Source organism: Paraburkholderia humisilvae (assembly GCF_902859855.1).
In the GTDB taxonomy this organism is placed as follows: Bacteria; Pseudomonadota; Gammaproteobacteria; order Burkholderiales; family Burkholderiaceae; genus Paraburkholderia; species Paraburkholderia humisilvae.
In genome coordinates, this window is the sequence record NZ_CADIKH010000017.1 from 57672 (window position 1) to 114768 (window position 57097).

Sequence of the window (57097 nt, forward strand, 5' to 3'; positions counted from 1 at the left end):
CGGGGTTCAGTTTGCATGTCGAGGTCATTCAGCCATGAATCCGCGTCGAGCCACGCAGATCGTCCAGGTCGGGCCGCGCGGCCAGTTCCTGCTGTTCGATATCTTCGAGCGAGCGGTTCCGCGTCTCGATGCCGAGAAAGTACACAATCGACGCGCCGACCACGAGCACCGCGGTGGTCATGCCGAACACGCCGATAAAACCGAATGCCGGATACACGAAGCCGACCAGAATCGGCGCGCTAACCGAGCCGATCCGCCCGAACGACGATGACGAACCGACGCCGGTCGTGCGCACCGCGGTCGGGAAGATCTCGGGCGTGTACGCATAGACGCCGGCAAACGCACCGTTCATGAAAAACGACAGGCCCATGCCCGCAGCCATGATTGCGAGTTCGCTATGCGACAGCGCAAGAAAAACCGCCGCCACCGCACCAAGCAACATATACGACGACACCACCGCTTTGCGCCCGAGGCGTTCGTTCAGGTACGCGGCGGAGAAATAGCCGGGAATCTGCGATGCGTAGATCGCGATCGAATAGCCGAAGCTTTGCGTGATCGTCAAACCCTGCTTGACGAGCAGACTTGGAATCCACGAGAAGAATGAGTAGTACGCGAACGCGACGGAGAACCACATCGCCCAGCTGATCGCGGTGACGCCCGCAAGCTGCGTTGACCATAGCGCGGCGATATTGCGCAGCGCGCCGCCGCGTGCGCCGCGCCCCGGTAACAGCGGTCCGTCATAAACGATCGAACGCACCGGCGCAAGCGTCAAGCCACGCTTGATATAACCATCCTCGACGCTCGTCACGATCCGATCGGCTTCACGCATCCGTCCGCGACTCTCGAGCCAGCGCGGCGACTCGGGCAGCAACCTCCTCCACCACAGCAGCATCACGACCGGCACCGCGGTGAGCATCGCGACATAGCGCCAGCCTTCCGCGAAATTGCGCACCACCGTAAAGCCCAGCACCGACGACGTCAGATAGCCGAACGACATGAAGCCGACCAGCGCACCGCAGAAGAGGCCGCGATAGCGGCGCGGCACGAACTCCGCAAGAAACGGCGCGATCACCACCGCCTCGGCGCCCGAGCCAAAGCCCGCGATGATCCGCAGCGCGAAGAACGCGTGCCAGTTGTCGACGAGGCCGCTCGCGAACGACGCGACGCAGTAAATGGACAGCGCGCTCATCATGATGCGCCGGCGCCCGATTACATCCGCGGTCACGCCCGACAGGAACGCGCCGAAGAAGTAGCCGATATAGGTGCTGCTCGCGACAAGCCCGGTCTGCGCGCTGCCCAGATGCCATAGCTTGCTGACGATCGGCAGCAGAAAAGCAAGCGACGACGAGTCGAGGCCGTCGAACAGATAGCCGAGTCCGCCGATGATCAACAGCTTTCGATGAAAGCCTGACAACGGTAAGCGTTCGAGTCGAGCCGCAACAGTAGACATGAGCCTGCCCCCCCAGAAAGCACTGCCGGTACCGCATGTTCGATTTAGCGGACATCTGCGATGCGTGTCCGGCACTCCCGCGACCTCCAGCCTCGACCGACGACCGCACGCCTACGCCTAGCGGCCGATCGCATACGCCTGCATCTGACGCGGCGTCGCCGCGCCGCGCATCAGGCCGTCGCGCAGGCTCACCGCGCAGACACGCCCCAGCGCCCACGGTTCGGCAACCGTGAGGTCGTGTCCTCTTGCGCGCAATGCATCGAGCGTGCGCTCCGGAAAGCGCGCTTCGGCGGACATCTTGCCGAGCTGCATCGCACGTGGATAGAACGACCCCGGAAAATGCGCGGTCTGAAACGATGGCGCGTCGATCGCCGCCTGCAGGTTCATGCCTGCATGCACGTGCCTCAGGAACAGTTGCAGCGACCATTGGTCCTGCTGGTCGCCACCCGGCGAGCCGAATGCCGCATACGGCGCGCCGCCGTGCGTGACGAGCGTCGGCGACAGCGTCGTGCGCGGCCGGCGGCCGGGACCGAGCGACGATGGCAAGCCGTCCTCCATCCAGAACATCTGCGCGCGCGTCGTCACGTTGAAGCCCAGGCCGGGCACAGCCGGCGACGCCTGCAGCCAGCCACCCGACGGCGTCGCCGACACCATGTTGCCCCAACGATCGACGATATCCAGATGCACCGTATCGCCGCGCAACTCCGGCAGCGGCGCGAAGGTCGGCTCGCCCTGGCCGCAGCCGCCAGGCTGCTGCCGTCCCGCGCTCGCGACGATCTTGGCCGCGCGCTGCCGGCTGTCGCCGAGTTCGCCCGGGCGGAACACGAGCGACGCGCGCGTGGGGTCGACGAGCTTGCGGCGCGCGTCGTTGTAGGTGTCGGAGAGCAGGATGTCGAGCGGCACTTCCGCGTGCAGCGGATCACCATAAAACACTTCGCGGTCCGCGAACGCGAGCTTCGCGCACTCGATCACCGTATGCACGAAGTCGGGACCGAGCGGATCGAGGCCCGCGAGATCGAAGCCTTTCAATAGCGCGAGCTGCTGAAGGAAAACCGGCCCTTGTCCCCATGGGCCGGTCTTGTGCACCGTGAACCCCGCGTAGTCGTACGACACCGGCTCCTCGTATGCGGGCATCCAGCGCGCGAGATCGTCGCCGGTCAGCAGGCCGTGGTTGCGCCGGCCCGAAGTATCGAGCACTGCGGTCGTATGAAAGTACCGGTCGATCGCCTCCGCGACGAACCCCGCATAGAATGCGCGACGCGCGCGCTCGCATTGCGCGGCCCGCTCGCCGGTGCCCGCCTCTTCCAGAATGCGCCGGTAGGTCGCCGCAATCGACGGATTGCGGAACAGCGCGTTCGCCCGCGGCGCTTCGCCGTCGCGCAGCCATTGTTGCGCGGAGGTCGGCCATTCGCTGTTGAAGAAGTCCTGAATCGCGAGAATCGATGCCGCCATCCGCGGCACCACCGGGTAGCCGTTCTCCGCGTAACCGATCGCATAGCCGAGCACGTCCTGCAACGGCAGCTGGCCGTAGTCACGCAGCAGCATCATCCATGCGCCGAACGCGCCCGGCACAACCGCGGGCAGCAAGCCGGTGCCGGGCACCACGTCGAGCCCCATGCCGCGCATCCGCTCGATGGTCATCGTGGCCGGCGTCACGCCTTGCCCGCATAGCACCCGCACGCGCCGTTCGCGCGCGCTGTAGAAGACCACCGGCAACTCGCCGCCCGGCCCGTTCAGATGAGGCTCGACGATTTGCAGCACGAAGCCTGCCGCCGCTGCCGCATCGAATGCATTGCCGCCCTTTTCGAGCACCGCCATCGCGGACGCCGTGGCGAGCCAGTGCGTCGACGCCGCCATGCCGAAGGTGCCGATCAGTTCGGGACGCGTCGTGAAAGCCATGAATCGATCTCTTGATAAACCGCTAACGACGAACCCTGAACTGAACCAATTACGATTGGTTCGCCTCGCCAATGCGCTTCATTTAGCACCGAAGAACGCGCTATCCTGCTGATGCTTCATCATCAATAAGCACTGGTCAAGAAAAAGATTGAAAACGCTTCCATCCTGCTAATATTGAACCAATCCAAGATTGGTTCGGAGGCGGAAGCGATGTCTGATAGGCAAGTGCTGGACCGTGTTATCGACTACATCGCGCGGCACGAGCTTCGGGACGGCGACCTGCTCCCCGCGGAGCGTCAGTTCGCGGAAGATCTGTCAATCAGCCGGCGTGAACTGCGCGCCGCGCTCGCGTCGCTTGAAGCGGGTGGCCGGATCTGGCGCGGTGTCGGCCGCGGCACGTATCTCGGCGCGCGCCCGCTGAAGTTCTCGCAGAAGCTGAGCGGCCTGAGCGTCGGCACGAGTCCGTCGGATGTCGCCGAGATGCGGGTGATGATCGAGCCGGCGCTTGTTGCGCTCGCAACGATGAAGGCAAGCGCTGCCGATCTCGCCGAGCTCGACAAGATCGCACGCAAAAACGCGGCGACGCGCGACGACTACGAATGGCAGCAATGGGATCACCGCTTTCATCTGCTGCTCGCGCAGGCGACGCGCAACCCGGCGATCATCGCGTTGCTCGAGGCCATCAACGGCGTGCGCGTGCAGCCCACGCTGCGCGAGAAAACCGTGGATCACGAAACACGCCGGCACTTCGCGGAACAGCACCAGGCGATTGTTGCCGCGATGATCGCGCGCGATAGCGAGCTCGCGGAGCAGCGGATGCGCGAGCATCTGCTGAGCGTACAGATGAGAGTGAGCGCGCGTGAGAAAAGCGCGCCACGCGCGGAGAGTGTGTAAGGGCGGCCCGTCTGGACCGCCCCGTGCCGGCGGGCTCACGCGCTGCGGGCGAGAACCGCCAGCCGGGCGCTCCCTCGCGGCCTGCCGCCGCTAACTCAGTGAGGCCGCGAACAACACTGCATCAATGCCAGTCGTGATGTTCGTGCCACTCATGCTCGCGCCACTCGTGGCGGCGCCATTCGCGTTCACGCCATGCGCGGCGCTCACGCCAGTCAGGACCGTAGCCATAGCCCACCGCGACGGGCGCCTGCGCGACCACCACCGGAGGCGGCGGCGGCGCCGCATAAACCGGTGCCGCAGGCACGACCAACGGCACCCCCAGTCCGACGGCCACATCCACATGCGCCGATGCCGCTGTCGACGCACCCAACACTGTGAGACCCAGTACCGCGCCGAGCACCTTCTTGTTCATTTTCGACTCCTTGCACGTTGAGTGCGTGACGATGAAACTGGTTTGCAGTGTATGAGTCGATGTTTGACACAGGTGCTACGCTGATCGCACATTCGTAACAGGACGTTAGCGGCTGTTCGCCGATGCATGCGCAACATGACGCGCCATCAGCGCGGCCGCACCGAGATACCTGGACGGATCGGTCAATGCGCGCAGTTGCGCATCGTCGAAGCGTTCGCGGATCACCCCGTTGGCCGACAGCACGTCGTACAACGTGCGGCTTTCGTCGATCGCGACACGGCACGCGTCATACACCACATCGTGCGCGTGCTGACGGCCTAGTGCCGGCGCGAGCCCCATCATCACCGCTTCGGCAACGATCAAGCCGCCCGTCAGATCGAGATTCCTGCGCATCCGCGCTGCGTCCACGTGCAGCCCGCGCAACATGAAGTTCGCCTGATGCAGCGCGCTCGACGCGAGCAGGAAGCTTTCCGGCACCGCGCTCCATTCGAGGTGCCACGGGCCGGTCGCGCGCTCGAAATCATGCATCATCCCGTCGAGCATCAGAGCGGCGCGCTCGCGCAGCATCTTCGCCGCCGCGAACATCAGTTCGCTCGAAATCGGATTGCGCTTTTGCGGCATCGTTGAGCTTGCACCGCGGCCCGGCACGAACGGCTCCGCGACTTCACCGAATTCCGACGCGGCCATCATCATCACGTCGATGCTGATCTTGCCGAGCGACCCGCCGATGCTCGCAAGCAGCGACACCAGCTCGCATAGGCCATCGCGCGCGACATGCCACGTTATCTCAGGGTTGCGCAACCCGAGTTCCTGCGCCAGCCGCCGCCGCGTATCGAGCGCGCGCACCGGGTCGCCGAGCGACGCGAGCGTGCCCGCCGCACCGCCGAACTGCACCATCAGCACGCGTGCTTTTGCCTGTTGCAAGCGCTCCGCATGCCGATCCAACGCGGACAGCCATACCGCTGCGCGAAACCCGAACGTGACCGGCAACGCATGCTGCAAATGCGTGCGGCCCGCGGTCACCGTATCCGCGTATCGGTCGGCGAGATCGCGCAGCGCTTCGCGCACTTCGTCGAGCTGGCGTGTGATGATGCCGACACCTCGCTGACACTGCAGCATCGTCGCGGTATCCATGATGTCCTGCGTCGTCGCGCCCCAATGCACGTAACGGCCCGCTGCGCCGCACATCTCGCTCAACTGCTTGACGAGCGGCAGGATCGGATAACCGACAATCTCCGTTTCATGACGCAGTTGATCAAGATCGAGCTTCGCGAAATCCGCGCGCTCGGTGATCTCGCGCGCAGCCTGCTCGGGAATCAGGCCCGCTTGCGCCTCGGCGCGCGCAAGCGCGGTCTCCGCGTCGATGCAGCGGGCCAGATACGCGGTATCGGAAAACACGTCGCGCATCTCGGGCGTGCCGAACATATCGCGAAACAGCGCGGAGTCGAAAACAGTGGTGGCCATCGTCGTCAGTTCCTCAAACTTTCCATTTTTCAATCAGGCTGCAAGGCGTTCGAGCCAGGGGCGCAACCCGTCTTTTTCCTCGAGTCCGAAGCCGGCGGCGTCGGTCGGACGCACGAGGCCGCCGCCGATCCCGCATCCGGCCGGATAGCCGCCGAACGGCTGAAACACGCCCGGGTACGCTTCGCAGCCGCCCAGTTCGAGGCCGACCGCGATGTGCAGGTTGATCAGATGGCCACCATGCGGATACGCGTGCGCGCGATCGAAGCCGCGGTTTTCGATCAGCTCGATCATTCGCGCGTACTCAGTGAGCCCGTATGCAAGGCCCGCGTCCATCTGGAACACGTCCTTGCCCGGCCGCATGCCGCCGAACAGCGCCAGGTTCTTCACGTCCGCGAGCGAGAACAGGTTTTCCCCGGTCGCGATCCGCCCCGCGTACGCCTGGGCGACCTGACGGTTCAGGTCGAAATCGAGCGGATCGCCAATCTCTTCGTACCAGCGCAGGTCGTAGGGCGCGATCGCTTCAGCGTACGCAAGCGCGGTGTCGAGATCGAAGCGGCCGTTCGCGTCGACCGCGAGCCGCTGCCCGGCGCCCGCGACGGAAAGCGCCGCTTCGATACGCGCGAGGTCCTGCACGAGGCTCGCGCCGCCGATCTTCATCTTGAACGCGTCAAAACCCATCTCGCGGTATCTGTCGAACTCATCGGCAAGGCGTTGCGTGCTCTCTTCCGGGTAGTAGTAGCCCCCCGCCGCATACACGTCGACGCCTTCGGCCTTGCCGCGCCGATCAAAACGGCGCGCGATCGTCACGTGCGCGGGTTCGTCGCGCAGCTTCGCGTTCAGGTCCCACACGGCCAGCTCGATCGCACCGGCGGCCGCCGCGCGGTCGCCATGGCCGCCGGGCTTTTCGTTGCGCAGCACCGTCTTTAGCACCGTCTCGGGGTCGAAGCCTGCGCCGCTCGCATCGAGCAAACTATCGGGCGCCGCGGCGACGAGCCGCGGAATCATCCGGTCACGCAGAATGCCGCCTTGCGCGAAGCGCCCGATCGAATCGAACGCATAGCCGATCAACGGCTTGCCGTTGCGTATCACGTCGGTGTGCAGCGCGACCAGCGACACGTCGTGCTCCGCGAAACTCACCAGCGCATTTGCCACATTGCCTTCGAGCGGGACCGATATCTCCCTGACGGCGGTAATACGCATAACGCTCAACCCTTTCTTGAATGAACCGGAATCAGATGACCTTGCCGGGCCGCGTGCCGAAGACGCGCTGATACTCATCGCGCGCCGCTTGCTCGTCGAACTCGCCGGACGACTTCGCGATCACCAGCGTCGCGACACTATTGCCGATCGAGTTGCAGATCGCGACCGCTTGCGACGTGAAGCGATTGATACCGAACAGAATGGGCAACCCTTCGATCGGCAACATGCCGGACGCTGTGACGGTGGCCGCAAACACGATGAACGTGCCGCCCGACACGGTCGCCGCGCCCTTCGACGTGATCAGCATCAACACCAGCAGCCCCAGCTGCTGATGCAGACTGAGCGGCACGCCGTATGCGTTGGCGACGAACATCACGCACAGCGACATATAGACGGCGGTGCCGTCGAGATTGAACGCATAGCCGGTGGGCAGGACGAGGCCGGTCGACTGCCGCGAGCAGCCAAGCCGCTCGAGCTTCTCGAACAGGCGTGGCAACGCGCTTTCCGACGATGCGGTCGCGAACAGCAGGAAAATCTCGTCCTTGAAGTAGCGCAAAAAGCGCAACACGTTGAAGCCGTACACGCGCAGCACGATGCCGAGCACCACGACGACGAAGAACGCCAGCGTCAGGTACATCACGATCAGCAGATAGCCTAGCGAGATCACCGCGCTCATGCCGCTGCTGCCGATCGCGAACGCGATCGAGCCGAACGCGCCGAGCGGCGCGAACTTCATAATCACGTCGACGAATTTGAAAAACACTTCGGACATGCGCGTCAGCGCATGCTCGACGCTGCCGCGCTGCTCGCGTGTGAGCATCAGCAATGCGGCGCCAAAGCCGATCGAAATCACCAGCACCTGCAGCAGCGAGCCGTTCGCAAATGCGCCGACAAAGTTGTCCGGAAACAGCGTGAGCATGAAATGCTCGAGCGACACGGGCGCCGCCTTGCCGTACTGCGCGTGAGCGGCCGCGGCGTCGGCGGCGTTCTGCGTCAGATGCATGCCCGCGCCGACGTCCGACACATTCGCGATCACCATCGCGAACGCGAGCGCGATGGTCGACACGATCTCGAAGTAGATCAGCGCGCGCAGCCCGATGCGGCCGACATTCTTCAGGTCGCCCGCTGCCGCGATGCCCAGTACGACGTTCAGGAACACGAGCGGCGCGACAATCATCTTGATCAGGCGCAGGAAGATGTCGCCGAGAATCTTCATGTCGACCGCCAGCTTCGGCGCGATAAAACCAAGCGCAATGCCGGCCACGATCCCGACCACGATCTGCACGCCAAGGCGCGCGACCAGCGGCGGCCTTTCGCGTGGGGTCGCGCCAGCCGCATCCGGGCTGCGGGGGTGGGCGGTGTCGGTCTGAAAAGCCATGCTCGTCTCCGTTTGCCGTGCGCGCACACGCTCACGCGTCCGGAATTTCATATCGAATAAGTCCGGACATTTAAAATATGTCCGGACTATATTGGCACGATATGAGATGGGTCAACCTCGGGTTTACCTGTATGCTTCGCGGCAGTTCTCCTGCCCGCGCCCGCCTGGCTTGGCAATGCGCGACGCGCGGGCTAGCATTAGCGCGCCTGTAGCGCCGCCAAAAACATGCAGGCTTGCCAGCCGGGTACAAGACGATTTGCCCGAACCCCTGCTTCCCCCCGCGAAAGGACCGTTGCGATGAAACCCCGATACGCCGAGCTGGCGGAGCAACTGATTACGGCGATCGGCAACGGAACCTTCGAAGTCGGCGCGGCGCTGCCCAGCGAGCTTGATCTTTCCGCGCAATACGGCGTGAGCCGCGCGACCGTACGCTCCGCGCTCGAAAAGGTACAGGAGCTCGGGCTGATCTCGCGGCGCAAACGCGCAGGCATCCGCGTCGAAGCGAGCAAGCCGCGTGTCGCATTCGAGCAGTCGATGTCGAGTGTCGAGGATCTGATCCAGTTTGCGGCCGTGACCGAGCGGCACGTACAGGCCATCGGCGAAGTGTCGGCCAGCCCGGCGCTCGCCGCACGGCTTGGCGTCGAGACGGGGTCGCGCTGGCTGCGTGTCGAACTGCTGCGCGTCGATCCGGCGAAGCCCGACCAGCCGATCTGCTGGACCGATGTGTATCTGGAAGCGTCGGTCGGCGCCGGCATCCGGCGCGAGTTGCGCAAGAGCTCAGGGTTGATCTGCGAGATGGTCGAAGCGCGCTTTGGGCGCACGGTGCGCGAGGTGCGCCAGGAAATTCGCGCCACTGGCGTGCCCGCGCGGATCGCGGCGTCGCTCGCGGTCGCAGCGGAGGGGCATGCGCTGGACATCACGCGCCACTATGTCGACCAGCATGGCGTCGTGTTCGAGGTCACGGTTAGCGTGTTTCCGGCGGATCGCTTCACCTACGCGCTGCAATTGCGCCGGCAACGCTGAAGGTGTCGGTCAGGCGCTGAACTGCTCGCCGACAAACGACAGATGCTGCGCCATCGCCTGTGCGGCGCCGTCCGGCGCGCGCGCGCAAATCGCGCGATAAATACTCTCGTGCTGCGCGAGCCGCGCGATCGAGCGCTCCTTCGCGTGCGGCAAGTCGAGCATCGCCGCATAGGTATTGCGCGTGATGTGGTCGCGCAACTGATCGATCACGGTCGTGTAGAAGCGCGTCAACATGAAGTTGTGCGCCATCGCGGCCAATGTCAGATGGAAGTTCGCGTCGCCACGCGCTTCAGCTTCGACGTCGCCGTCCGACACCGCGCGTGTCATATCGTGCAGCACCGTGCCAAGCCGTTGGCGTTCGTCGGCGCTCGCGCGTTCCGCGGCGAAGCGCGCGACACAGCATTCGAAGATCGCACGGAACTCGAGCGTTTCCCTGCGCTGTGGCGCACCCTCACCGCTGCGCTGAAGCCATAGTGAATCGGGCATCGCCTGCGGCGCCGCGCTGACGAATACACCCGCGCCGCGGCGCGTCTCGAGCGCGCCGCGTGCGACGAGCCGCGCCACCGCTTCCCTGACCGTCGAGCGCGACGCACTGAACGCTTCCGCCATCGCGCGCTCGGACGGTAGCCGCGCGCCTGGTCGCAACTGCGGGTCGAGCAGCCGGCTTTCGATTTGCTTGATCACATGATTCAGCGCGCTGTCCGGGCCGCCCCGCTGTGCCATCAGTTGTCTCCTCGTTTCGACGTGGTCCGACCAATTTGCGGCCGTCGACGCCGCTTCGCATACTCGAACCACCCCACATGATGCACGACGCAACGCGCCCGTGCACGGCAACCGCCGGAGTCAGCGCTAAGGCATCCACTCCGGTCGCAAAGGAGATGAATCATGGCCGATATCGCGGCCGCTTCGGCGGTCATCAAACTGCATCCCGACGACGACGTCGCCATCGCGCGGCAGGCGATTCCCCGCGGGACGAACCTCGATGAGCTGGACGGCTTGACCGTGCTCGCCGACATTCCCGAAGCGCACAAGGTGGCCGTGCGTTCCGTCGCGCCGGGCAGTGCGGTGCGCCGCTACGGCCAGATCATCGGCTTCGCGACGCAGGCGATCGAGCCGGGCGAACATGTCCATGTGCACAACGTCGCGATGGGCGATTTCGAACGCGACTATGCGTTCAGCAGCGATGTGAAGCCGGTGCAAAGCGCGACCGAACCGCTGACCTTCATGGGCATCCAACGCGCCGATGGCCGCGTCGCGACACGCAACTACATCGGCATCATCAGCACGGTGAACTGTTCGGCGAGCGTCACGAAAATGGCCGCGCAGCATTTCGCGCAGCCCGGCCGGCTCGATGCGTATCCGAATGTCGATGGCATCGTGCCGCTGTCGCACAGCTTCGGCTGCTGTATCGATCACAACGGCGAAGGCATCCAGCAATTGCGCCGCACGATCGGCGGCTTTGCGCGCCATGCGAACTTCGCGGGCATCGTCGTGGTTGGCCTCGGTTGCGAGGCCAACCAGATGGGCGCGCTGTTCGTCGCCGAAGGCGTGACACCAGGACCGATGGTGGTGCCGCTCGTGATGCAGGAACTGGGCGGCACGCAAAAGACCGTCGATGCCGTGATCGAAGCGGTCGACAGGATGCTGCCCGTTGCGAACCAGGTGAAGCGCGAGCCGCTGCCGGTCTCGCACCTGTGCGTCGCGCTCCAATGCGGCGGCTCGGACGGACACTCCGGCATCACCGCGAACCCCGCGCTCGGCGCGGCCGTGGATCAGCTCGTCAAGCACGGCGGCACCGCAATCCTGACCGAGACGCCGGAAATCTACGGCGCCGAGCACCTGCTGACGCGCCGCGCGGTGTCGCGCGAAGTCGGCGAGAAGGTGGTCGAACGGATTCGCTGGTGGGAAGGCTACGCGGAGCGTGAAAAGGGCAGCATCGACAACAACCCGACGCCCGGCAACAAGGCCGGCGGCCTGACGACGATTCTCGAGAAGTCGCTGGGCGCGGTCGCGAAGAGCGGCTCGACACCGCTCGTCGACGTCTATAAGTATGCGGAGCCGATCGACAAGCACGGTCTCGTGTTCATGGACGCGCCCGGCTATGACCCGATGGGCGCGACCGGCCAGATCGCGAGCGGCGCGAACCTCGTCGTGTTCACCACGGGCCGTGGCTCGTGCTTCGGCGCCAAACCGGCGCCATCGATCAAGGTCGCGACCAACTCGAAAATGTACCAGCGGATGCGCGACGACATGGACATCAACTGCGGTGAAATCATGGATGGCACCGCGACCGTCGAGCAGAAAGGCGAGGAGATTTTCCGCGCGATCGTGCGGATCGCGTCGGGCGATCAGTCGAAGAGCGAGGCGCTCGGTATCGGCAACGAAGAGTTCGTGCCGTGGATGATCGGTGCGCAGATGTAAGCGGACGCATGTCGTAGTCAACCGCGGGGTGGCAGTGGCAAGCGCGCCGCCGCTTCATCGGAACTGCGATCAGACCTGCCCGCCGGACCACCGCCCGGCGTTTCACCACTACTAGGCTGGCCAGCGCGGCTGGCTGGCTGCGCCGTCTTTCGGCTCGCTACCCGGCACCGAGAAACGGAACGTCCCTTTGCCCGCCTGCTTCGCGTCATACAGCGCGATATCCGCCCGCTTGAGCAGTTGTTCGATCGATTCGCCGCGCGCGGCGAACGCGATGCCGATGCTCGTGCCGATGCTGATCGCCTCGCCGGTCGACAGCATGTACGGTTTCGCGATCTCACGGATGATGCGCGGCGCGAGGGCTTCGCTCGCCGCACAGGTGCCGTTTTCGACGACGACCGCAAATTCATCGCCGCCCAGACGCGCGACGAATTCGCCGGTCCACAGCAGTTCTTTCAGACGACCGGCGACCGCCGTCAGCACTTCGTCGCCGGCGTGGTGACCTAGCCGGTCGTTGACCTGCTTGAAACCGTCGAGGTCGAGGTACATCAGCGCGACTTCCAGCGCGTGCCCGGCGGACGGTCTCGAGAGAATCCGCTCGAGACGCTCGTACAGATCGCGCCGGTTTGGCAGGCCGGTCAGCGGGTCGTGCCGCGCGAGATGCAGGATCTTCGCTTCAGACTGACGGCGTTCGGTGACGTCCTCGATGATGATCACCGCGCTGCCGTCCGGCACGGGATTGCGGGTCATTTCGAGCTGACGGCCATCGCCGAGTTCGAGGTCCAGCGACCGGCGCTCGCCCGACAGCCATACGGAGCAGCGCTCAACCAGCTGGATGCGCAGCGTCTCGCCGAACTTCGCGACCCCCACCTCACCGATAAATTCGGGCAGCGGCACGTTCAGGCGCAGCATCTCGACCGTCGCGCCAAAGAGCTCCGCCGCGCGCCGGTTTGCGACGATCACCTTGCCGCTGCCGTCGATCGTGCACAGGCCATGCGGCATATGTGTCAGCGCCGCGTCGAAGCGGGCGGCCAGTTCCGCATGCCGCTGTTCGGCGGTCATCAGCGCGACGAGCCCTTCGTAGTGGCGCCGCACCACCGACACCATCGCAACGAGGTAAGCAAAGAGCGGTGGCACGAGAATCCACGAAGCGCTGCGCGGCGCAAGCAGCGCGCCGACGCCGATCGGCATCGTGCCGCAGAAAATCTGCGTGATCGCGAGACGCGGCAACGCGGCGTTTCTCGACGCAATGCCGCCGAGGATGCCGGCGGTCACCATCAGCGCAAGCGACGCGAGCTGCATATCCCCGACCATGATCGACGCCATTGTGCCGAGGCCGAACGTCAGACACGCGAGCAGCGACACCGGTGCATAGCGCGCCGCCCATGGCTCCGGATGAATCGGCCGAAGCCGGTTACGCGCCCTATAAAGGTGTGCGATGGCCATCCGCGCGCTAAGCAGCACGATTTCGACGGCAAACCACAGCACCGCCCATACGTGATCCACGCGAAAACAGGCCACGGCCGCGACGAACGCGCTGGCGAGGCCCGACATGACCAGCGGACGCGTGTTCTCGAACAACGTCGACAGCAGCGACGCGCGGATCGATGCCGTGACATGTCCGTTGCCCGATGCCGGCGTATCGAGGAGAAAGTTGAACATAAACGGCCTGGCTGGCATGAGGTCACGCACTGTCCCGGCATCGGTTCCTCGCCGTCCGTCGAACGGCCAATCGATGCGACTGATCTTTGCGTTAACGGCGGATTGAAAGGCTTTCTTGATAGCCGCAGACAGCGGATGCAAGTCGGAGCGGCATCACTTGCATCGCATGTGAGGACCGCCGTATCGTCTGTGGATTGTATCGGGAACTGCCGTCATGCGACTGTCAATCGCACATCGCGGCGAACAGGTGCTGGACCGGTGACGAGGAAACGATTGCGCAAACGAGTGCGCGACGGACATGCTCGGCGCGCTTGAACACGGCTGCCGCGCCACCTATCGTTTAGAACGACCTACGTTCAGGAGCCAGCCATGTACGCCGATGCAGTCGATGTGCGCTTCGATAGCGCGCACTTATTTCTCCAGCTGTCCGACGGACGCGCGATCGAATTTCCGCTGCGCTGGTTTCCGGTGCTCGAGGCCGCCACCGCCGACGAACGCGAGCACTTCGCGATTTCGCTAGACCGTCAGCAGCTGTACTGGCCCGAACTGGACGAGGATATGAGCGTGCCGGCCTTGCTATTGTCGCTGCCGGACACGCGGCATTGAGGTTTGTGCTGAACCGGGGTCGGGCGATGTGCGCACGCCGCTGCCTAACCTGGCTTTGGCTGGCCTTTTAGGTTGCGCCGGGTCAGTCGCCAGTCTCCGGGCTGCCCGCGCGCATCGCGCCGCGCGACGAGCTGCTCGGCGCGATGCAGCACCTTCAGAAGCCTGGCATAACGTAATGGCTTGCGCAGAAAACGGAACACACGCACGCGCGGCGGCAGTGCGCCGTTGTAAGTGAGGATGACCGGCACGGTAGCTAATACAGGATCTTTGCGCATCTCGCGCACGAGCGCGGGGCCGCTCAGACCGGGTGTGCGCGAGTCGGAGATCAATACATCGGGGCAGCTCGCGCGCGCGAGATTGAGTGCATCGTTGCCATTGGTGGCCGTGCGGACCACGTAGCCCTCAGCGGCGATCAGCAGGCCGAGGGTGCTCAGCACACCGGTGTCGGCATCGACAATAAGGATGTCTGCCATATTGCCCTCCGTACTGCTGATTTTAGCAAGCGCTATTCCATCTGCGAGTTTTTTCTGTGTGTATGAGCGGCTGAGCGCACTGCGCGATGCGTGTTGCTTTGCACCATGTCCGGGCTGTGTCTCGGGCCTGTGTCTCGGGCCTGATGAAGGGTCGATGGAGGATGGCGATAGGAGTCGAAGGTGACAGCGCCGTTCACAGCACGCCGGACTTCCAGATCATTTGTGTCGCCGCGACCAGCACGAAGGCCAGCACCACGCCGCGGAACGCGAGCGGATGCAGTCTGTCGCGCAACGGCCGCACCAGCAGCATGCCGGCGATCGCGGGCAAGCTCGCCGCGGCGGAGATCGCGAGGTCGACGCCATTCGCGCGAGCAGCGCCGCTGCTGAATGTCAGAACCAGCGTGATCACAGATACGACCAGGATAATCGCGATCCGCTTGGTGAACACCCGGCCCGTCGCGCCCGACGCGATCAGATACATGGCCAGCAGCGGTCCAGGCACCGATGCGATGCTCTCCATCAGCGCGGCGCCAAAACCGAGCGCGAAACCAACCGGCTTCACGAGCGACGGCGCGAGTGTGAACTTGGGCGCGAGAAGCATCAGCGCGGCCGCGATAATCAGCATCACGCCCGACACGGCCTGCGCATCGTGTGCTGCGAGCGTAATCAGCACTGACACGCCGACCACATTGCCAATCACGGTGCCGACAAGCGGGGCGGCAATCTCTCTTGCCGTCTGCAGCACCTTACCGCCTTCGAGCGCCTGAGGAATATTGCCGAGGATGATCGGCATCGATAGCAGCAGCACCGCCTGCTTGACCGGCAGGAAGTGCGTCAGGATCGGCATCGCGACAAGCGGAACACCGATGCCCGTGACGCCCTTGACCATACCGCCCAATACCAGCGCAATCGCAACGCCCAGTAATTCGGCGACACTGAGCGCCTGCAGTTGAGGGTACAGGAGTCCCCCGGAGAAATGGATGTCGAGCATCGGCTACCAATGAATGGAACAAACGGCAGGGAGAACAAGCGGGTCAGACGATGGGGCAAACTAAACAACGCAGAGCACGCGGTAAGGCTCGCCAGCGACATGCGTGGCCTGGCCGCGCACGCGTCAGGCGCTACATGCGAGGAGCCATTCGAACCGCTTACGCTTCAGGCCTGCCTGCGTATCGCGCTGATTCCCGGGTCGAATCAAAGACCTGGTTATTGCGTAAGCAAATGCGGGCGCAGGCGGTGGCTTGAAACGTCACGGAAATAACGCCGCGCCGATTTTCGCACACGTTGGAATGGGAAGTGTAGTCGCAACGACTGACCCGGCTTCCCGGACATCGATGTCAGTACGCGCGGGTCTACTCGGCGCCCGAAAGCAGCACCCATTTGTCCATTTCCCGGCCGCCGTTGATGGGCTTGCTGATTCTCATTGCCCGCGCGAGGGCGTGCAACTCGTCGAACTTCTGTCAGAAGTCTTTGAGGTCGTCAGTTCCTGGCGCGACCGGAACATAGGCTCCACTGTGCATTCCACACGTGGCTCAACGCTATTCACGCTGCGGCATTGGCCACCGGTCGCCATCCGCGCACAACACTTCGCCGGAATTTCCCGCCGTTGAGACTGTTTTCAACGTGGCTCACACGCTCTTCGGTTCCCGATCCCCTTCCTACGAAAGGCACGCTCATGAACAGCACCGACAGCCGCACCAACGCGCCGGTTGCCGACGACCCATTCGGCTCGCAAGACGACAACAGAAAAATGACCGAGATGATTGCCGGTTACCGGATCTCGCAAATCGTGCATACAGTCGCACGCTATTCGTTCGCGGACCATATGGGAGACGATCACGTGACCGCTTCACGGATCGCCGCAATCGAATCGCTCGATGAGGAAGCAACGTTCCGTTTCATGCGCGCTTGCGTGACGGTCGGTCTGATGACCTATGACGCGCCGACGGACACCTTCTGTGCGACTTCATTACTCAGAACGCTGCGTACCGACAACCCGATCGCGCTGCGCAGCCGCGCGATGTTCGCTGTGTACCACCCGGTCTGGACGCGTCTTGCGGAGGCGGTCAGGACGGGTGAATCGCAAACGGCGCACGCACTAGGCTGCGACTTCTGGACTTACCTTCAAAATCATCCCGCGCAAAGCGCAACCTTCAACGACACGATGAAGGGCTACTCTTCGGCCTTCGACCGTGACGTTGCTGCGCTGATCGATACGAAGTCCGTTCATCTGGCGGTCGACGTGGGAGGTGGAAACGGCAAGTTGCTGCAAGCATTGTTGCTGGCCAATCCGTCGCTGCACGGCACGGCGTTCGATCTGCCTTCCGTCGTTGCCGGAGCGGAGGAGTCGGCGAGGGCGCCCGACATGCGAGCGCGCTTTTCGACTGTGGCGGGCGACTTCTTCGTCGACGTACTACCGCCCGCCGACCTCTATCTGATGAAGTTCGTCCTGCACAACTGGGATGACGAGGCTTGCGTGGCCTTACTGCGAAATTGCAGGCGCTCGATCAGGCCGGGCGGGCGGTTATTCGTAGCGGAAGCGCTGCTGGGCAAATCGGCGGAATCAGCGACCGGCGCCATGCTGGACCTCAACATGCTGGTTCTGATAGGCGGCAAGGTGCGCAGCCGCGAACAGTTGCAGGAGTTGTTCGTGGCGTCGAAGTTCAGGTTGGTTTCGGCGATGCCCACTTCTGCTGCTCCGTTTTCGCTGGTTGAAGCAGCGCCTGTTTGAGCTGCGCATCGTGCCGGTCGAAACTCGAGCACGACGTCCTCGTCTTTCTCGCTGTCGCTCGGCGTACGGTCTTTCGTCCTGGCCTTGCTGACGTTCTCATGGAACGCGTCAGCGGCTCCGCTCACTCCACCGTCACCGACTTCGCGAGATTACGCGGCTTGTCCACATCGGTGCCCCGCGCGCACGCCGTGTGATAAGCGAGCAACTGCAGCGGCACCACATGCAGAATCGGCGAAAGCAACCCGTAGTGCTCCGGCATCCGGATCACGTGCAGACCTTCCGCATTGACGATGCGCGTATCGGAATCGGCGAACACATACAACTGGCCGCCACGCGCGCGCACTTCCTGAATGTTCGACTTGAGCTTTTCCAGCAACGCGTCGTTGGGCGCCACGGTCACCACCGGCATCGCTTCGGTCACGAGCGCAAGCGGACCGTGCTTCAGTTCACCGGCGGGGTAGGCCTCCGCGTGGATATACGAGATTTCCTTCAGCTTCAGCGCGCCTTCCAGTGCGATCGGATAGTGCAGTCCGCGCCCGAGGAACAGCGCGTTTTCCTTGCGCGAAAACTCCTCCGACCACGCGATGATCTGCGGTTCGAGCGCAAGCACGCTGTTCAACGCCGCCGGCAAATGCCGCAACTGCTTCAGGTAGCTGCTCTCCTGCGCGTCGCTCAGATGTCCGCGTATCCTGGCAAGCGTCAGCGCCAGCACGAACAGCGCAACCAGTTGGGTGGTGAACGCTTTCGTCGATGCGACACCGATCTCGCGCCCCGCATGCGTGAGGAACGTGAACTCGGTCTGCCGCACCATCGCGCTGGTGCCGACGTTGCACACCGAAAGCGTATGCACGTGGCCAAGCGACTGCGCATGTTTGAGCGCGGCGAGCGTATCGGCGGTCTCGCCCGACTGCGAAATCACCACCACCAGCGCGTTCGGATTCGGCACCGAATCGCGATACCGGTACTCGCTCGCAATCTCGACCTGCGTCGGTATCTTCGCGATCGATTCGAGCCAGTACTTCGCGGTCAGCCCCGAGTAGTAGCTCGTGCCGCACGCGAGAATCAGCAGGCTGTCGATTTTCCCGAACACCTTCGGCGCGTCGTCGCCGAACAGCGACGGATCGAACGCATCAGCTTGCGGAATCGTGTCGCTGATCGCGCGCGGCTGTTCGAAAATTTCCTTCTGCATGAAATGGCGATACGGACCAAGTTCGACCGCGCCGCCATAAGCGGCCACCTGACGCACCTCGCGCGGCGCCGGCTCGCCATCGCGATCGACAATGCGCACCCCGTCGAGCTTCAGTTCGCAGACGTCGCCTTCCTCAAGGAAGATAAACCGGTCCGTGCTACCTGCCAGCGCAAGTGCATCGGACGCGAGAAAGTTTTCGCCGTCGCCGAGCCCGACCACGAGCGGCGAGCCTTGCCGCGCGCCGACCACCGTATGCGGCTGATCCTTGTGCAGCACCGCGATCGCGTACGCGCCATGCAGTTGCCGCACGGTTTCACGCACCGCCGCGAACAAGTCGCCGCGGTAGAGGCTGTGGATCAGATGCGCGATCACCTCGGTATCGGTCTGCGAGACGAACTCGTAACCTTTGCCACGCAGCATCTCGCGTAGCGGCTCGTAGTTTTCGATGATGCCGTTGTGCACGATCGCGAGCGTGTCGCGCGAGAAGATCGGGTGCGCGTTGTCCGTCACCGGCGCGCCGTGCGTCGCCCAACGCGTATGCGCGATACCGGTTTCGCCCGCGAGTTTGGTGTCGCGAACCTGCTCATCGAGATCGGCCACGCGCGCGACACTGCGCGCGCGACGCGGCTCTCCGTTCGCGAGCACCGCGACCCCGCACGAGTCGTAGCCGCGGTATTCGAGCCGCCGCAATCCTTCGATCAGGACGGAAACGATGTTACGTTGCGCAACCGCGCCGACAATACCGCACATTGCTGATAGTCCTTTTACAGAGTTGGGTTGCTGGGTTCGATTGCGATTGCGTTCATCGCGCTTGTTGCAATTGTTGCGCCTGTTGCGTCCATTGCTTTCGTTGCGATGGTTTCGATCGCTACCGCAATCACGTGCGCAGCGCGTAAAGTGACGCGCCGCGCAACCGAGCCCCGTCAGCCTTTCTTTTTTGTCGGGCGCACGTAGCCCGGCTTGCCCGTCTGAGTCTTGTCGTTAAGCACGAGGACGCCTTCCTCGACGTCCTTCCATACTGTCGTGCCCGCCGCGATCGTTGCGCCGCGCCCGACGCGCACCGGCGCCACCAGTTGGGTATCGGAGCCGATGAACACGTCGTCTTCGATCACCGTGCGGAACTTGTTCGCGCCATCGTAATTGCAGGTGATCGTACCCGCGCCGATATTCACACGCGTGCCGACATCCGAATCGCCGACGTAACTCAGATGGTTCGCCTTCGAGCCACGGCCGATGACCGCGTTCTTCACTTCGACGAAGTTGCCGATATGCACTTCGTCCGCGAGCGCCGCGCCCGGCCGCAGCCGCGCGTAGGGGCCGAGCACTGCGTGCGCGCCCACCTCGGCGCCTTCGATATGCGTAAATGCGTCGACGCGCGTGCCCATGCCGATCGTCGCGTTGCGGACTACGCAGTTCGGCCCGATCGATACATTGTCGGCAAGCGTGACGCGGCCTTCGAATACGCAGTTGACGTCGATCGACACATCGCGCCCGCATTCGAGCGACCCGCGCACGTCGATACGCGCGGGATCCGCGAGCGTGACGCCGGCCACAAGCAGTGCATCCGCGACAGTGCGCTGATAAATACGCTCGAGTTCCGCGAGCTGCTGCTTGCTATTGACGCCAAGCGTCTCCCATTCTTCGTCGGGCTGCGTGGTGACGATATCGATGCCCGCTTCGATCGCCATTTCGACGACATCGGTCAGATAGAACTCGTGCTGCGAATTGTTGTTCTTCAGCGCTCCGAGCCACGCTTGCAGCCGCGCGGTCGGCATCGCGACGATGCCGGTGTTGATCTCGCGGATGGCCTGCTGCCCGGGCGTCGCGTCCTTCTGCTCGATGATCCGTTCGACCTTGCCCGCCGCGTTGCGCACGATGCGGCCATAGCCAGTAGGATTGTCGAGCGTGACCGTCAGCACGCCGTAGCCGCCCTGCCCGGCGCCCTCGCAGAGGCGCTGCAGCGTGCTCGCACGCGTGAGCGGCACGTCGCCATAAAGCACGAGCGTCGGCACCGTCGGATCGAGCAGCGGCAGCGCCTGCTGCACCGCGTGCCCGGTGCCGAGCTGCTGCTCCTGCACCACGAACTGCACATCGGGTGCGGCAACGGCCGCACGCACCGCATCGGCGCCGTGGCCGATCACGACGACAAGACGTGACGGCTCAAGCGTGCGGGCGGTATCGATGACGTGCGCTAGAAGCGGCCGACCGGCCAGAGGATGCAGCACTTTCGGCAGTGCGGAACGCATCCGCTTGCCTGTGCCTGCCGCCAGAATCACGATGTTCATGTCGTGGGCGTTGGACGAGTTTCGGGTGGGAAATTCTAACATGTGGCATTGCCGCAAATCGGCACGCGGCGCGGCGAAAATGCCGACATGTCTATCAGATCTGTCAAAAATTGACGCAATCGCCTCGCAAACGTTTAGCGGCTCGGCGCAATCATCGGAATAGACGATTCGCGCCGAACGTTCTTCTGGATTGAATCATTCCATGATCGATCTGCCCGACCGAACCGCTGACGGAGTAACCCCTTTGCAAGTACCAACGCGTAGCTCATCCACGGTCCCGCCTGACGTCGATTCCCGTCACGCGTCGCTATTCAGACCACCGATGCCCGAGCTGCCCGCTCGCCCGGTGTCGGCGGCCGGCTTTGTCCGTGCGATGAGCAATAACGGTCTTCAACTGTGGACGAAGGAAGCGTACGAGGCGGACTACGTCGAAGAACGCCTGTTTCACCAGAAGCGCGTGCTGCTCAACAAGCCCGAGATGATTCACCGCGTGCTTGTCGAAAACAACGGCAACTACGCGCGCACCGAGCTCGCGATCCGCCTGATCCGTCCGATCGGGCGTCACAGTCTGATGCTCGCCACCGGCGAGCGCTGGAAGCATCAACGCCGCACGATCAGTCCGACGCTCGCACCGAAGATGATGCCGATCCTGGCCCGGCACGTGACCGCCTGCCTCGAGGAGGAAGTGCGCGAACTGGCCGCGCAGGATGGTGCGTTGAATCTGCTGCCGGTCATGCAATCGCTCGCGCTGAAGATTGCCGCGCGTTCGATGTTCTCGCTGGAAATCCGTGAATACGGCCCGGCTGTGCGCGCCGCCGTGCGGGAATTCATGCAGCAGCATGCGCGCGCGAGCTTTGCGGATCTGGTCATGCCGTACTGGGTGCCGACACCGCGCGATTTCGGCCGCAGCGGCTTTCGCAAGCGTTGGCTCGCGCTGGTGGAGCAAATTATCGATGCGCGCGCACGACAGCCCGCCCCAGAGGGTCCCCGCGACCTGTTCGACGCGCTGCTCGCCGCGCGCGAACCGGGAAGCGGCGCCGCGTTCAGCCGCGTCGAGCTGGCTGACCAGATCGGCACGATGATCGTCGCTGGCCACGAGCCGAACAGTCTGGCGATATGGTGGGCGTTGTACCTGCTGGCCAGCGCGCCCGACGCGCAGGCCGCGGTCGCCGACGAAGTACGCGACGCCGATCTGAGCCCGGAGCGTGCCGGTGACGCGTTCAAAGCTCTGCCGTACACCCGTGCGGTGGTCGACGAGACATTGCGCCTCTATCCGCCGGCATGGGTGATCTTGCGCCGCTGCATCGAACCAGACCAACTGGACGGCCTCGCGGTAGCGCCCGGCACGCAAATGATGATCAGTCCATGGGTGCTTCATCATCATCGCGGCTACTGGCAAAACCCGGATGTATTCGACCCGGCGCGCTTTCTACCTGGCGCACCGCCGCCGGCGCGCTTCACGTATCTGCCGTTTGGCATCGGGCCACGCGTATGTGTCGGCGCGCAGTTCGCGCTCGCGGAAACGACGCTGGCCGTCGCGCTGCTCGTGCGCGCGTTCGACGTCCAGCTCGCGGGCAATGAGCCGGTGCGGCCAGTCGCCCGCGCGACGACCGTTCCCGATCGGCCCGTGCTGTTCCGCCTGAAACCGCGCAAGCGCTGACGTCGAGCCGCTCCCCGATCGGGCCGCGCGGAGCATGCGGGCGGCCGCCGCGGGCCGCCGCCGGCGCCCGGGGAGCGGATCGTTTGGTTGTATCATCGTGGCTTGATTCCACGCGCCGCCGCGCACCCCCCCATTTACCGCCGCGCGGCGCGCCATTCAATCCCGTTGCAGCCCCGTCATGAAAGCATCAAACAACTTTTTCCGCCTCGAAACCCGTCTGCAGTCGCAGGTCGGCAAGGCCATCCACGACTTCAACATGATCGAGGACGGCGACCGCATCCTCGCCTGCATGAGCGGCGGAAAAGACTCATACACGATGCTCTCCGTGCTGCTCGCGCTGCAGAAGCGCGCACCGGTCAAGTTCGAGATCATCGCGATGAATCTCGACCAGAAGCACCCCGGTTTTCCGGAAGAAGTGCTGCCGCGCTATTTCGAATCGATTGGCGTCGAGTATCGGATCGTCGAAGCGGACACGCATTCGATCGTCAAGGAGAAGGTGCCCGAAGGCAAGACCACCTGCTCGCTGTGCTCGCGGCTGCGCCGCGGCGTGATCTATCGCACCGCGAAGGAACTTGGCGCGAACAAGATCGCGCTCGGACATCATCGCGACGACATCATCGAGACCTTCTTCCTGAACCTGTTCTTCGGCGGCAAGATGAAGGCCATGCCGCCGAAGCTCGCGACCGATGACGGCGCACACGTCGTCATCCGGCCGTTGGCGTACTGCAAGGAAAGCGATATCGCGAGCTACGCGCGCGACATGGAATACCCGATCATTCCGTGCGACCTGTGCGGCTCGCAGGAAAACCTGCAGCGCAAGAAGGTCAAGGACATGCTGCATCAGTGGGAGCGCGAAACGCCCGGCCGCGTCGACAACGTGTTTCGCGCGCTGTCGGACGTGGTGCCGTCGCATCTGATGGACACCGGGCTGTTCGACTTCCGCGGACTTGCCACCGGGCTTGCGAAGATCGACGAGGAAGCATTGTTCGGCGATTCCTCATACACGCAGGCGGCACTGGTGTTCTCGCACTCGAGCGAGAACCGCATTGAGTTCATCCGCCCGTCGGAGCGCCCCGCCCGCGTGTGACCGACCTGCGGCATGCGACGTGCGAACCGCCTGTGAATCACCTGCACATCGCTTGCGAAGCGCTTGTGAAGCACTCGTGACCGGGTTGTGACTGTTTTATGACATTCGAATGAGCGATTTGCAACGCTGCCGTTACACGCTTATTCAACAGATCACACTTTGCGTGCTACGCAAGCAGTTTGACGCAGACTAGCCTGCGATGCTCAAACACGTGCTCCGGAAGTGCAGCTGTCCAGGACCACGTTTGCGTGCAATGGCATCATTGTTATTGCTGATCGCATACATTGAAAAAAATCGGTTCCCTTCTGCGTGCGCGCTGCATAAAGTGAGTGGCCTAGCACTCGCGCCGTCCTGACTGCTTTCATCCCACCCTCGAATAGCCAGGCTCTGCCTGCCCGACCCGGGCGACCTTGACGCGAGCTTTACCGGCGCGGACCGTTTACCCCAGTTGAATTCGCGCCGCTCGTAGTCGCTCATTGGCGTCAAAGGATCTGGAAAATGGGAAGCAGTCGGCCGAACTCGGCATTGCAGACTTTACTGCCTGAATTATGGGTATTTGCGTTGCGTCTTACGTCGACGCCCGAAGACGCGGAAAAACTGCTCGAGAGCGTGTGTCGTACGATGCTGGCCGGCGAGCACGGTCACGCGCCTTACATGTCACTGCGCGTCAACATGATGTCGTCCATGCTGCGGCGCTGGCAGCAAAAGAAGATCCGCGCGAATGAATGTACGGTCCGCGCTGCTTTATCGATCGAAGCCGACTCGGAAGTGAACCGTCGTTTGCTGCAGATTGTCGCAAGACTGCCCGATGAACAGCGGATCGCAATCATCCTGATTGAAGCCGAGCGTCTCACGCCCAACGAGGCCGCGTGGGCGTGGGGCTTGTCGACAGCGGAGCTGGAGCGGCGTCTCGCGCGGGCACACGCCGCGGTGACTAGCGCGGTCGAGAACGACGCACTGCCATCGTGTCCGTATCGCCGCACACGCTGGGCCACCACGGGCAGCACGCCCGCGTGAGCGCGTCTGAGCTCACGCGTCCTTGATCCGGAACACCTCCACACCGACTGCATCGCAGTCCGGATAAACGTCCGGCTTTTCTGTCGACACGCGCGCCGCGCGCACCTGCGGATGCGCGAGCATGATTTTGACCAGGTCGTCGCACAGGGTTTCCTGCAGATGAATATGTCCCTGCTCGACGCGGCGTGCGATCGTCGCGCGCATGAAGTCGTAGTCGACGACTTCGCGCAGCTTGTCCTCGACCGGCGTCGACATCGCGAGCGGCACGAACAGATCGACGTTGATCACCACGCGCTGCTCGCCGCGCTTTTCGAAATCGTGCACGCCGATATTGATGAACACCTCATAGTTGCGCAGGAAAAGCCGGCGACAATCGGCGAGACTCGGATGAAAGGGAGCGGGGTGCATGTTCGTTCCTGATCTGATAGTAAGCGTGCGAACACGCAAATAATGCGGCGGATAACGCACCGCGGCGGCGCCGGGTCGCGCGGCCTGTTGAACGGGCCGTCAGCCGGTATGGGGTGCTTCGTCGCGGTGCTTCCTTACCGTGTTCCCGGTTAGCTGCCAGCGAGGAACATCACGTCGCGCGGCAGCGGCACGAGGTGCTGGCCGCCGTCGACCACGAGCGTCGTGCCCGTCACGCCCGCCGCGTCGGCCAGATACAGCGCAGCGGCGACCAGATCTTCCGGACGCGACGCGCGGCCAAGCGGCGTCATCCGGTGCGCGGCGGCGAAGCTCGCCGGCGTTTGCTCCGCGGACTGCAGCGTCAAACCCGGCGCGAGCCCCACCACACGTAGCTTCGGCGCGAGCGCCTGCGCGAGCGCAACCGTCGCGGCATCGAGCGCCGCCTTCGACAGCGTGTATGACAGGTAGTCCGGGTTCATGTTGTACAGCTTCTGATCGAGCACGTTGATCACGACGCTGCGCTGCGTTTCGTCTTCATGCGCGCGGTCGGGCGTCGCATCGTGCAGCATTCGCGCGAGCACGAGCGGCGCGCCGACGTTGATCGACATCATCCGCAGCAGCTTGTCGTAGCAGACGTCGCGCGCGGTGTCCTCGTCAAACAGCGACGCGTTATTGACGATGCACACCGGGCGCCCGAGCGCCGCGGTGCAATCGGGCACGAGTCGCGCGACCTGCGTCTCGTCCGCCAGGTCCGCGTGTAACGCGACGCTGCGGCGGCCGAGTGCTTCGATTTCCGCCACCAGTTCGTCCGCTTCACTGCGCGACGCACCATAATGCGCGGCCACGTCCCAACCGCGTGCGGCGAAACCGAGTGAGAGCGCCCGTCCGATGCGACGCGCGGCGCCGGTGATCAGGACGACGCGCGCCGGCGCGGCTGCCCGCTCGCTGTGGTCGCGGTCGGCGGCTGCGGCTGCGGCTGCGGCTGCGGCTGCGGCTGAGGAAATGTCGGGACGGACGGTCATTTACAATGCGGGAATGAATCCGAAGGCTCACCAACCTGATAGTTTACCCGCTCCGGACGCCGCCGCACTCGCGCAGTCCGCCGCGCTCATCGAACTGATTCGCGCGGACCTCGACGCGGCCGGCGGCTGGCTGCCGTTCGACCGCTATATGGACCGCGCACTCTATGCGCCCCATCTTGGCTACTACAGCGGCGGCGCGGTCAAATTCGGCCGGCGCGCCGAGGACGGCAGCGATTTCATCACCGCGCCCGAACTGTCGCCTCTGTTCGCGGCAACGCTGGCGCGGCCCGTTGCGCAGGCGCTCGAAGCAAGCGGCACGCGCGACGTCATCGAGTTCGGCGCGGGCACCGGCCGGCTCGCGGCGGGATTGCTCAAGGCACTCGATGCGCATCGCGCACCGCTCGACAGCTATTCGATCGTCGACCTGTCCGGCGAGCTGCGCGAGCGCCAACAGGCGATGCTCGCGGAAGCGGTGCCGGCGCTCGTCGCGCGCGTGCGCTGGCTCCACGCATTGCCCGCCGAATTTGCCGGCGTCGTGATCGGCAACGAAGTGCTCGACGCGATGCCCGTGCGCCTCTTTGCGCATATGCATGGCACGTGGCGCGAACGCGGCGTGGTGCATCGCGACGGCGCATTCGCGTTCGAAGACCGCGCGCTGCAGTCGACGCACGATGCGGCATTTCTCGATGAAATCGAAGCCGGCGGCGACTACGTGACGGAAACCCATGAAGCGGCATGCGCGTTCACGCGCACGATCTGCAGGATGCTCACGCGCGGCGCGGCATTCTTTATCGACTACGGCTTTCCGCGCCACGAGTACTACCACGGGCAGCGCACGCAAGGCACGTTGATGTGCCACTACCGTCACCGCGCGCATGGCGATCCGTTCCTGTATCCCGGCCTGCAGGACATCACCGCGCATGTCGAATTCACCGGTATTGCGGAGGCGGGTGTCGATACCGGCGCCGATCTGCTCGGCTATACGTCGCAGGCGCGTTTCCTGATGAACGCCGGCATGACCGATGCGCTCGCCGAATTCGATCCGGCCGATGCCGCGCGCTTTCTGCCTGCGGCGAACGCGGTGCACAAGCTGTTATCCGAGGCGGAAATGGGTGAGCTCTTCAAAGTCATCGCGTTTTCCCGCGGCATTGATGGGACACTCGACGCGTTCGAGCGCGGCGACCGGTCGCATACCCTGTGAGCCGAGGAACATCCGATGATCCGCTGGCTGCTCACCACGTTTGTCGCCGTCGCGGTGCTGTCCGCATGCTGGCCGTGGCTGCGTAAGATCGGCATCGGGCGCATGCCTGGCGATGTCACGTTGCGGATCTTCGGTCGGGAGTACCCGTTTCCGTTTATGTCGACGCTGGTGCTGTCGCTTCTGCTGTCGCTGATCGCGCGGCTGCTGTGAGCGGCGGCCGCTTTCCCGCTAGCCGTTCTCGCGCGGTTCGGTGCGCTGCGTCCCGTCACTCCCGCTGTCTTTCTCGCCGATCGCCTGCGCGACTGCGCGCACGCGCGCACGATGCACCGCATCCTTGATCGCCGCGGGCTGGTTCGCGTATTCGCCGGCTATCGCGCCCGCATCGACGCTGCGCGCCGCGACCAGCGCGTCGCGCAAACGCTCGGCCTGCGGATAGTCATGCGTTTCGAAACCGAGCCGGCCGCGCGCGTCCGCTTCGCATGCCTGCAGTGCCTCGGCAAAGCGCGCCGGCTTGCGCAGTGCGTCGCTGCGCTCGAACAGCCGCACCAGCGCAGCGGCCTTCATCTCCATCACCCGGTGAATATTGCCGTGCTCGCGCGCGACCAGCACCGCGAGGTCGCGACATTCGTTCGGCACACGCAGCCGGTCGCACAACGGCTTGAGCAGATCGACGCTGCGGCCTTCGTGACCGATATGGCGCGGCAGCACATGCTCGGGCGTCGTCGCCTTGCCGAGATCGTGCGTGAGCGCGGCGAAACGCACCGGCAGCGTGTAGCCGCGCCGCGCCGCGTAGTCGACCACCATCATCACGTGCACGCCGGTGTCGACTTCCGGGTGGTAGTCGGCGCGCTGCGGCACGCCGTATAGCGCATCGATCTCCGGCAACACCCGCGCAAGCGCGCCGCCTTCACGCAGCAGATCGAACATCCGCGACGGCTTGTTCTCCATCAGCCCGCGCGACACTTCCTGCCAGACGCGCTCCGGCACCAGTGCATCGACTTCGCCGGCCGCCACCATCTGACGGATCAACGCGAGTGTTTCCGGCGCGAGCGTGAAATCGGCAAAGCGCGCAGCGAAGCGCGCGACGCGCAAAATGCGCACCGGGTCCTCGACGAACGCGTCGCCGACGTGACGGAACACGCGCGCATTCACGTCCGCCTGGCCGTTGAACGGATCGACGATCGGCCCAGTCAGTTCGCCAGTCGGGCTGACCTCCTGCGCCATCGCGTTGACGGTCAGATCGCGGCGCGCGAGGTCTTCTTCGAGCGTAACGTCCGGCGAATAAAAGAACTGGAAGCCGTGATAGCCGGCCGCCGTCTTGCGCTCGGTCCGCGCAAGCGCGTACTCCTCATGCGTGACCGGATGCAGGAACACCGGGAAATCCTTGCCGACCGGCCTGAAGCCTTGCGCGGCCATCTGCTCCGGCGTCGCGCCGACGACGACGTAATCGCGGTCCTTCACCGGCATGCCGAGCAGCTTGTCGCGGATGGCGCCGCCGACTGCGTAGATCTTCATTCGCAAGTTTCGTAGTACGCGATCGGGTGCGTCTCGCGCATCGCGTCGGCGATCCATGCCTGCACCGCTGGCGCGTCGGTCAGGCGACGCGCATAGGCCGCCGCCGGTTCGGACAATACCGGCCGCCACGTATTGAAGCGCATCACCACCGGTGCGTACATCGCATCGGCAATACCGAACTCGCCGAACAGGAACGGGCCGCCATAGGTGTCGAGACAATCGCGCCACAGCGCATCGATGCGCGCGACATCGGCGAGCGCGCCGGGCGTCGCGCCCTTGCCCGGAAACGATGCATGGATGTTCATCCACATGTTCGTACGCAGTTCGCCGAAACCCGCGTGCATTTCCGCGCTGATACTGCGCGCATGCGCGCGCGCCGCCGCATCGCGCGGCCACATCGGCGACTGCGCGAAGCGCTCGGCGAGCGTCTCCATGATCGCAACGGACTCCCAGACCGATGCGCCATCGTCGGTGATCAGGCACGGCACCTTGCCGGTCGGCGAATGTTGAAGGATCGATGCGCGCGTGTCCGGCTCGCCGAGCCACACCTTGATTTCTTCGAATGGAATGCCGAAGTGTTTCATCAGCACCCACGGGCGCATCGACCACGACGAATAGTTCTTGTCACCGATCACGAGTTTCATGCCTGGTCCCAGGAAAGAGGCGGGTCTAAGGTCGGAGTTTCGATTTATCGGCCCGCGCTCGCGCGGAACGTATTAAAACGCGAACGCAACGATGCGCCCGTCAGATACACCGGCGCGATCGACTCGATGCTCGCCGGCTCGATATCGAGTTCCGGTGCGAGCGGGCCGGTCAGTACGTTGTCGACTTTCATCGAATCGAGATTGTCGCGCGAAATGACCGGCTCGCCGGGCGCCATTTCAAAGGTCAGCGCCTGCAGACGTGCAAACGCATCGGGCAGCCGGATGATACGCGCCGGCCGGCCGATCACCGTGCCGCAATATTCCACGAGTTGTTCGAGTGTGTAGACGGCCGGACCGCCAAGCTCATACACGCGGCCGTTCGCCGCGTCGAGATCAAGCACGTTGACGATCGCCTTCGCGACATCGCCGACGAACACCGGCTGGAACTTCGCGTCGGGCATCGCCAGTGGAATAACCGGAAACACGCGCTGCAGGAACGCGAACTTGTTCAGGAACTCGTCTTCAGGTCCGAACACGACCGACGGACGGAACATCGTGGTGGCAAGCGTCGACGCGCGCACGGCTTTCTCGCCATCGCCTTTCGAACGCGTATACATACTCGGGCCTTGCGAATCGGCGCCCAGCGCGCTGACATGAATCAACCGATGCACGCCCTTGCCTTCGCAAGCCGCGACGATTTTAGTCGGCAACTCGACGTGGATTTTCGCGAACTCGGGCCCATACGGATTGCCGCGCCGCCCATGCAGCGTGCCGATCAGATTGATCACCGCGTCCGCATTCTCGACAAAGCGCGCGAGTTGCACCGGGTCGAACACATCGACTTCGAGCACGTCGATCGGCAACAGCGTCAGATGCCGCGCGTTAAAGCGGCGACGCGTCGCGACGCGCACCGTCTTGCCGAGTTCGACGAGCGCATTGATGAGATGACTGCCAATGAAACCGGAACCGCCGATCACCGCGATGGTTTGATGTCGCATTTCCGACTCCCAGTAGCATGGCTCGTAACCTGATTGGAAGCCGTGGCAATGGCTGAAACCGGAACCGCGCCTCGCGGGAATGCGACGTGCCGCGCGGCGCGCGTGGCGCTGTTTACGGTGCGATGTAACCCAAACGCGCCTTCAGCGATTGCGGACGGCCTTCGAACAGCGCCGCATAGTAGACCGTGTTGGACAGCACGTTTTTCACGTAGTCGCGTGTTTCCTGGAAGGGAATCGCTTCCGCGAAAATCGCGCCCTCGACAGGGTGCTGCAACGACTCCCGCCAGTTGCGCGGGCGGCCGGGACCCGCGTTGTAACCGGCGGTGGCAAGCACCGCGGACCCGTCGAATTCATTGTAGATCATCGACAGATAGTTCGTGCCGAGCAGGATATTCGTGTTGATATCGTTCATCTGCTCGCGCGTGATCGGGCCGAGGCCGATCTTCTTCGCGACCAGTTGCGCGGTGCCGGGCATCAACTGCATCAGACCGCTCGCACCCACCTCGGAGCGTGCATTCAGGATAAAACGCGACTCCTGGCGAATCAGACCGTACGCCCATTCGACATCGAGCCCATTCGACTGCGCATCGCGCTCGACGATGTCGCGAAACGGCGACAGGTAACGCAGCGAGAAGTCGTGTTCGGCCTTCGTGCGGTCCGCGGTGTTCACGGTGCGGTCGTACAACTCGATCCGGCGCGCGTACTCGGCTGCCGCGAGCAGTTGCCGGTCGCTCATCGTGCGCAAAGGCCAGTTCCATTCGCGATTGCCTTCGAGCCGCAGGTTCAGTTGGTAGAAACGCTGCGCAAGCGCAAAGCCCGGCGTGTTCGCTGCCTGTTGCACTTCGGCGTCGGTGACGGTCGTTTTCGGTGGCACCGTGATCTTCTGGCCCAGTTCTTCGCTCGCCAGCTGGCCGTAGAAATTGAAGCCCGACGCGATCTGCCCGAATTCCTGGTTTGCCTGCGCCGTATCGCCCGCCTGCTTCAACGCCCGACCATGCCAGTACACCCACGCGGGCTGGCTGCGCAGCGGCGCGGGCATTTGCTCGATTGACCAGCGCACCATTGTCCAGTCGCCGGCAAGCAGCGCCGTGCGCGTGCGCCATTCGTAAGCCGGGTTCGACAGCGGCGCGTTCGCCGACAGCCGATACCAGTCGACCGCGCTCGGCATCTGCTTCGACGCCGCCTGATAGGCGATCGTGCCCCAGCCGATCGCGCGCTCCGGCGTGGTCAGCGACGGCGCGATCGAGCTGAAGGTTGCGGCAGCGGTCGCCGGATCGTTGCGCGCCATCCGGGTGATCGCGAGCAGCGCCAGCTGATGCGACTGCGGGTCGGCGCCGACGCCGCGCGCGAGCAGGAGCGGCGGCGTGCTCGCCGCCTGATTGAAGAGGTCGGGGTCGGGCCGCTGGTTGCCGAGCGCGTCGACAAGCTTCGCGCCCGTGTTCGTCTGGTTCTGCTCGTAAGCGAGACGGATCAGTTGCCACACGTCATCGCTCGTGAACTGCTGGTTGATCGCCAGTGCGGTGACCAGGTCGACGCAGCCATCGCCATAATTGCGCGGCTCGACGAGCACCGCGCGCGCCGCATCCGCGACGTTCTCGCCATGCGCCGCGCGCGATTCGAGCGCGTAGCACTTCACCTGCGTATCGTCGTTCAACACGAAGCGTGCGTATTGATCGTCGAAGTTGCGCCAGTCATGCCGTGCGCCCAGCACGACCAGATAGTCGTTGCGCAGCCGGTCCGCGATGGCCTGCCCATCGTACTTCTGCAGGAACGCAAGCACCGGTGCATCCGGCGCGTCGATGCGCGCATGCCCCGACGAATCGAACAGTTGCGGCTTTAACTGAAAGTATTCGAGGTACGACGGCGCCGGGTAGTCCGGAATCATTGCGGCCAATTGCGCCGCGCGGACCGGATCGTTATTGCGCGCGGCTTCGCGCAGTTGAACGAAAATCTGGTCGTCGTTGGTGAGCTGGGAAAGCGGGACGGGCTTCACGGCGGACGCCGTGCTGCATGCGACGAGCGCCGCCGCGGCAAGCGCCAGACCAACCGCGCGATATACTCGGAAGAGGCGTGTGGACATCGTTGTTTCTGGAGCGCGAATTGAACGAAAGCATAGCATGCAACCCTGTGGCCAAATCATCGAAAAAGGCGCTGCGCAGCGCATTATTCGAAGCACGGCTGCATGCGAGTCGCGATCCGGATGTCAGCGCCGCATTGAGCCGGCGGCTGCTCGAGATGTTGAAGCGTCATGCGCCGCGGCGGGTCGGCTTCTATTGGCCGCTCGCAGGCGAGTTCGATGCGCGTGGCGCGATTGCGACATGGCTCGCGCTCGATGACACCCGCGAAGCCTGCTTGCCGGTCATCATGCAACGCGGCGCGCCGCTCGCGTTTCATGCGTGGACGCCCGCTATGCCGATGAAGGTAGGCGAACATCGCATTCCCGTGCCCGCGTCGGCCCGCGATCTGATGCCCGACCTGGTATTGGTGCCGTGCGTCGGCTTCGATGAGGATGGCTACCGTCTCGGTTACGGCGGCGGCTATTACGATCGCACGCTCGCCGGCTGGCGTGTCGCCGGCGTCACGCCCATCGCGATCGGCGTTGCGTTCGAAGCATGCAAGACCGCCGCGCTGCCGCGCGAGCCGCATGACCTTCCGCTTGACGCGATCATTACCGACGCCGGCTGCTACCCGAGCGGCAACGGCCCGGCGGGTAATTGAAAGGTCTCCTCTTCGTCTTGTCCCGTCTTCTTACAGTGAGGCCGCCGCGCGCGCAGCGGTGTCGTAGAGTCCGGACGCGTTGCGCATCAGTTGCGCGGCTTCGCCGATCTGCTGATTGGTCAAACCGCTTTCGCGCAGCGTCGCGATCAGGCAGCTCTCGCGCACCTCGCGGTATCTGAAACAGAGGTCGCGTCCTGCGTCGGTCGCCGAAAAGAACACTTCCTTGCCGGTCTTTTCGCTTTTTACATAACCTCTAGCTACGAGTTTTTTCAGCGCATAGGTGGCGACATGCGTGTCTTCGATGTTCAGCACGAAGCAGATGTCCGCCAGTTTCTTGCGGCGCTCGCGATGACTGACGTGATGCAGCAGCGACACTTCGATCGCGGTCATGTCCTTTTCGCCCGCAGCCGACATGCAGCGGACCATCCACCGGTTGAACGCATTGCTCGCCATGGTCAGCGCGTATTCGAGTTCCGAAAGCTCAGCGCTTTCGTCAGAAACGAGGTGTTCCGATGAGACGATTTTGGTGGGATGACGCGCCATTGGAGATTCTCGGAATGCGGCCTGAAAGGTCACCCAGTGTACGACTCACGCTATCCGATGAAAGCCTGGCGAAAACGCTCATGGAGAATTTGTCGAGAATTTCGTGAGAATGTACGCTATCCAATCCGAATGAAAACGCAGCGGGTCGGTTGTTTGCGCACCCACACTGACGATCGACGCGACCCATGAGCCTATCGACGCGCCCCCCCTCCAACCCTCCGCGCATCTACGCGTTTGGCGACACGGCACTCGTCTGCGAAGCGCCGCCGCCCGCGACGCTCGACTGCCAGCGGCGCGTCTGGGCCGCGGCACAGGCCGCGCGCACATGGCCGCATGTGCGCGAAGTGGTGCCAGGCATGAACAACCTGACGCTCACGTTCGATCCGCTCGAAGCGAACCGCGACGCGCTCGCCGAACAGTTGCGCGTCGCATGGGACGCCGCTGACGACGCGCCGGCGCCCGATCGCGAGGTCGAGATACCGGTTCACTACGGTGGCGCGTTCGGGCCGGACCTCGATGGGGTCGCGGCGCATACCGGCCTATCCGCGCAAGAGGTTGTGCAGCGTCATGCGCGAGCCCAGTACGTTGTGTTCTTTCTCGGCTTTCAGCCCGGCTTCGCCTATCTGGGTGGACTCGACGTAGCGCTGCACACGCCGCGCCACGCACAGCCGCGGCTCGAAGTACCGGCCGGCTCGGTCGGCATCGGCGGTGCGCAGACGGGCGTCTATCCGTCGACCTCGCCGGGCGGCTGGCAACTGATCGGCCGCACGATGCTGCCGCTGTTCGATCCGGCACGCACACCGCCGACGCTGCTGCAGCCCGGCGATCGCGTGCGCTTTACGATCGCGGAGATGCTCGCATGATCGACGTGATCCGCGCGGGCCTGCTGACCTCGGTACAGGACCTCGGCCGCCACGGCTACCGGCACCTGGGCGTCGCGATGGGCGGCGCGCTCGACCGGCTGGCGCTCGAAGTCGGCAACCGGCTGGTCGGCAACCGGCCCGATGCGGCCGGCCTCGAAATCACGTTCGGCCTAGCCGTGCTGCGCTTTCTGCGCGCGACGCGCATTGCGATCACCGGCAGCGAGTTCGGCGCGACGCTCGACGGCGCGCCGGTCTATTCGTGGTGGAGCCTGCCGGTGCAGGCAGGCCAGGCGCTCACGCTCAATGCCGCGCGGCGCGGCATGCGCGGCTATGTGTGTGTCGCCGGCGGCATCGACGTGCTACCGGTGCTCGGCTCACGCAGCACCGACCTTGGCGCCGGCTTCGGCGGCCTGGGCGGACGCGCGCTGCGCGACGGCGACCGGCTGCCGGTCGGCGTGCCGGCCTCGCGCGCACGCGGCCTTGGCCCGGATGCGCCCGAGTTCGGCGTCAAGGCGCCCGAGTGGTGCAAATTCAATCAGGTCGACGAGCCCGCGCGACGCGGCCGGCAAGCGTCGGGCGCCACGTGGGCGCCACCGGTCCGCGTACTGCCTGGGCCCGAGTACGATGGCTTCACCGACGCCGCGCACGACGCGTTCTGGTCCGATGAATGGCTCGTCACACCGAACAGCAACCGGATGGGCTTTCGGCTTGCGGGCACCGTGCTCGAGCGCCAACAGAAAATCGATCTGCTGTCGCATGCGGTAATGCCCGGCACGATTCAGGTGCCGCCGAACGGCCAGCCCATCCTTCTGATGAGCGACGCGCAAACGACGGGCGGCTATCCGAAGATCGGTTCGGTGATCCACGCGGACCTGTGGAAGCTTGCGCAGATCCGGCTCAATAGCGCGGTCCGCTTTATCCTGGCCACGCCGCATGAGGCGCGCACCGCGCTACTCGAAGAACGGCGATACCTGCGGCAAATCGACGCCGCGATTGCCATGCATGAAGAACGCTGCGCGCGCGAGTTGCCGCTCACCGCGGTATGACACGCACGGCGTGAGGAAGTGAGGAACATCATGGAAATCGATCTGAACGCCGATCTCGGCGAAGGCTGTGACTCCGACGAAGCGCTGCTCGATCTCGTCAGCTCGGCGAATATCGCGTGCGGCTGGCATGCGGGCGGCGCAAACGCGATGCGCGAATGTGTGCGCTGGGCGGTGCAAAAAGGCGTGTCGATCGGCGCGCATCCGAGCTTCAATGATCCGGAAAATTTCGGCCGCAAGGAGATGGATGTGCCGCCCGGCGATATCTATGCGGGCGTGCTGTATCAGCTCGGCGCGTTGTCGGCGATCGCCCTGGCCGAGGGGGGCCGTATTGCGCACGTGAAACCGCACGGCGCGCTGTACAACCAGGCGGCGCGGGAAGCGCGCATCGCCGATGCGATCGCATGCGCGGTGCACGACTTCGATCCGTCGGTCGCCATATTTGCGCTCGCGAACAGCGGGCTCGTCACGGCCGCGCGTGAAGCGGGGCTCGTCGCGATCGAAGAAGTGTTCGCGGACCGCGGCTATCGCGCGGACGGCTCGCTCGTGCCGCGCAAGGAGCCGGGCGCGCTGCTCGACGACGAAGACGCCGTGCTCGAGCGCACGCTGACGATGGTGCGCGAGCAACGCGTGCAGGCGGTCGACGGCCAGTGGGTGCAGATCAACGCGCAGACCCTCTGCCTGCACGGCGACGGGCCGCACGCGCTTGCGTTCGCGCGGCGCATTCGTCGCGCGCTGGAAGACGCCGGAATCGGCGTGCATGCGGCGGCGGGCTTGCGCGCGTGAGAACCCGCAATGGCCATAACCCGTCGTACGCGATGTGACGCCTGGGCCGTCACCTGTGCGGTTCATGATCTGTCGTGATCCGTGAGCGACAAGCCCTCGATCGATGCGACGGCGCGGGGCGGGGCGGGGGCGGGGGCGCGGCAAAACGACCCGGCGCGATGACTTCGATTAATGAGACAAGCGCGATCAGCGCGCGGATCGCGAAATAAGAAACGCGTCGATATTTAGGATGTGTCCGATGCAACGCGGAACGCGTCGCACATAACCTTGTGGGCATTCGAAATCCACCACACGGCGCGTGCGTGAGCCATGCGCCGGCTCCCAGCCCAGATCCGCGATGGCCTCCCCTTCTGACACGACCCCACGTGCCGACCGCACGCCTTCCACGTCTCCTTCTTGTCCCACGGCCCTCGCGTTCGCCCTCGAAGCGCACCGCGCGGGCCGCCTCGACGACGCCGAAGCACTCTATCGCGAAGCGCTCGCAAGCGTGCCCGATCATCCTGACGCACTGCACTACTACGGCGTACTGCTGCATCAGCGCGGCGACCATTGCAGCGCGGCCACCCTGCTCGATCGCGCACTGGTGCTCGATGCGTCGAATGCCGAATGCTGGAGCAATCGCGGCCTCGTTGCAGCGGCAAGCGGTCAGCGCGAACTGTCGCTGCACTGCTACCGCCACGCGCTGCAACTGAAGCCCGCATTCGCCGATGCGCATAACAATCTCGCGGTCGCACTCCAGTCACACGGCGCGCTCGACGAAGCGGTCGAGCACTATCGCCGCGCGCTTGCAGTCGACCCATCGCATGTCGATGTACACGTCAATCTCGGTTCGGCGCTTAACAAGCTCGGCCATCACGACGACGCATATGCGCACTATCGCATCGCGTTGTCGCTCGATCCGCATTCCGCGCAAGCCCACTTCAACGCGGGCAATGCGCGGCAGGCGCACGGCGATTTCGCGGCTGCGGCGGATCACTTCCGGCGCGCAATCGCCGCAGCTCCCGCGTTCGCCGATGCCTATGTGAATCTTGGCACCGCGCTTGGCAAGCTCGGTGAGTACAAGGAAGCGGAACAGCACTATCGGCAAGCCGTCGCACTGAACGGCAATGCGACGAACCTTGTCTGCCTCGGCGCATCGCTCGGCGCGCAGGGACGCCATGACGAAGAGGAACCGTTCTATCAGGCGGCGCTGGCGCTCGAACCGGACCAGCCGGATGCCCATCAGAATCTCGCATGGCTATACCTGAAGCGGGGCGACTACCCGCGTGGCTGGGCCGAATACGCGAAGCGCTGGCGCGCGAGCGACTACGAAGCGATCGCGGTCGAAGGCATCCCTGAATGGCGCGGCGAGCCGCTCAACGGCAAGCGGATTCTGCTCGTGCGCGAGCAGGGCTTCGGCGACCAGTTCCAGTTCCTGCGCTACGCACAGGTGCTCGCGGAGCGCGGCGCAAGCGTCGACGTCTGCGTGCGCGCGCCGTTGCTCGAGCTCACGCAGCGCGTGCCGGGCGTGCGCCGTGCATGGACCGGCACGCCGGGCGGCGACTACGACTTCTGGGTCTCGCTGATGAGCGTCCCGTCGTGCATCGGCACCGAACTGCATACGATCCCGGCCGCCGTGCCCTATCTGTTTGCCGATCCGGTCAAGGCCGCGCACTGTCGCGCACGCTTGCGCGACACGGTCGGCGCGCAGCCCAGGTCGGTCTTGTGTGGGCCGGCAGTCCGACCTTCGGTAACGATCGCTATCGTTCGATGCCGCTTGCCTCACTCGCGCCTTTGTGCGAGATGACTGATATCGCATGGCTCAATCTGCAAAAGGGCGCCGCGCGTGAGCAGATGGGCACGTTGCCCGACGCGATCCGTCCGCTCGACTTCACCGCCGAGCTTAACGACTTCGCGGACACGGCCGCATTGATCGACAACCTCGATCTCGTGATTACCGTCGATACCGCGGTTGCCCATCTGACCGGCGCAATGGGCAAGCCGGTGTGGGTGATGTTGCCGGCGAATTCGGACTGGCGCTGGCTCGAGAAGCGCAGCGACTCGCCCTGGTATCCGACTGCGCGGCTGTTCCGGCAAACGACGCTTGGCGATTGGGCGCCGGTGGTCCGCAGCGTACGCGATGCGCTGATACGCGGGAGATAGAAACACCCGGGATCAAGCGGGATAAACCGGAATCAGCCAGCCCGACCCGCGTGGCAATGCCCGAGCCTGCGTCAACTCGGCTCGACCACGAACCCGCGCTGCCGCAGCAGCTGCAGCACGCCGTTGGGGCCGCCCAGATGCAACGCGCCGATTGCGACAAACACGGGCTTGTTTGGCGCCGCGATGGCGACCATCCGCGCGACAAAGCGACGATTGCGTTCATACAAAATCTTGTTGTCGATCGACGCGGAAACTTGAGGATCGCGTGCCAGCTTTTCCGACTTCGCGACTTCCCATGCCGCAATCGCATCGGCATCGCCGACGCGCCACAGCCGATGCAACGTCTGCACATCGGCGACGTTCTCCGCCGGCGTTTGCACGAGATCCTGCGCGAGCATTTCGCGCTGCTGCGCAAGCGTGAGACCGGTAAACGCGCGCATCTGCTCGGCAAGCGTCTCCAGCCCGACGATCTTCCCGCGCTGATGCAAGTACACATTCTGCAGTTGCGCCTCGGTGCCGTATTCGGTCTGCAGCCCGGCGCTCAGTGAATCGTAGGTCTCGACGAGCAGCGACGCGAGCCAGGGCCGCATCTTCCTGATCTCGTCGAGCGCGGCGGGGTTGTCGCGCAAGCGCATCTCGAGCTTGCGCCAAAGCGGATCGGGCAACAGGCGCGGCAAGCACGGATACCGGCAGACGCCGTACTTCGACACATCGTCCTGCGAGACGAGCAGGTCGTCCGGAGACAACTCGAGCGCTAGGGTCGGCGACGCGGCGAGCGCCGCGAGAATCGGCCGCCGGAAGGGTTGCGCGGGCGGATAGTCGACCGGGTCGCCGACATGCAGCGTGCCGAGGATGTAAAGGGTCGTCGTCCCGCGCGTGGCGACGTAGAACGGCATGCGGGCCGGTTCGGGCCGCACCGGCCCGCCCGTGCTGGTGCCCGAGGCCGCTGGCGCGGCGGGCTGCGCTGTAGCCGGCGACGCAGCGCGCGGCGGCACGGCTGGCGAATGCGGGACCGGCAACGCCGGGCGCCCGCCTTGCAGGTTCGTATTTGGCCCGTCCCCGGCGGCGAACGCGGTCGAGACCGGCGACCACGCGGTGAGCCGGGCCGGCACCACCACATTCAGGCTGCAACACACGACGGACAGCGCGGCCCATAAGCACCACCGCGCAAGCTTCAACGTGACGAGCTGCACGACCCACCGCGTCCACGAGCGCAGCACGGCAATCATGCGATCTTCACACACCGCGCAGGCAACGCGCTCGACCCAGCGCCGCCCAATGCAGCGACGCGCCGGGCAGCGCGCCGCGGCCGTTTCAGGCATCCGCGTCCCCCACCTCCTCGGCGCGGTGACACGACACCTGACGGCCATCCACTTCACGCAGCTTCGGTTCCTCCTGACGGCACCGGTCGATCGCATACGGGCAACGCTGATGGAATGTACACCCCGACGGTGGATTCAGCGGCGACGGCATTTCGCCTTGCAGCTTGATGCGGATCCGTCGGTCCGCTTCGAAGATCGACGGCGTGGCAGACATCAGCGCCCGCGTATACGGATGCCGCGGCCGTTCGAAGATGGTTCTATTGTCGCCGAGTTCGGCGACCCCGCCGAAATACATCACCATCACATCGTCAGCGATATGCTCAACCACCGCCAGATTGTGCGAGATAAACACGTAGCTCGTCTTAAATTCTTCTTGTAAATCCATAAACAGATTAAGAATCTGTGCCTGGATCGATACGTCGAGCGCGGATACCGGTTCGTCGGCGACGACAATCTGCGGATCGAGGATCATCGCGCGCGCGATCGCGACACGCTGCCGCTGGCCGCCGGAGAACATATGCGGGTAGCGCTTCGCATGTTCGGGCCGCAAGCCGACGGTGCGCATCATATGCGCGATCCGCTCGGCGCGTTCGGTCGAGGTGAGCGGCGTGTTGATCGCGAGCGGTTCGCCGAGCGTTTGCTCGACCGTCTTGCGCGGGTTCAAAGACGCAAACGGGTTCTGGAACACCATCTGCACGCGCCGGCGCAGCGCGGCGATTTTCGCGTGATCGGCGCCGGCCACGTCCTGGCCGTCGATCAGCAGACGCCCCGAGGTGGGCGCTTCGATCATGGTCAGCTGGCGCGCGAGCGTCGATTTGCCGCAGCCGGACTCGCCGACCACCGCAAGCGTGCGCCCGCGCGTGAGCGCAAACGACACGCCGTTGAGCGCTTTCACGGTGCCGTGGCCGAACATGCCGCGCTTCACGTCATAGTGCTTCGCCAGCTGATCGGCGACGAGCACCGCATCGCCTTCGGCATGGGCTGTCGGGCGCCGCGTTTCAGGTACTGCGTTCATCGTGCGCCTCCGTGTTGAATGGCATCCGCGGCGAGGTTCAGCGGCTTGATGCAGCGAACGCGGACCGCGTCGCCATGATTCGGCAAGCCGTCCAGCGCCGGACGCGCTTTCATGCAGTCGTCGACGACGTACTTGCAGCGCGGCGCGAACAGACAACCCTTCGGCCGGTCGTCGCGCCCCGGCACGAGGCCAGGCAAGGCGGCGAGCCGCACCGCGCCGACGTTGTGCTCGGGAATCGCCGCGAGCAGCGCTTCGGTGTACGGATGATGCGGCGCCGAGAAGATATCGGGCACGCGGTTCGTTTCAATCATTTCGCCTGCGTACATCACCGCGACCCGCTGCGCGACTTCCGACACGACCGCGAGATCGTGCGAAATCAGCACGAGCGCCATGCCGCGCTCTTTCTGCAACTGCACGAGCAGTTGCATGATCTGCGCCTGGATCGTCACATCGAGCGCGGTGGTCGGTTCGTCGGCAATCAGCAGCTTCGGATTGCAGGCGACCGCCATCGCGATCATCACGCGCTGGTTCATCCCGCCGGACATCTGATGCGGAAACGATGCAATGCGGTTCTTCGCGTCCGGAATGCCGACCTGATCGAGCAGTTCGAGCGCGCGCCGGTTCAGCGCATCGCCGCGCAGTCCTTCGTGCAGCTTCAGCACTTCCTTGATCTGATAGCCGACCGTGTAACTCGGGTTCAGGCTCGTCAGCGCGTCCTGAAACACCATCGCGATGTCTTTGCCGATGATTTTCCGGCGTTCCTTCGGCGATGCCGTGAGCAGATTCTTGCCGTCGAACCTGATCTCGTCGGCGCTCACCTTGCCGGGCGCGTCGATCAGGCCCATCAGCGCCATCATCGTCACGCTCTTGCCCGAGCCCGATTCGCCGACCACGCCGACCACTTCGCCCGGCGCGACATTCAGGTTGACGCGGTCGACAGCGGGCAGGCCGCCGAAGTCCACCGCGAGATTGCGGATGGTCAATAGATCGTTCATGTCAGGCCATCCGCTTCAGTTTGGGATCGAGCGCATCGCGCAACCCGTCGCCAAGCAGGTTGATCGCGAGCACCGAAATCAGAATGGAAAGGCCGGGCATCGTCACGATCCACCACGCGCTTTCGATATAGTCGCGCGCGGACGCAAGCATCGCGCCCCACTCCGCGGAAGGCGGCTGTACGCCGAGGCCGAGAAAGCCGAGCGCGGCCGCATCGAGAATGGCCGACGAAAAGCCGAGCGTGGCCTGCACGATCAGCGGCGCGGTACAGTTCGGCAGCACTTGCGAGAACATCAGCCGCAACGTGCCGGCGCCCGCGACGCGCGACGCCATCACGTATTCCTTGTGCAATTCGCCGAGCGCGGATGCGCGCGTTAAACGCACATAGCCCGGCAACGCGACGATTGCAATCGCGAACATCGTATTGAACAGACCCGGACCGATGATCGCCACCACCGCAACTGCGAGCAGCAGCGATGGCAGCGCGAGCAGCACGTCCATCACGCGCATGATCGGCGTGTCGGCCCACTTCTCGAAGAACGCGGCGATCAGGCCGAGCACGATGCCGGGAACCAGCGCGAGCACCACGGACACACAACCGATCCAGAACGACAGCCGCGCGCCGTACATCAGGCGCGAAAGAATGTCGCGGCCGGCTTCATCGGTGCCGAGGATGAACTTCCAGTTGCCGCCGTCGAGCCACGCGGGCGGAATCTTCACGAAATCGCGGTATTGCTCGATCGGACTATGCGGCGCGATCAACGGCGCGAAGATCGCGATGAAGACCAGCACCAGCACGACGATGCCCGCGCCGACCGCACCGCGGTTGCGCGAGAAGTTCGCCCAGAATTCACGTGCGGCGAGCGCGCGGCCACTTGGCGGGGTGACCGCCTGGGGGACGGTATTTTGGATATCAGCCACGGCATGCCTCCCGCCGAGCCGCCTCAAGGGAGGCATGCACCCCCTCGGGGGGCAGCGAACGTATGTGAGCGTGGGGGTACATTTTTTTACCTCGTATGGCGAATGCGCGGATTCAACACGCCGTATAGCAGATCGACGACGAGGTTCACCACAATAACCAGCGTCGCGATCATCAGAATGCCGCCCTGCACGACCGGATAGTCGCGCCGGCTGATCGCATCGATCAGCCACTTGCCGATGCCGGGCCACGAGAACAACGTCTCGGTCAGCACCGCGCCCGCGAGGAGCGTGCCGACCTGCAGGCCGATCACGGTGACGACCGGAATCAGTGCGTTGCGCAGCGCGTGGACGACAATCACCCGCGCCGGCGACAGGCCTTTCGCGCGCGCGGTGCGGATGTAGTCTTCGCGCAGCACTTCGAGCATCGACGAGCGCGTCATCCGCGCGATGACCGCAAGCGGAATCGTGCCGAGCACGATGGCCGGCAGAATCAGGTGGCTGAGCGCCGAGCGGAACGAGCCTTCGTCGGTGCCGGGCAACAGCGAGTCGATCAGCAGGAAACCCGTCACGTGCGGAATGTCGTATTCGACCGCAATGCGGCCCGACACCGGTGTCCAGCCGAGCTTCGACGAAAAGAACATGATGAGGATCAAGCCCCACCAGAAGATCGGCATCGAGTAGCCGGTCAGCGCGGTGCCCATCACGCCGTGATCGACGACCGTGCCGCGCCGCAACGCAGCGATCACGCCGGCCGGCAGGCCGACCACCAGCGCGAACAGCATCGCGCAGATCGACAGTTCGACCGTGGCCGGGAAGCGCGCGAGAAACTCGTCCATCACGCTCGTGTTCGTGATGATCGACGTGCCCAGATTGCCGGACAGTGCGCGGCCAACGTAATGCAGATATTGAACCGGCAGCGGCTCGTCGAGCCCGAGGCGGTGCAGCGCCGCGGCATGCATCGCCGGATCGACGCCGCGCTCGCCCATCATCACTTCGATGGGGTCGCCGGGGATCAGGTGGATGAGCGCGAACGCAAGGATCGTAATACCGATGAAAGTCGGTATCACCATCCCGATGCGGCGCAAAACGAATCGGAACATGGATCGTCCCTATAGTCTGGGTGGGGAAAAACGCAACCGGCGACAAGGGCTCGTGACCCCGTCGCCGGACAATTTCGACCAGTCTTCTTAACCGTGCGAAAAACTTACTGCGGCTGGCTGTTTATCGAGTTGTCGAGGTTTACTGCATGCCGACGCCGTCGAAGCGCTGATAGCCAAGCGACTCGATGCGCATGTCGACGACCTTCTTGCTCATCGGCAGATAGACCGTCGAGTGTGCGATCGGCGAGAACGGCAGTTGTTCCGCGAAGATCTGTTGCGCCTGCACATAAATCTTCGTGCGGGCATCCTGGCCCATGGTGGTGCGGCCCTTCTGCACGAGCTCGTCGAACGGCTTATAGCACCACTTCGAGAAGTTATTGCCATTCACCGCTTCGCAACCGAGCAGCGTGCCGAGCCAGTTGTCCGGATCGCCGTTGTCGCCGGTCCAGCCGATCAGCATCGAGTCGTCTTCGCCAGCGTGCGCGCGCTTGATGTACTCGCCCCACTCATACGTGACGATGTTCGCCTTCACGCCGATCTTCGCCCAGTCCGCCTGGATCATTTCCGCCATCAGCTTGCCGTTCGGATTGTACGGACGCTGCACCGGCATCGCCCACAGCGTGATCTCGAAGCCATTGGCGAGCCCGGCCTTCGCGAGCAGCGCCTTCGCCTTGTCCGGATCGTATGACGCGGCCTTCAGCCCCTGATAGAACGACCATTGCGTCGGCGGCATCGGGTTCGTCGCGAGCTGGCCCGCGCCCTGGTAGACCGAGTCGACGATCGCCTTCTTGTTGATCGCCATGTCGAGTGCCTGACGCACCTCGACCTTGTCGAGCGGCTTGTGCGTGACGTTGTACGCGAGATAGCCCAGGTTGAAGCCCGCTTGCGACGGCATCTGGATGTTGTTGTCCGCCTTCAGCGGCGCGATATCGGCCGGACGCGGATAGCTCATCACCTGGCATTCGTCGCGCTTGAGCTTCTGTACGCGCACGCCCGGGTCAGGCGTAATCGAGAAGATCAGCTTCGAGAGCTTCACCGTGTTCGGCTTCCAGTAGTCAGGATTGCCGTCGAAACGGATCGTCGCGTCCTTCGTGTAGCTGCGGAAAATAAACGGGCCCGTGCCGACCGGTTTCTGGTTGATGTCGGCAGCCTTGCCGTCCTTGAGCAACTGGTCCGCGTATTCCGCCGACAGGATCGACGCATACTCCATCGCGATGTTCTGGATAAACGGCGCGTTCGCTTCCGCCAGCGTGAATTTCACGGTATACGGGTCGACTTTTTCGACCTTCGTGATCAGCTTGTCCAGGCCCATGTCGGTGAAGTACGGAAACTGCACCGGGTAGGCCTTATGGAACGGCTGGTTCGGATCGAGCATCCGTTCGAACGTGAATACCACGTCGTCCGCGTTGAATTCGCGCGTCGGCTTGAAGTACGCCGTGGTCTGGAATTTGACGCCGTGGCGCAGGTGGAACGTCACCGTCTTGCCGTCCGGCGACACGTCCCACTTTTCGGCGAGGCCCGGCTCCACCTTCGTGCCGCCGCGCTCGAATTCGACGAGCCGGTTGTAGACGGTGAACGTGTTCGCGGTAAAGTCCACGCCCGTGGTGTATTGCGCCGGATCAAAACCCGCGGGGCTGCCTTCTGAGCAGAAAACGAGAGTCTTGTTCGGAATATCGGCGGCGTTGGCCAGTTGGGTCCCCGCCATCGATGCCGCTGCGACCGCGCTCAGCGTCGTGAGCCGGAGCGCGCGCAACAGTCTGTTTTGTTTCATGTTTCCTCCAGATTTGTAACCGGCCAAAGCCAGCGTAGCGCGATATTACTGAGCTTTGCTGGCCCCCACAAGCGGACAAAAACCGTGTGGCGCAAACATGGAAACATGTGTAGGGGAGGTGGGCCGGATAGGCCGCTTTGTGCTGCGAAATGTCATTCGCGGTCATCCGCGGTCAACCACAGGCCGACGACGGTCGAACCAGGTCATGCGCGGCGCCGCGCATGACGTTGATTGGCATGGTGAATATGCGCGCCGGATTACAGCCCGAGCCGTTCGCAGATCGCCTTGGTCGCCGCAGCGCCGTTGAGCGTGTAGAAATGCAGGCCCGGCACGCCCGCGTCGACGAGCCGCTGGCACAACCGCGTCACCACGTCGAGTCCGAATGCGCGAATCGCCTCGCGGTCATCACCGAAGCTCTCGAGCCGGCGCGCGATCCAGCGCGGCACTTCCGCGCCGCACATCTCCGAAAAACGCATCAGCTGCGAGAAGTTCGTGATCGGCATGATGCCGGGCACGATCGGCACATCGACGCCGAGCTTGCGCGCATCGTCGACGAAATGGAAGTACGCATCCGCATTGAAGAAGTACTGTGTGATCGCGGAGTCCGCGCCGGCCTTGACCTTGCGCGCGAAGTTTTCCAGATCGTGACGCGGCGAGCGCGACTGCGGATGGTATTCCGGATACGCGGCCACTTCGATGCAAAACCAGTCACCGAACTCGGCGCGGATAAAGCTGACGAGTTCCGACGCATAGCGCAGCTCGCCGACTTCGCCCATGCCCGACGGCAAATCGCCGCGCAGCGCGACGATATGGCGGATGCCATGCGAGCGGTACTGGTTCAGGATCGCGCGCAAGCTCTCTTTGGACGAGCCGATGCACGACAGGTGCGGCGCCGCTTCGAGGCCGCCTTGCGCCATATCGATGACGGTGTCGAGCGTGCCCTGCTGCGTCGAGCCGCCGGCGCCGAACGTAACCGACACAAACTTGGGTTTGAGCGGCAGCAGTTGCGCACGCGTGGCGCGCAACTTTTCGACGCCTTCCTGCGTTTTAGGCGGAAAGAATTCGAATGAAAGTTCGATGGGGTTCATGGTGCGGGTTCATGGTCCGACAAGAAATCGCGAGGCATCGATCGCACGCGTCGCGACGGTTAGCCGAAACTGCGATTGCCGAGAATAAGCGCGGATAGCAGCCACGAAACGATGCTGTACAGAATCGAGCCGAAGAACGCCGACCAGAAGCCGGACACCTCGAAGCCCTTGAGCAGCGACGCGCATAACCAGAAGCACAGCGCATTGACGACGAGGATGAAGAGTCCCAGCGTGAGAATCGTGACCGGCAACGTGAGCAGGATCAGCACCGGCCGCAATATCGTGTTGATCAGCCCGAGCACCAGCGCAATGATCAATGCGGTACCGAAACTGCGGATGTGTATCGACGGCACGAGGTACGTGATGATCAACAACGCAAGCGCATTGATCAGCCAGGTCAACAGCACGCTCATATCAGGCTCCTTGGTGGCTTGCGATCCGCATTGAACGTGAACGCGCGCAGTGTGAACCGCTTGCGCGGTGCACTGCGCGCATCCGGCAACGTGCTTAGTAGCGGTAGTGGTTCGGCTTGAACGGGCCGTTCGTGTCCACACCGATATAGCCTGCCTGCTCGGCCGACAGTTGCGTCAGGTTCGCGCCGATGCGCGCGAGATGCAGACGCGCGACCTTCTCGTCGAGCTGCTTCGGCAACACGTAAACCTTGTTCTCGTACTTGCCGCCTTGCGTGAACAGTTCGATCTGCGCGAGTGTCTGGTTCGTGAACGAGTTCGACATCACGAACGACGGGTGGCCGGTCGCGCAGCCGAGGTTCACGAGGCGGCCTTCAGCCAGCAGAATGACGCGCTTGCCATCCGGGAAAATGATGTGGTCGACTTGCGGCTTGATGTTTTCCCACGTGTACTGGCGTGTCGACGCGACATCGATTTCCGAATCGAAGTGCCCGATGTTGCAGACAATCGCGTTGTGGCGCATCGCCTTCATGTGATCGTGATTGATCACATGGTAGTTGCCGGTCGCGGTCACGAAAATGTCGGCCTTATCCGCCGCATGCTCCATCGTCACGACGCGATAGCCTTCCATCGCCGCCTGCAGCGCACAGATCGGATCGATTTCGGTCACCCAAACCGTCGCGCCCAGACCGCGCAGCGACTGTGCGCAGCCCTTGCCCACGTCGCCGTAACCGGCCACCACGGCGATCTTGCCGGCGATCATCACATCGGTTGCGCGCTTGATGCCATCGACCAGCGATTCGCGGCAGCCATACAGGTTGTCGAACTTCGACTTCGTGACCGAATCGTTCACGTTGATGGCCGGGAACGGCAGGCGGCCTTCCTTCTCCATCTGATACAGACGGTGCACGCCGGTCGTGGTTTCTTCGGTGACGCCCTTGATGTGCGCAAGACGCTTCGAGTACCACGTCGGGTCCGCGTCCAGATGCTGCGCGATCGACTTGAAGAGTGCGGTTTCTTCTTCGTTAGTCGGCTTGGCGATCACCGAGCGATCCTTCTCGGCCTTCGAGCCGAGGATCAGCAGCAGCGTCGCGTCGCCACCGTCGTCGAGAATCATGTTCGCGAACTGACCGTTCGGCCATTCGAAGATGCGGTGCGTGAATTGCCAGTATTCGTCGAGCGATTCGCCCTTGAATGCAAACACCGGCGTGCCGCTTTGCGCGACGGCTGCCGCTGCGTGGTCCTGCGTCGAGAAAATGTTGCACGATGCCCAGCGCACGTCCGCGCCGAGCGCCTTCAGCGTCTCGATCAGCACGCCGGTCTGGATGGTCATGTGCAGCGAGCCGGCGATGCGCGCGCCCTTCAGCGGCTGCTGAGCCTTGTATTCGTCACGGATTTGCACGAGGCCCGGCATTTCCGTTTCGGCAATGTTGAGTTCCTTGCGGCCCCAGCCTGCAAGCGCCAGGTCGGCAACGACAAAATCTTTCGAGTCTTTGGAATCGTAAACTGCGGCGTTCATCACGCCCTCCTTTCTAAGAGAATTAGAAGATTGACGTGAGCGCCGTTCGATGCAAAGTGCAAGCCGCGCGGGACGCGCATGCCTTTGAATTGACCACCTTCGAGCCTGGCGGGAAGAACCCGTCGCAACGCTCCTCGAAGGCGAGGGCAGATTGTAGCAAATCAGGGTGGCGCGTGCGATCGGCAATTACCGCGACGGCCGCACGGTTGCCGCACCTGAAAAGTGGCGCACGCCGACGCGGGCGGCCGCGCGGCGCGGCGCACGTTCAGATTGGCAGCAGCGGGAAGATTGGGGCGAGCAGGACCATCGCGACGCCGGCGATCATCATGGTCAGGCTCGCGACGACCCCCTCTTCACTGCCGAGTTCGCGCGCTTTCGCGGTACCCACACCATGCGCGGAGGCGCCTAACAATGCGCCGCGCGCGAGCCGCGAACGCAGCGGAAGCAGCGCCAGCACTAGCTCGCCGAACAGCATCCCGCACACGCCGGTCGCAATCACGAACAGCGCGGTCAGGTCCTTCGGCGCATGGATTCTGTCGCTGACCGCGAGCGCGAACGGCGTGGACACGGAGCGTGTCATCAGGCTGCGTTGCAAATCGGGTGACAGGTGCAGCAGTTTCGCGAGCGCGAGCGACCCACCGACCGCAACCACAATGCCGACCGCGACACCGACGCAGAGCGAGATCCAGTGCTGTTTCATCAGTTCGCGATACTCGTAGATCGGCACGGCGAACGCGACGGTCGCCGGCCCGAGCAGCCACATCAGCCAGCGCGTGTCCTGAAAATAGACCCGATACGGAATATGCGCGAGCCAGACGACCGTGACCAGCACGATCGGCACCGCGACGAGCGGCGTGAACCACATCGTTTTCACGCGCGCGTAGAGCGCCTTCGACAGGAAGTAGAGCGCTACCGTCAGCACGAAACAGCCGGCGGCGATCAGCCGCGACGGGTTGTCGGCAAACAGGAATGTGTAAAGGGTGCTCATCGCAAACGTGCTGCCTCGCGGCTTGCCGCAGTGGACGGGTTGAAGCTCGCGAACGCGTCAAACGTGCGTTGGCGCCTGACGAATGCTACCGGGCCGGCTGGCGATCGACCGGGATGCGCCGCAATGCAAGACGGCGCTCGAAACGCGAAGTCTGTTCGACCGCGAACGCCACCGCGACCATCACCATCAGCGTGCCGGCCACGACGACCAGCGCAAGCCGCCAGCCGTTCTCGCGCAGCAGCCCGCCATACTGGACCGCCGCCACCGCTGCGGGAATAAAGAACAGCAGTAATTCGGACAGCAGCCAGTCGGCTCCGGCCTTTACCCAATGCGGCGCAATGCCGCCACACAACAGCGCGGCGAGCAGGGCGAGCAGACCGATCACGCCACCGGGCACCGGCAGACCGATGCGCCGCACGGCGAAGTCCGCGACAAACCACACGCCCGCGAGCACCCCGCACTGGACGACGACCCGCAGTGCGCGCGCCACCGGCGCGACGGCGCCCGAACGCGCGCTAGCGGCCAGCTTCGTGACAGAAATGCTCATCGCGATCACTCCCTGGTGACGTTTAAGTTCAGCGCAGTATAGGGTTTCTACTGATATAAATATAATGACTTAGAGACATTCGAATCATTCCAGATTGGAATTCGTCGGGTTAAATTGGGGGTTGAAACCACCGGGTTGGCCCGGGTCGCGCCCGGGTTGAACTGCTTTTTGGGAGCCTGATCGTGGAATTGCGTGCGCTTCGCTACTTCATCGAGGTCGTCCGGCAGCAAAGCTTCACCGCCGCCGCCGAGCAGTTGTTCGTCACCCAACCCACCATCAGCAAGATGGTGAAGGCGCTCGAAGATGAGATCGGCTCGCCGCTGCTGCTGCGCGACGGCCGCCAGATGGTGCTCACCGACGCGGGGCGGATCGTCTGTCAGCGCGGTCAGGATGTGCTCGCCGCACACGCGCAACTGCAAAAGGAACTCGACGACCTCGGCACACTCGGCCGCGGCACGCTGACCATCGGCATCCCGCCGATGGGCGGCGCGCTATTCAGTCCGGCGATCGCCGCGTTCCGGCAACGTTATCCGAAGGTCGAACTGAAACTGATCGAGCAAGGCTCTCGCGCGGTCGAGGCAGCGCTGATCGGCGGCGAACTCGAGCTAGGCGGCGTGCTGCTGCCCGTGGACCCCGACGCGATCGACACGCTGCCGATCACGCGTCAGCGCCTGTGGCTCGTCGCACGCATCGGCTCATGCTGGGACGCGGCAAAAGAGGTGCCGCTCGCGGATCTGGCAAGCGAACCATTCGTGTTCTACGGCGAAAGCCTCGCGCTCAACGACGTCGTGCTGCAGGCATGCCGTAGGGCCGGCTTCGCACCGACCGTCGCAAGCCGCAGCGAGCATTGGGACTTCATGGTCGCGCTGGTGCTGGCCGGCGTCGGCATCGCTTTGTTGCCCGCGCCTTATTGCCGCCGGCTCGATGCCGGACAGTTCACCTGCCGGCCGGTTGTCGAGCCGGAAATTCCGTGGGAAATCGCGATCGGCTGGCGGCGTAACGGCTATCTGTCGCACGCGGCACGCGCATGGCTCGAGGTGGCGCGTGAAGCGCTGCGCGGCCTGTCCGGCGACGACTTCATGAACGCGCCGGCGCTCGGCATCGTGATGAGCGGCGCGGCCGCGATACCGGCGGCGACCGGCGACCGCAAAAAATAGTGGAGTGGGTAGATCGGTTCATCCCGATGGAACAGTTGAAACGTCGTAGACGGTTCCCCGTGGATCGACGGAGCGCTGCGCCCGTTCCTACCCGATCTCAACGCGATTGCGCCCGCCTTGCTTGGCTCGATAGAGCGCGAGATCCGCTCGCTTGACGATCGCATCCACGTCGTGCTCGCCGGGCTTTCGAGCCGACACGCCGATGCTTACCGTAAAAGGCACCGGCGAGCCCAACCGCCATTTGAACTGGAAGTCCTGCCGCTCGATCGTCGACCTCAGCTTGTCCGCAATCACGCCGGCCTCCTCCGCACTCAGTCCCGGGAGCGCGGCAACAAACTCTTCCCCGCCCCAGCGCGCAAAAACCGCGGCCTTCCGCACCGAATTGAGCGCGACCTTGGCCAGCGCACGCAACACCTCATCGCCGACGTCGTGACCGAAGCTGTCGTTTACTCGCTTGAAGTAGTCGATGTCGAGCATAAACACGGACAGCATCCGATCGGACTCCAGAAGTTTGTCCACCACCTCTGCAAACTCGCGGCGATTCGGCAAGCCGGTTAGCTCGTCCGTCACCGCGCGTTTCTGCAGCAAATCCATCAGCATGACCCGATCGCTGATGTCGCGGATCACCGCGGTGAATTCGAGCAGTCCACCAACGTTGATCTTCGAGATCGCAATTTCCAGCGGCAGCATCGATCCGTCCCGATGTTGTCCATACACACGATCGCGCTCGTTCATCTGGCGTGAGCGAACCGGCGATTGCGCAAATTGACGCACGTATTGCGGATGATTCGGGTGATATTGCTCGGGAATCAAACGCTCGATTGGCTGGCCGAGCATCTCGTCGGACGTGTATCCGAACAGATCTTCCGCGGCCCGGTTAAACAGCGTGATGCATTGCTGCTGGTCGATCGTGATGATCGCGTCGTACGCGGCGTGAACGACCGAGCGAAAACGCGATGTGCTGACGTCGAGGTCATGCGTCAGTTGCACCTTCGCCGTGATGTCGAGGCCGGTGACGAGGATGCCGATGATCGGCGGCGCGCCGGCAACCGCGCGGAACGGCTTAAGCGACAGGCGCCACCAGTGTGTGCCGTCCCTCAGGTCATAAGCCTGTTCGAGCTCCTGCGCAACGCCCGACTCGAAGCACTCCTGCAGCTTTTGCCGGAATTCGGTCCGCGCGTAATGCGGTATTAGCGGTTCAAAAGGTATCGGACACGCGTCGATGCAGACGTGATTGACATCGATCATGCGAAAGAAGCCCTCATTACAGGCCTCGATAACGAGTTTGTTCGCTTCGTCGTGGCTAATCACGGCGACGCTCGCCGCGATTCCACGAATTAAATCCTGCACCCTGGACCAATCGAACATTGCGCCTCCCTGACGGAGATTCCACCGGCAACAAGCGATCGAGCGCGCTACTCATTCACCACGAAGAGTCCGGATGTCTACGCGGTTACGTGGTGACTTGTTTACGACGGCACAGGCGCGAATTCCGCACGGGTATCCATCTTTGGAGAGACCCAATCCGCATTGGGGCAGGAGGTCTGTTGACCCCGGTTTTCTGAACCGTTGGACCTCGAAGCAGGCCGAGGAGCGATGGGCTTGCTCAGCCGAGCGCGATCACACTTCATATCATATCGCCGTTGCCCGAGCGTGCGCAAAGCGCCCCCGTTTCGTCAAACCACGCAGTCATGGCCGGCGTAAAACTCGCCGCTGCGGCGCCCGGCGAGCGACAATGAGCCCATCTCGCCCACGCCGCAGACGGAGACAGCAGATGGACATGTTCGGCCCCGGCAACACGCACGAAGTGACCAATCAGGTACCGCTACTCGCCGACTACAACCTGTTCACCAGCGACCCGGCACTGGTCGCGGCCGTCGACCGCGAAGGCGCCGGCTGGCACCGCACCGCGCTCGAACGCGACGGTGCGGCGCTCACGAAGCCCGACGTTCTCGCGCTTGGCGAACTCGCGAACCGCCACACCCCGGAGCTGTCGACGCACAGCCCGCGCGGCGAACGCATCGACGCGCTGGAGTTTCATCCCGCCTGGCACACGTTGCTTGCGCAACTGCGCGGCGCGGGCCTGCACGCACTGCCGTTCGCGCATCCGCAGCCCGGCGCGATGGTCGCGCGTTGCGCGGCCTATCTGCTGCATGCGCAGATCGAATCGGGCGCGCTATGCCCGATGACGATGACATTCGCGAGCATCCCGGTGCTGCAACGCGAACCGGAACTGTTCGCCGCGCTGCGCGACAAGCTGTATGCGCGCGAGCACGATCCGCGCGACCTGCCGTTCGCGCAAAAAACGTCGATGATGATCGGCATGGGCATGACCGAAAAACAGGGCGGCTCCGACGTGCGCAGCAACCGCACGCGCGCGTTCGCGGTACATGACTCAGGCGGTTCCGGGCGCGGCGGCGAATATCGCCTCGTCGGTCATAAGTGGTTCTTCTCGGCGCCGCAGTGCGATGCGCATCTCGTCCTTGCACGCACCGACGATCACGAAGGCGTGTCGTGCTTTTTCGTGCCGCGCTTCACACCCGACGGCGGCAAGAACGCGGTCCGCATCCAGCGGTTGAAGAACAAGCTCGGCAACCGCTCGAACGCGAGCAGCGAGGTCGAGTTCTTCGATGCGTACGGCGTGATGGTCGGCGACGCGGGCCGCGGCGTGCCGACCATCATCGAAATGGCGAGCTACACGCGTCTCGATTGCGCGCTCGGCAGCGCGGCGTTGATGCGCGCGGCGCTCGTGCAGGCGATCCATCACGCGCGGCATCGCAGCGCATTCGGCCGCATGCTGGCCGAACAGCCGCTGATGCGCAATGTGCTCGCGGACCTCGCGCTCGAATCCGAAGCGGCCACGCTGCTCGTGATGCGGCTCGCGCGCGCGTTCGAAGACACCACGGGCACGCTCGAAGAGCGTGCGTGGCGGCGGCTCGTCACGCCGGCCGCGAAGTACTGGGTCTGCAAGCGCGCGCTCGAATTCACCGGCGAAGCGATGGAAGTATGGGGCGGCAACGGCTATGTCGAAGAAGGGCCGATGGCGCGTTTCTACCGCGAGGCGCCCGTCAATTCGATCTGGGAAGGGTCGGGCAACGTGATGTGCCTCGACGTGCTGCGCGCGCTCGAAAGGGAACCGGAAGCCGCGCAGGCGTTGCTTACCGGATGGCGTAGCGTCGCACAGAACCATGCCGCGCTCGCGGGCGCACTCGACCGGCTACTCACGACGCTCACCACGTCGTCCGATATTCGCGAGGCGTCCGCGCGCCGCATCGCGCAGCAACTGATCCTGATCGGGCAGGCGGTGCTGCTCGTGCAGCACGCGCCGTCGTGCGTCGCCGACGCGTTCATTGCGACGCGCGTCGCCGATGGTTGCGGCGATAGCGGCCGCGTCTATGGCTCGTTGCCGCCGACGCTGGATCACGCGGCACTCGTCGAACGCGCATTTGCGGCGTGACCCGCCCGAGCCTCGCGCGTTATTTCAACCAGCGCGTCGGCGGAACATCGCCGCGCGGCAAGCGCGCGGCAGCGGAATCCACGGCCGGGTCGCCGTGTGGCTCGGGAGCGATCGAAACGGTATTGTCCGCGCCTGGTTCGTCGGTTGCGTCGGCCGCACCGCTTTCCAGCCGGTGCAGCCACGCCAGCAGTTCCGCGACCGCCTGATAAAGCTGCGGCGGAATTCGCGCATCAAGGTCGACCTGCATCAGCAGCGACACCATCTCCGGCGCCTCGTGCACATAGAGACCAGCCTCTTTCGCGCGCTGCACGATCATTTCCGCGACGAGCCCATACCCCTTCGCGACGACGCGCGGCGTGCCGCCCGGTCGTTGATCGTCGTATGAGAGCGCCGCCGCGCTCTTGCGATGGGTGCGGCTCAAAGCAGAACGTCCGCGTCGAAGGGGCCGGACGGCGTCGCTCCATGGCTGCCGGCATGTGCGTCGCCTGCCGGATGGCCGGCGCCGGCTGCCGCGGAAGCGGAACGCGCATAGGCCTGCGCGGCTTGCGTCGCCGACGTCCCGCTGCCCAGCCCGCCGCCGGGACCGCCACCGGGGCCGCCTCCAACGATTTCCCGGATCGACAGCGCATGGAGCGCGATGCCGACTGCCGCCAGACGCTGCCTGAACGATTCGCCTTGCGCCGCAAGCCGCGCGGCGCCCGTCGGGCTGGCCTGCACGCGTGCGACAAGTTGCATCCCGACCAGCGTCAGATCGGCATCGATCGTGCCCAGCACCGGCAACGACAGCGTGAGCCGGGTGCGCCATGGATGAACCCCCTCCATATCCTCCGCGTCGCCATCGCCGCCGCGCGACCAGCGATCCACGCTCTCCTCGATCGTCCAGTCGAGCCGCGCGCCGGGCCATGCTTCGCCGCTCCAGCGGAATTCGCCGGTTGCCAGCAGATCGAGCTGCTGACGCACGAGCGTGACGGTCGCCGGATGCACCGAGGCGGCCATCGCCTGCGTCGACAGCTGCGCCTGCGCCGCATTCGCCTGGCCGTTGTTCGCGTTGCCCGCTTGCGCACCGTCGCGCGCCGACTGCGGCGACGGACCGCTGCCGAACGCGTCTTCGGCAAACTCCTGAACGGCGGCTGCCAGGCGCGCCGACATCGGCATCGGGTTGCCCTGCGCCTGGTGCGCCGCCGCGTTTGACTGGGTCGCGCCACCGCCTGGCTGCGCGGACGAGCCGCCGCGCCACCATGACGGAGGGCCATCGCCATCCGCCGCGGCGTCTTCATCGAGCGCCCAGTCGAGCGGCATTTGCGCCGCCTCGGCGACCAGCCGGTTCTGCGGCTCATCGGATAACGATGCGGGCGGGCGCTGGCCGCTGAGCCACTGCGCAAGATGCGATTCGTAGAAGAGCCCGCTTTCGCCGACCGTTTGACGCAGCGCCTGCGCGAGCGCGTCGACCGGTACCGTAACGGCAGCGAGCGTCGCGGCCGTTGAAGCTTGCGCGGCGCCGGTCTGGGTTTGCGTCTGGGAAGACTGGGAAGGCGTCGGCGTAGCCGCGCCGTTGCCCGGGTTGGCTTGCGCAGCGTTGCCGTCCGGCGTGGCGCCCGGCTGCGCGCCGAGCCCTTCCTCGAGCGCCGGCACGACCGGCCAGATCGGCCACTGGCCGACGACCGACGGCGTCGCATCGCCGCCCGAGCGCATGATCGCGTCGAGCGTCAGCGCGATGCGCGACAGGATGGTCTGGGTGGAAGCCTGCGGCTGGTTATCGAGTAACGAAACCGGCGTGCCGCTCGTCGTCGGCGTATCGACAGTCAGCGCGGACGTGCCCGTCTGCGCCGTCGAGGCATTGCTGCGTGAAGCAATCGACAACAGGCTGTCAACGCGGCTCGCGAGCAGCGCAGCAACGGCCGTGTCGATGTTGGTCATGCATCCTTCCTGTCGTCGCCAGGCAAAAAACAGAAATTAGTGACAAAAATCCGGAATCGGTCAGCGGGAGGGACCGCCTGATCAGCGTCGACAGGCAAACCGCCGCCGGCGTACGTGCGCCGGCGGCTAGCCTGTCTCACCGCGCCCCGTAGATCTCTTTCAGT

At 64.2% G+C, this 57097-nt stretch carries 53 protein-coding genes and 1 riboswitch (2 of these 54 only partly in view); of the genes, 18 read left to right on the forward strand and 35 right to left on the reverse strand.

Annotated elements, in window-relative coordinates; translation table 11 throughout:
• From HV796_RS19165 to HV796_RS19175, 3 genes are all read right to left on the reverse strand, one after another.
• Window positions 1–17, reverse strand: partial view of a GAF domain-containing protein gene (locus tag HV796_RS19165; protein WP_175228072.1) — the start only. 532 nt of this gene lie to the left of the window's left edge; the window shows 17 of its 549 coding nt (coding positions 1–17); the start codon lies at window positions 15–17; the stop codon falls past the left edge of the window.
• Window positions 18–28: 11 nt separating this feature from the next.
• Window positions 29–1450 carry an MFS transporter gene (locus HV796_RS19170; RefSeq protein WP_175228073.1) on the reverse strand — a complete coding sequence of 474 codons (1422 nt, stop codon included), beginning with the start codon at window positions 1448–1450 and terminating at the stop codon, window positions 29–31.
• Between the two features lie 117 nt (window positions 1451–1567).
• On the reverse strand, window positions 1568–3349 hold the full coding sequence (locus HV796_RS19175) for a gamma-glutamyltransferase family protein (RefSeq protein ID WP_175228074.1): 1782 nt from the start codon (window positions 3347–3349) through the stop codon (window positions 1568–1570).
• A gap of 210 nt (window positions 3350–3559) precedes the next feature.
• Here HV796_RS19175 and HV796_RS19180 point away from each other — a divergent pair, with 210 nt between their 5' ends.
• Window positions 3560–4243, forward strand: a complete 684-nt coding sequence (locus tag HV796_RS19180) for a FadR/GntR family transcriptional regulator (RefSeq protein ID WP_175228075.1) — start codon at window positions 3560–3562, stop codon at window positions 4241–4243.
• A 121-nt stretch (window positions 4244–4364) separates the two neighbouring features.
• Here the strand turns inward: HV796_RS19180 and HV796_RS19185 are convergent, their stop codons facing one another.
• The 4 genes from HV796_RS19185 to HV796_RS19200 all read right to left on the reverse strand — a co-directional run bounded on the left by HV796_RS19185 (window position 4365) and on the right by HV796_RS19200 (window position 8697).
• Complete coding sequence (locus tag HV796_RS19185) at window positions 4365–4655, reverse strand: hypothetical protein (RefSeq protein WP_175228076.1); 291 nt, start codon at window positions 4653–4655, stop codon at window positions 4365–4367.
• Between the two features lie 105 nt (window positions 4656–4760).
• Complete coding sequence (locus HV796_RS19190) at window positions 4761–6119, reverse strand: class-II fumarase/aspartase family protein (protein ID WP_175228077.1); 1359 nt, start codon at window positions 6117–6119, stop codon at window positions 4761–4763.
• 33 nt (window positions 6120–6152) lie between these two features.
• A complete protein-coding gene (locus HV796_RS19195; protein ID WP_175228078.1) occupies window positions 6153–7319 on the reverse strand; it encodes an enolase C-terminal domain-like protein in 1167 nt (388 codons plus the stop codon).
• Window positions 7320–7350: 31 nt separating this feature from the next.
• Complete coding sequence (locus HV796_RS19200; protein WP_175228079.1) at window positions 7351–8697, reverse strand: cation:dicarboxylate symporter family transporter; 1347 nt, start codon at window positions 8695–8697, stop codon at window positions 7351–7353.
• A gap of 297 nt (window positions 8698–8994) precedes the next feature.
• Between HV796_RS19200 and HV796_RS19205 the strand changes: the two genes are divergently transcribed.
• Window positions 8995–9720: a GntR family transcriptional regulator gene (locus tag HV796_RS19205; protein WP_175228080.1), complete on the forward strand. Its 726-nt coding sequence runs from the start codon at window positions 8995–8997 to the stop codon at window positions 9718–9720.
• Window positions 9721–9729: 9 nt separating this feature from the next.
• On the opposite strand, the gene HV796_RS19210 is transcribed toward HV796_RS19205, so the two are convergent.
• Window positions 9730–10443: a FadR/GntR family transcriptional regulator gene (locus tag HV796_RS19210; RefSeq protein ID WP_175228081.1), complete on the reverse strand. Its 714-nt coding sequence runs from the start codon at window positions 10441–10443 to the stop codon at window positions 9730–9732.
• 162 nt (window positions 10444–10605) lie between these two features.
• Here HV796_RS19210 and HV796_RS19215 point away from each other — a divergent pair, with 162 nt between their 5' ends.
• Window positions 10606–12141, forward strand: coding sequence for a UxaA family hydrolase (locus HV796_RS19215; protein WP_175228082.1), 1536 nt, complete (start codon window positions 10606–10608; stop codon window positions 12139–12141).
• Between the two features lie 111 nt (window positions 12142–12252).
• On the opposite strand, the gene HV796_RS19220 is transcribed toward HV796_RS19215, so the two are convergent.
• The gene (locus HV796_RS19220; protein WP_175228083.1) at window positions 12253–13800 is read right to left on the reverse strand and encodes a sensor domain-containing diguanylate cyclase; all 1548 of its coding nucleotides are present in this window, start codon (window positions 13798–13800) and stop codon (window positions 12253–12255) included.
• 369 nt (window positions 13801–14169) lie between these two features.
• Between HV796_RS19220 and HV796_RS19225 the strand changes: the two genes are divergently transcribed.
• Complete coding sequence (locus tag HV796_RS19225; protein ID WP_175228084.1) at window positions 14170–14406, forward strand: DUF2442 domain-containing protein; 237 nt, start codon at window positions 14170–14172, stop codon at window positions 14404–14406.
• Window positions 14407–14450: 44 nt separating this feature from the next.
• Here HV796_RS19225 and HV796_RS19230 read toward each other — a convergent pair whose 3' ends face one another.
• Window positions 14451–14879, reverse strand: coding sequence for a response regulator (locus tag HV796_RS19230; RefSeq protein WP_175228085.1), 429 nt, complete (start codon window positions 14877–14879; stop codon window positions 14451–14453).
• A gap of 193 nt (window positions 14880–15072) precedes the next feature.
• Complete coding sequence (locus HV796_RS19235; RefSeq protein ID WP_175228086.1) at window positions 15073–15870, reverse strand: sulfite exporter TauE/SafE family protein; 798 nt, start codon at window positions 15868–15870, stop codon at window positions 15073–15075.
• Window positions 15871–16554: 684 nt separating this feature from the next.
• Between HV796_RS19235 and HV796_RS19240 the strand changes: the two genes are divergently transcribed.
• On the forward strand, window positions 16555–17610 hold the full coding sequence (locus HV796_RS19240) for a methyltransferase (RefSeq protein WP_175228087.1): 1056 nt from the start codon (window positions 16555–16557) through the stop codon (window positions 17608–17610).
• 121 nt (window positions 17611–17731) lie between these two features.
• Here HV796_RS19240 and glmS read toward each other — a convergent pair whose 3' ends face one another.
• Window positions 17732–19549 carry a glutamine--fructose-6-phosphate transaminase (isomerizing) gene (gene glmS, locus HV796_RS19245; protein ID WP_175228088.1) on the reverse strand — a complete coding sequence of 606 codons (1818 nt, stop codon included), beginning with the start codon at window positions 19547–19549 and terminating at the stop codon, window positions 17732–17734.
• A gap of 173 nt (window positions 19550–19722) precedes the next feature.
• Window positions 19723–21084, reverse strand: coding sequence for a bifunctional UDP-N-acetylglucosamine diphosphorylase/glucosamine-1-phosphate N-acetyltransferase GlmU (gene glmU, locus HV796_RS19250; RefSeq protein WP_175228089.1), 1362 nt, complete (start codon window positions 21082–21084; stop codon window positions 19723–19725).
• 322 nt (window positions 21085–21406) lie between these two features.
• Between glmU and HV796_RS19255 the strand changes: the two genes are divergently transcribed.
• The 3 genes from HV796_RS19255 to HV796_RS19265 all read left to right on the forward strand — a co-directional run bounded on the left by HV796_RS19255 (window position 21407) and on the right by HV796_RS19265 (window position 24848).
• Window positions 21407–22744, forward strand: a complete 1338-nt coding sequence (locus HV796_RS19255) for a cytochrome P450 (protein ID WP_175228090.1) — start codon at window positions 21407–21409, stop codon at window positions 22742–22744.
• A 178-nt stretch (window positions 22745–22922) separates the two neighbouring features.
• Window positions 22923–23831, forward strand: coding sequence for a tRNA 2-thiocytidine(32) synthetase TtcA (ttcA, locus tag HV796_RS19260; protein ID WP_175228091.1), 909 nt, complete (start codon window positions 22923–22925; stop codon window positions 23829–23831).
• 498 nt (window positions 23832–24329) lie between these two features.
• A complete protein-coding gene (locus HV796_RS19265) occupies window positions 24330–24848 on the forward strand; it encodes a hypothetical protein (protein ID WP_175228092.1) in 519 nt (172 codons plus the stop codon).
• A gap of 12 nt (window positions 24849–24860) precedes the next feature.
• On the opposite strand, the gene HV796_RS19270 is transcribed toward HV796_RS19265, so the two are convergent.
• Window positions 24861–25256, reverse strand: coding sequence for a dihydroneopterin aldolase (locus tag HV796_RS19270; protein ID WP_175228093.1), 396 nt, complete (start codon window positions 25254–25256; stop codon window positions 24861–24863).
• 149 nt (window positions 25257–25405) lie between these two features.
• Entirely contained in the window at window positions 25406–26275 is an 870-nt protein-coding gene (locus HV796_RS19275; protein ID WP_175228094.1) for an SDR family oxidoreductase, read from the reverse strand.
• A gap of 13 nt (window positions 26276–26288) precedes the next feature.
• On the opposite strand from HV796_RS19275, the gene HV796_RS19280 reads away from it, so the two are divergent.
• Together HV796_RS19280 and HV796_RS19285 are read left to right on the forward strand one after the other, a co-directional pair.
• Window positions 26289–27476, forward strand: coding sequence for a class I SAM-dependent methyltransferase (locus HV796_RS19280; protein ID WP_175228095.1), 1188 nt, complete (start codon window positions 26289–26291; stop codon window positions 27474–27476).
• Window positions 27477–27491: 15 nt separating this feature from the next.
• Window positions 27492–27686, forward strand: a complete 195-nt coding sequence (locus HV796_RS19285) for a DUF2905 domain-containing protein (protein ID WP_175228096.1) — start codon at window positions 27492–27494, stop codon at window positions 27684–27686.
• 18 nt (window positions 27687–27704) lie between these two features.
• Here the strand turns inward: HV796_RS19285 and HV796_RS19290 are convergent, their stop codons facing one another.
• From HV796_RS19290 to HV796_RS19305, 4 genes are all read right to left on the reverse strand, one after another.
• Entirely contained in the window at window positions 27705–28991 is a 1287-nt protein-coding gene (locus HV796_RS19290) for a multifunctional CCA addition/repair protein (protein ID WP_175228097.1), read from the reverse strand.
• On the reverse strand, window positions 28988–29635 hold the full coding sequence (locus HV796_RS19295; protein ID WP_175228098.1) for a glutathione S-transferase family protein: 648 nt from the start codon (window positions 29633–29635) through the stop codon (window positions 28988–28990). Before HV796_RS19295 ends, HV796_RS19290 begins: the two co-directional genes overlap by 4 nt.
• A 44-nt stretch (window positions 29636–29679) precedes the next feature.
• Window positions 29680–30633: a complex I NDUFA9 subunit family protein gene (locus HV796_RS19300; RefSeq protein WP_175228099.1), complete on the reverse strand. Its 954-nt coding sequence runs from the start codon at window positions 30631–30633 to the stop codon at window positions 29680–29682.
• A 112-nt stretch (window positions 30634–30745) separates the two neighbouring features.
• A complete protein-coding gene (locus tag HV796_RS19305; protein ID WP_175228100.1) occupies window positions 30746–32713 on the reverse strand; it encodes a lytic transglycosylase domain-containing protein in 1968 nt (655 codons plus the stop codon).
• Between the two features lie 20 nt (window positions 32714–32733).
• Here HV796_RS19305 and HV796_RS19310 point away from each other — a divergent pair, with 20 nt between their 5' ends.
• On the forward strand, window positions 32734–33351 hold the full coding sequence (locus HV796_RS19310; RefSeq protein ID WP_246355931.1) for a 5-formyltetrahydrofolate cyclo-ligase: 618 nt from the start codon (window positions 32734–32736) through the stop codon (window positions 33349–33351).
• A 30-nt stretch (window positions 33352–33381) separates the two neighbouring features.
• On the opposite strand, the gene HV796_RS19315 is transcribed toward HV796_RS19310, so the two are convergent.
• The gene (locus HV796_RS19315) at window positions 33382–33894 is read right to left on the reverse strand and encodes a winged helix DNA-binding protein (RefSeq protein WP_175228102.1); all 513 of its coding nucleotides are present in this window, start codon (window positions 33892–33894) and stop codon (window positions 33382–33384) included.
• Between the two features lie 185 nt (window positions 33895–34079).
• Between HV796_RS19315 and pxpB the strand changes: the two genes are divergently transcribed.
• The 5 genes from pxpB (at window position 34080) to HV796_RS44185 (ending at window position 38728) form a co-directional block, all read left to right on the forward strand.
• Entirely contained in the window at window positions 34080–34757 is a 678-nt protein-coding gene (gene pxpB / locus HV796_RS19320; RefSeq protein WP_175228103.1) for a 5-oxoprolinase subunit PxpB, read from the forward strand.
• Window positions 34754–35803 carry a 5-oxoprolinase subunit C family protein gene (locus HV796_RS19325; RefSeq protein ID WP_175228104.1) on the forward strand — a complete coding sequence of 350 codons (1050 nt, stop codon included), beginning with the start codon at window positions 34754–34756 and terminating at the stop codon, window positions 35801–35803. The genes pxpB and HV796_RS19325 overlap by 4 nt, the downstream gene beginning before the upstream one ends.
• Window positions 35804–35833: 30 nt before the next feature.
• Entirely contained in the window at window positions 35834–36586 is a 753-nt protein-coding gene (gene pxpA / locus HV796_RS19330; RefSeq protein ID WP_175228105.1) for a 5-oxoprolinase subunit PxpA, read from the forward strand.
• Between the two features lie 337 nt (window positions 36587–36923).
• Window positions 36924–38372, forward strand: coding sequence for a tetratricopeptide repeat protein (locus HV796_RS19335; RefSeq protein ID WP_246355932.1), 1449 nt, complete (start codon window positions 36924–36926; stop codon window positions 38370–38372).
• Window positions 38369–38728: a glycosyltransferase family 9 protein gene (locus HV796_RS44185; protein ID WP_246355933.1), complete on the forward strand. Its 360-nt coding sequence runs from the start codon at window positions 38369–38371 to the stop codon at window positions 38726–38728. The genes HV796_RS19335 and HV796_RS44185 overlap by 4 nt, the downstream gene beginning before the upstream one ends.
• 71 nt (window positions 38729–38799) lie before the next feature.
• Here the strand turns inward: HV796_RS44185 and HV796_RS19340 are convergent, their stop codons facing one another.
• The 11 genes from HV796_RS19340 to HV796_RS19390 all read right to left on the reverse strand — a co-directional run bounded on the left by HV796_RS19340 (window position 38800) and on the right by HV796_RS19390 (window position 50402).
• A complete protein-coding gene (locus HV796_RS19340) occupies window positions 38800–40050 on the reverse strand; it encodes a TraB/GumN family protein (RefSeq protein ID WP_175228106.1) in 1251 nt (416 codons plus the stop codon).
• Complete coding sequence (locus HV796_RS19345; RefSeq protein WP_175228107.1) at window positions 40043–41065, reverse strand: peptide ABC transporter ATP-binding protein; 1023 nt, start codon at window positions 41063–41065, stop codon at window positions 40043–40045. Before HV796_RS19345 ends, HV796_RS19340 begins: the two co-directional genes overlap by 8 nt.
• Window positions 41062–42060, reverse strand: coding sequence for an ABC transporter ATP-binding protein (locus HV796_RS19350; RefSeq protein WP_175228108.1), 999 nt, complete (start codon window positions 42058–42060; stop codon window positions 41062–41064). Before HV796_RS19350 ends, HV796_RS19345 begins: the two co-directional genes overlap by 4 nt.
• 1 nt (window position 42061) lies before the next feature.
• Window positions 42062–42979 (reverse strand): ABC transporter permease subunit, encoded by a 918-nt coding sequence (locus tag HV796_RS19355; protein ID WP_175228109.1) that lies wholly within the window; start codon window positions 42977–42979, stop codon window positions 42062–42064.
• A gap of 86 nt (window positions 42980–43065) precedes the next feature.
• Window positions 43066–44079 carry an ABC transporter permease subunit gene (locus tag HV796_RS19360; RefSeq protein WP_175228110.1) on the reverse strand — a complete coding sequence of 338 codons (1014 nt, stop codon included), beginning with the start codon at window positions 44077–44079 and terminating at the stop codon, window positions 43066–43068.
• 139 nt (window positions 44080–44218) lie between these two features.
• Window positions 44219–45850, reverse strand: coding sequence for an ABC transporter substrate-binding protein (locus HV796_RS19365; protein WP_175228111.1), 1632 nt, complete (start codon window positions 45848–45850; stop codon window positions 44219–44221).
• A 257-nt stretch (window positions 45851–46107) separates the two neighbouring features.
• Complete coding sequence (gene metF / locus HV796_RS19370; RefSeq protein WP_175228112.1) at window positions 46108–46938, reverse strand: methylenetetrahydrofolate reductase [NAD(P)H]; 831 nt, start codon at window positions 46936–46938, stop codon at window positions 46108–46110.
• Window positions 46939–46997: 59 nt separating this feature from the next.
• Window positions 46998–47351, reverse strand: coding sequence for a phage holin family protein (locus tag HV796_RS19375; protein WP_175228113.1), 354 nt, complete (start codon window positions 47349–47351; stop codon window positions 46998–47000).
• 94 nt (window positions 47352–47445) lie between these two features.
• The gene (gene ahcY / locus HV796_RS19380; RefSeq protein WP_175228114.1) at window positions 47446–48867 is read right to left on the reverse strand and encodes an adenosylhomocysteinase; all 1422 of its coding nucleotides are present in this window, start codon (window positions 48865–48867) and stop codon (window positions 47446–47448) included.
• A 30-nt stretch (window positions 48868–48897) separates the two neighbouring features.
• A riboswitch (S-adenosyl-L-homocysteine riboswitch) is annotated at window positions 48898–49009 on the reverse strand.
• A 123-nt stretch (window positions 49010–49132) separates the two neighbouring features.
• Window positions 49133–49855 (reverse strand): LrgB family protein, encoded by a 723-nt coding sequence (locus HV796_RS19385; RefSeq protein WP_175228115.1) that lies wholly within the window; start codon window positions 49853–49855, stop codon window positions 49133–49135.
• Window positions 49856–49940: 85 nt separating this feature from the next.
• Entirely contained in the window at window positions 49941–50402 is a 462-nt protein-coding gene (locus HV796_RS19390; protein WP_175228116.1) for a CidA/LrgA family protein, read from the reverse strand.
• A gap of 182 nt (window positions 50403–50584) precedes the next feature.
• Here HV796_RS19390 and HV796_RS19395 point away from each other — a divergent pair, with 182 nt between their 5' ends.
• Window positions 50585–51559, forward strand: coding sequence for a LysR family transcriptional regulator (locus tag HV796_RS19395; RefSeq protein WP_175228117.1), 975 nt, complete (start codon window positions 50585–50587; stop codon window positions 51557–51559).
• Window positions 51560–51646: 87 nt separating this feature from the next.
• Here the strand turns inward: HV796_RS19395 and HV796_RS19400 are convergent, their stop codons facing one another.
• Window positions 51647–52927, reverse strand: a complete 1281-nt coding sequence (locus HV796_RS19400; RefSeq protein WP_175228118.1) for a sensor domain-containing diguanylate cyclase — start codon at window positions 52925–52927, stop codon at window positions 51647–51649.
• 406 nt (window positions 52928–53333) lie between these two features.
• On the opposite strand from HV796_RS19400, the gene HV796_RS19405 reads away from it, so the two are divergent.
• Complete coding sequence (locus tag HV796_RS19405) at window positions 53334–55016, forward strand: isovaleryl-CoA dehydrogenase (protein ID WP_175228119.1); 1683 nt, start codon at window positions 53334–53336, stop codon at window positions 55014–55016.
• Window positions 55017–55035: 19 nt separating this feature from the next.
• Here HV796_RS19405 and HV796_RS19410 read toward each other — a convergent pair whose 3' ends face one another.
• The 3 genes from HV796_RS19410 to HV796_RS19420 form a co-directional block, all read right to left on the reverse strand.
• Window positions 55036–55437 carry an EscU/YscU/HrcU family type III secretion system export apparatus switch protein gene (locus HV796_RS19410; RefSeq protein ID WP_175228120.1) on the reverse strand — a complete coding sequence of 134 codons (402 nt, stop codon included), beginning with the start codon at window positions 55435–55437 and terminating at the stop codon, window positions 55036–55038.
• Window positions 55434–56933: a flagellar hook-length control protein FliK gene (gene fliK / locus HV796_RS19415; RefSeq protein ID WP_175228121.1), complete on the reverse strand. Its 1500-nt coding sequence runs from the start codon at window positions 56931–56933 to the stop codon at window positions 55434–55436. Before fliK ends, HV796_RS19410 begins: the two co-directional genes overlap by 4 nt.
• 136 nt (window positions 56934–57069) lie before the next feature.
• Window positions 57070–57097, reverse strand: partial view of a flagellar protein FliT gene (locus tag HV796_RS19420; RefSeq protein ID WP_175228122.1) — the end only. 299 nt of this gene lie beyond the right edge of the window; 28 of the gene's 327 nt are visible here — the last part of the coding sequence; its start codon lies beyond the right edge, outside the window — the gene reads right to left on this strand; the stop codon is at window positions 57070–57072.

Coding starts and splice junctions, on each gene's coding strand:
- HV796_RS19170 (WP_175228073.1), bottom strand. CDS start 1,450: ATGTCTACTGTTGCGGCTCGACTCGAACGCTTACCGTTGTCAGGCTTT.
- HV796_RS19175 (WP_175228074.1), bottom strand. CDS start 3,349: ATGGCTTTCACGACGCGTCCCGAACTGATCGGCACCTTCGGCATGGCG.
- HV796_RS19180 (WP_175228075.1), top strand. CDS start 3,560: ATGTCTGATAGGCAAGTGCTGGACCGTGTTATCGACTACATCGCGCGG.
- HV796_RS19185 (WP_175228076.1), bottom strand. CDS start 4,655: ATGAACAAGAAGGTGCTCGGCGCGGTACTGGGTCTCACAGTGTTGGGT.
- HV796_RS19190 (WP_175228077.1), bottom strand. CDS start 6,119: ATGGCCACCACTGTTTTCGACTCCGCGCTGTTTCGCGATATGTTCGGC.
- HV796_RS19195 (WP_175228078.1), bottom strand. CDS start 7,319: ATGCGTATTACCGCCGTCAGGGAGATATCGGTCCCGCTCGAAGGCAAT.
- HV796_RS19200 (WP_175228079.1), bottom strand. CDS start 8,697: ATGGCTTTTCAGACCGACACCGCCCACCCCCGCAGCCCGGATGCGGCT.
- HV796_RS19205 (WP_175228080.1), top strand. CDS start 8,995: ATGAAACCCCGATACGCCGAGCTGGCGGAGCAACTGATTACGGCGATC.
- HV796_RS19210 (WP_175228081.1), bottom strand. CDS start 10,443: ATGGCACAGCGGGGCGGCCCGGACAGCGCGCTGAATCATGTGATCAAG.
- HV796_RS19215 (WP_175228082.1), top strand. CDS start 10,606: ATGGCCGATATCGCGGCCGCTTCGGCGGTCATCAAACTGCATCCCGAC.
- HV796_RS19220 (WP_175228083.1), bottom strand. CDS start 13,800: ATGTTCAACTTTCTCCTCGATACGCCGGCATCGGGCAACGGACATGTC.
- HV796_RS19225 (WP_175228084.1), top strand. CDS start 14,170: ATGTACGCCGATGCAGTCGATGTGCGCTTCGATAGCGCGCACTTATTT.
- HV796_RS19230 (WP_175228085.1), bottom strand. CDS start 14,879: ATGGCAGACATCCTTATTGTCGATGCCGACACCGGTGTGCTGAGCACC.
- HV796_RS19235 (WP_175228086.1), bottom strand. CDS start 15,870: ATGCTCGACATCCATTTCTCCGGGGGACTCCTGTACCCTCAACTGCAG.
- HV796_RS19240 (WP_175228087.1), top strand. CDS start 16,555: ATGAACAGCACCGACAGCCGCACCAACGCGCCGGTTGCCGACGACCCA.
- glmS (WP_175228088.1), bottom strand. CDS start 19,549: ATGTGCGGTATTGTCGGCGCGGTTGCGCAACGTAACATCGTTTCCGTC.
- glmU (WP_175228089.1), bottom strand. CDS start 21,084: ATGAACATCGTGATTCTGGCGGCAGGCACAGGCAAGCGGATGCGTTCC.
- HV796_RS19255 (WP_175228090.1), top strand. CDS start 21,407: ATGCCCGAGCTGCCCGCTCGCCCGGTGTCGGCGGCCGGCTTTGTCCGT.
- ttcA (WP_175228091.1), top strand. CDS start 22,923: ATGAAAGCATCAAACAACTTTTTCCGCCTCGAAACCCGTCTGCAGTCG.
- HV796_RS19265 (WP_175228092.1), top strand. CDS start 24,330: ATGGGAAGCAGTCGGCCGAACTCGGCATTGCAGACTTTACTGCCTGAA.
- HV796_RS19270 (WP_175228093.1), bottom strand. CDS start 25,256: ATGCACCCCGCTCCCTTTCATCCGAGTCTCGCCGATTGTCGCCGGCTT.
- HV796_RS19275 (WP_175228094.1), bottom strand. CDS start 26,275: ATGACCGTCCGTCCCGACATTTCCTCAGCCGCAGCCGCAGCCGCAGCC.
- HV796_RS19280 (WP_175228095.1), top strand. CDS start 26,289: ATGAATCCGAAGGCTCACCAACCTGATAGTTTACCCGCTCCGGACGCC.
- HV796_RS19285 (WP_175228096.1), top strand. CDS start 27,492: ATGATCCGCTGGCTGCTCACCACGTTTGTCGCCGTCGCGGTGCTGTCC.
- HV796_RS19290 (WP_175228097.1), bottom strand. CDS start 28,991: ATGAAGATCTACGCAGTCGGCGGCGCCATCCGCGACAAGCTGCTCGGC.
- HV796_RS19295 (WP_175228098.1), bottom strand. CDS start 29,635: ATGAAACTCGTGATCGGTGACAAGAACTATTCGTCGTGGTCGATGCGC.
- HV796_RS19300 (WP_175228099.1), bottom strand. CDS start 30,633: ATGCGACATCAAACCATCGCGGTGATCGGCGGTTCCGGTTTCATTGGC.
- HV796_RS19305 (WP_175228100.1), bottom strand. CDS start 32,713: ATGTCCACACGCCTCTTCCGAGTATATCGCGCGGTTGGTCTGGCGCTT.
- HV796_RS19315 (WP_175228102.1), bottom strand. CDS start 33,894: ATGGCGCGTCATCCCACCAAAATCGTCTCATCGGAACACCTCGTTTCT.
- pxpB (WP_175228103.1), top strand. CDS start 34,080: ATGAGCCTATCGACGCGCCCCCCCTCCAACCCTCCGCGCATCTACGCG.
- HV796_RS19325 (WP_175228104.1), top strand. CDS start 34,754: ATGATCGACGTGATCCGCGCGGGCCTGCTGACCTCGGTACAGGACCTC.
- pxpA (WP_175228105.1), top strand. CDS start 35,834: ATGGAAATCGATCTGAACGCCGATCTCGGCGAAGGCTGTGACTCCGAC.
- HV796_RS19335 (WP_246355932.1), top strand. CDS start 36,924: ATGGCCTCCCCTTCTGACACGACCCCACGTGCCGACCGCACGCCTTCC.
- HV796_RS44185 (WP_246355933.1), top strand. CDS start 38,369: ATGACTGATATCGCATGGCTCAATCTGCAAAAGGGCGCCGCGCGTGAG.
- HV796_RS19340 (WP_175228106.1), bottom strand. CDS start 40,050: ATGCCTGAAACGGCCGCGGCGCGCTGCCCGGCGCGTCGCTGCATTGGG.
- HV796_RS19345 (WP_175228107.1), bottom strand. CDS start 41,065: ATGAACGCAGTACCTGAAACGCGGCGCCCGACAGCCCATGCCGAAGGC.
- HV796_RS19350 (WP_175228108.1), bottom strand. CDS start 42,060: ATGAACGATCTATTGACCATCCGCAATCTCGCGGTGGACTTCGGCGGC.
- HV796_RS19360 (WP_175228110.1), bottom strand. CDS start 44,079: ATGTTCCGATTCGTTTTGCGCCGCATCGGGATGGTGATACCGACTTTC.
- HV796_RS19365 (WP_175228111.1), bottom strand. CDS start 45,850: ATGAAACAAAACAGACTGTTGCGCGCGCTCCGGCTCACGACGCTGAGC.
- metF (WP_175228112.1), bottom strand. CDS start 46,938: ATGAACCCCATCGAACTTTCATTCGAATTCTTTCCGCCTAAAACGCAG.
- HV796_RS19375 (WP_175228113.1), bottom strand. CDS start 47,351: ATGAGCGTGCTGTTGACCTGGCTGATCAATGCGCTTGCGTTGTTGATC.
- ahcY (WP_175228114.1), bottom strand. CDS start 48,867: ATGAACGCCGCAGTTTACGATTCCAAAGACTCGAAAGATTTTGTCGTT.
- HV796_RS19385 (WP_175228115.1), bottom strand. CDS start 49,855: ATGAGCACCCTTTACACATTCCTGTTTGCCGACAACCCGTCGCGGCTG.
- HV796_RS19390 (WP_175228116.1), bottom strand. CDS start 50,402: ATGAGCATTTCTGTCACGAAGCTGGCCGCTAGCGCGCGTTCGGGCGCC.
- HV796_RS19400 (WP_175228118.1), bottom strand. CDS start 52,927: ATGTTCGATTGGTCCAGGGTGCAGGATTTAATTCGTGGAATCGCGGCG.
- HV796_RS19405 (WP_175228119.1), top strand. CDS start 53,334: ATGGACATGTTCGGCCCCGGCAACACGCACGAAGTGACCAATCAGGTA.
- fliK (WP_175228121.1), bottom strand. CDS start 56,933: ATGACCAACATCGACACGGCCGTTGCTGCGCTGCTCGCGAGCCGCGTT.